The organism is Pseudomonas sp. S2_B10, from assembly GCF_054668425.1.
This window is the reverse complement of sequence record NZ_CP162768.1, coordinates 3,940,515-3,996,608: the sequence shown is the minus strand read 5'-3', so window position 1 is coordinate 3,996,608 and position 56,094 is coordinate 3,940,515. Positions and strand designations below refer to the sequence as shown.

Below are 56,094 nucleotides of genomic sequence, written 5' to 3'. Positions count from 1 at the left end.
CAAGCCGTCCAGGTAGCGCTCGGTGTCCAGTGCCGCCATGCAACCGGCGCCGGCCGAGGTGATGGCCTGACGGTAAACGTGGTCAGCCACGTCACCGGCAGCGAAGATGCCTTCGACGCTAGTGGCCGTCGCATTGCCTTCACGGCCGCCCTGCACAACCAGGTAACCGTCTTTCAGCGTCAACTGGCCTTCGAACAGCGAAGTGTTCGGAGTGTGGCCGATGGCGATGAACACGCCGTCGACTTTGATCTCGTCGAAGCTGCCATCGTTGTTGCGCAGGCGCGCACCGGTCACGCCCATGTTGTCGCCGAGGACTTCGTCCAGGTTGGCGTTCAACTTGAGAATGATCTTGCCTTCAGCCACACGAGCGTTGAGCTTGTCGATCAGGATCTTCTCGGCGCGGAAGGTTTCGCGACGGTGAATCAGAGTCACGGTGCTGGCGATGTTGGCCAGGTACAGCGCTTCTTCGACAGCGGTGTTGCCACCGCCAACCACGGCGACCGGCTTGTTGCGGTAGAAGAAACCGTCGCAGGTCGCGCAGGCCGACACGCCTTTGCCCATGAACGCTTCTTCCGACGGCAGGCCCAGGTAACGGGCGCTGGCACCCGTGGCGATGATCAGCGCATCGCAGGTATAGACGGCGCTGTCGCCGGTCAGGGTGTAAGGCTTGGCTGCGAAGTCCACTGCGTTGATGTGATCGAAAACGATCTCGGTCTCGAAACGCTCGGCGTGCTCGCGCATGCGCTCCATCAGCACCGGACCGGTCAGGCCGTGGACATCGCCCGGCCAATTGTCGACTTCAGTGGTGGTGGTCAGTTGACCGCCGGCCTGCATGCCGGTGATCAGCAGTGGCTTGAGGTTGGCGCGTGCCGCGTAGACCGCAGCGCTGTAACCGGCGGGGCCGGAACCGAGAATGATCACTCGCGAATGACGGACTTCAGACATGAATCTGCTCCTGTTGGCCGGCCATGAAAAATCTGGCGCGGACGCCGGACGGCCGGCGGAATAAAAAAGGACCGTGGATACCTTGGGGAAGGCTTGAACTCGACAGTCCTGTAAAAAGTTGGGTGCAGCGTATCGAGGGGGGCAAGATTAAGGAAATACGGTTTAACAATCCAGCTCATAGGTGGTCTCTATGCCGAGACGCTGACGAGATAGACCTCTTTGTTACAGTGAATGTCGATTGCTCTGCCGCGCTTTCGCCGCTGTGGCAAAGCCGGTAACGTCGGCGCGTTTTCCCTTGCTTCGGAGCACCTTATGCCCGCCCCTGTTCTGTCAGGCCCGCAATACCTGCGCGAAGGCCTCAAACTGGTCCTGAGCCCTGGCCTGCGCCTGTTCGTGTTGTTGCCGCTGGCTATCAACCTAGTGCTGTTCGTCGGATTGATCTATCTGGCCGGCCACCAGTTCAGCCTGTGGGTCGACACGCTGATGCCCTCGTTGCCTGAATGGCTGAGTTTCCTCAGCTATATCCTCTGGCCGCTGTTCGTGGTCCTCGTGGCCTTGATGGTGTTTTTCACCTTCACCATGCTCGCCAACATCATTGCCGCACCGTTCAACGGCTTCCTTGCGGAAAAAGTCGAAGTGGTGGTGCGCGGTACCGATGATTTCCCGGCGTTCAGTTGGGGCGAACTGATCGCGATGATCCCGCGCACCCTTTCCCGGGAAATGCGCAAGCTCGGCTACTTCCTGCCGCGTGCGATAGGTCTGTTTATTCTTTCGTTTATCCCGGTGGTAAATATCGTCGCCGCGCCGTTATGGCTGCTGTTCGGCGTGTGGATGATGGCCATCCAGTACATCGACTACCCGGCTGACAACCACAAACTGGGCTGGAACGAGATGCTCGCCTGGCTGCGGCAGAAGCGCTGGCAGAGCATGAGTTTTGGCGGGATCGTCTATCTGGTGTTGCTGATTCCGGTGGTCAACATCCTGATGATGCCGGCGGCGGTAGCCGGGGCGACATTGTTCTGGGTGCGTGAACGTGGTGCCGAAAATCTGGTGATACAGCACTGACCGCGTCACAAATCCATCATCCAAATGTCACAACGTCGACATGGCCTCAGCCGACACTGAGGTCATGACGACAGCTCTACATATCACCCTCATCAGCGAAACCTTCCCACCGGAAATCAACGGCGTGGCCAATACCCTTGGCCGCTTGTGCGAGGGTTTGCGCGCAAGAGGGCATCAGGTGGAGCTGGTGCGCCCGCGCCAGGCCGGTGATCCACAACGCAGCGAAGACGATGCACTGTTGCTGTGTCGCGGATGGCCGCTGCCGGGCTATCCGGGGCTGCAATGGGGCCAGTCGTCGATGCATAAACTGCTGCGGCGCTGGAAACGCCAGCGCCCCGATGTGCTGTACATCGCCACGGAAGGCCCGCTGGGATTGTCGGCACTGCGTGCCGCACGGCGCCTGGGGATTGCGGTGGTGAGCGGCTTTCACACCAACTTCCAGCAATACACCAGCCAGTACGGCCTCGATCTGCTGACGCGGATGCTTACCCACTACCTGCGCTGGTTTCACAATCGTTCGGCAATGACTTTGGTGCCGAGCGCCAGTCAGCGCCTGGAGTTGGAGCGGCGGCATTTCGAGCGGCTGGCGTTGTTGTCGCGGGGTGTGGACAGCCAGTTGTTTCATCCGAGCAAACGTCAGAGCGCGTTGCGTGAGCAATGGGGGCTCTCTGACACGGATATCGCGGTCATCCACGTAGGAAGGCTCGCCCCGGAGAAAAATCTGGGCCTGCTCAAACGCTGCTTTGAAACCCTGTGTGAGACTTATCCACAGCGCCATCTGAAGCTGATCGTGGTCGGTGACGGCCCGCAGCGTTCGGCGCTGGAAAAAGAATTGCCGGAAGCGATCTTCTGCGGCGCGCAGCGGGGTGAAGTACTGGCGGCGCACTATGCCTCAGGGGATCTGTTTGTATTTCCCAGCCTCACCGAAACTTTCGGCAATGTGGTGCTGGAAGCCCTGGCTTCGGGACTTGGCGTTATTGCTTATGACCAGGCAGCGGCGGCGCAGCATATTCGCCATGGCTACAACGGCGTTTCGGCAATGCCCGGCGATGAGCAGGCGTTTTGCGAAGCGGCGGCGTGGTTGCTGGAGGAAGATGAACGGTTGCGTTGTGTGCGGCTGAATGCGCGGCAGCATGGCAGTCGCCAGGGCTGGGCGGCGATTATCGAGCAATTCGAGGGGTATTTGCGGGGGGCTTGTGCGGGGGAGTTGGTGGTGCCTGGGGCGCAGACACAACCATAGATTTGCGTCGACATAGAAACAGCGTTCGCGAGCAGGCTCGCTCCCACATGGACACCGCATTCCGTCATATGAAATGCAGTAGAGGGTGGGAGCGAGCCTGCTCGCGAAAAGGTCGAACTGGCGCTGCTTAAACCAGGGTCATCAACGCCTCACGACTGAACGGCAGAATATCCTGCTCACGTCCTTCACGGACTTTCTGCGCCCAGTCCGGATCGACCAGCAGCGCGCGGCCCACTGCTACCAGGTCGAACTCTTCTTTGTTCAGACGCTCCAGCAGATTTTCCAGGCTGGCCGGTTGCGCGACCTTGTCGGTGTTGACCATGAACTGCAGGAACTCGCCGTCCAGGCCGACGCTGCCCACGGTGATGGTCGGTTTGCCGGTCAACTTGCGGGTCCAGCCAGCGAGGTTCAGATCCGAGCCGTCGAACTCCGGCTCCCAGAAGCGTCGGGTCGAGCAGTGGAAAATGTCCACGCCAGCGTCAGACAGCGGCTTGAGAAACTCGCTCAGCGCTTCGGGTGTTTGCACCAGACGCGCGGTGTAATCCTGCTGCTTCCACTGCGAGAAGCGGAAGATGATCGGGAAACCCTCACCGACAGCCGCGCGTACTGCTTGAATCAATTCGATGGCAAAACGCGAACGGTTGGCCAGGCTGCCACCGTATTCGTCGGTGCGATGATTGCTGCCTTCCCAGAAGAACTGGTCGATCAGATAACCGTGAGCGCCATGGATTTCCACACCGTCCATGCCGATGCTTTGCGCATCTTTGGCCGCCTGGGCAAACGCGGCGATCACGTCCTGGATGTCCTGTTTGGTCATGCCGTGAACCACGACCTGACCGTCCTTGAGTTTTTCCGACGGACCGTAGCCCGGCACGCTGGCGTCCGGCTCGGTGCCGAGGCGGCGTACGCTGCCGACATGCCACAGTTGCGGGACGATCTTGCCGCCCTCGGCGTGCACGGCGTCGACAACTTTTTCCAGCCGGCCAGCGGCGCTTCACCGAAAAACTGCGGCACGTTTGGATAGCCATTGGACGCGATGTGGCCGACCGTGGTGCCTTCGGTGATGATCAAGCCAACCCCAGCGGCCGCACGACGACGGTAGTACTCGATGACTTTGGAATTCGGCACGCCGCCCGGGGAGAACGAGCGGGTCATTGGCGCCATGACGACGCGGGTCGGCAGTTCGAGGGCACCGAGATGGAACGGTTTGAACAGGGCTTTAACGGGCATCGAGAGGCTCCACGAAAACATTGGCGACAGGCATGAATCGATATGACGCCGATAATATTGAGAGTCGAGAGCTCTGAACAGCATTATTGATTTTGGTGATTAAGGATCAAAAGATTGAAAAGCAAAAGATCGCAGCCTTCGGCAGCTCCTACACGAGATTGGTGTTCTCCCTGTAGGAGCTGCCGAAGGCTGCGATCTTTTGATGCTGCTTTTCAGCCCAGCGCTTTTTCAATCGCATGCACGATCGTCGGATCATCCGGCGCCGTGCGCGGCGAGAACCGCGCCAGCACCCGGCCGTCCTTGCCGAGCAGAAACTTCTCGAAATTCCAGGTGATGTCGCCGGGAAACTCGGCGCCCTCGCCCGCCAGCAGGCGATACAACTGATGCCGTTCGTGGCCGTTGACTTCGAGTTTGCTCGCCAACGGGAACGTCACGCCATAGTTGAGGCTGCAGAATTCCTGGATTTCCTTTTCCGAGCCTGGCTCCTGACCGGCAAACTGGTTGCACGGCAGGCCCAGCACAGTGAAGCCTTTGGCCTTGTATTGCTGGTAGAGGTTTTCCAGTGCCGCGTACTGGGGGGTCAAGCCGCATTTGGAGGCCACGTTGACCACCAGCACGACTTGGCCCTTGAACGGCGCCAGCGGTAGCTCCTGACCATCCAGGCCGGTCAACTTAAGGTCGTGAAAAGCACTCATGCCGAACTCCAGGATTCTCGTGTTCTACTCGAAACAGCCACTTGGCGAGGCCACCAAGGACAGCCGCGGACTAAAAAGGCGCCCACAGGCGCCTCTCCAGTACTCGAAGCTTAGCGCAGAAAATCAGTGGTGATGGCCACCTTCGCCATGGACGTGGCCATGAGCGATTTCTTCCTGGCTGGCGTCACGGATATCAACGATCTTAACCTTGAAGTTCAGGCGCTGACCGGCCAGAGGGTGGTTGCCATCAACGGTGACGTCGTCGCCGTCCAGGTCACGAATGGTGACGATCTGCATCTGGCCGTCCGGCGCCGAAGCATGGAACTGCATGCCGACTTCCAGCTCGTCAACGCCTTCGAACATGCTGCGGCTCAGGGTGCTGACCAGCTCGGCGGCGTATTCGCCGTAAGCATCTTCCGGCTCAACGGCCACTTCCAGCTCGTCGCCGACAGCTTTGCCTTCCAGGGCTTTTTCCAGGCCCGGGATGATGTTGCCTGCACCTTGCAGGTAAACCAGCGGAGCGCCGCCGGCGGAGCTGTCGATGACCTCACCAGCGTCGTTGGTCAGGGTATAGTCGATGGAGACAGCCTTATTGGCGGCGATCAGCATGGGGCGAGACCTTTTGCATAAGAATATAGAAAGGCCAAGTTTAGCGAAGCAATCGCGTGAAAGCGACCACAACCCGGACAAACGGGTTTCGACCATCACCGGCTTTCATCAGGACGAAGATGGCCATTGGGTGGTCGAGCTTTCCTGTGGCCACACCCAGCACCTGCGCCACCAGCCGCCGTGGCAAACCCGCGCCTGGGTCCTGGATCCGGCGCAACGTATTGAAAAAACAGGTCAACCCTTTGCCTGCGGTTGGTGTGCACAAGGCTCGGTTAGCGATAACCTTGGCGACTGAATTTCGGTAGTCGGCCAGACATAGGCTGACACCCTTGCATAGAGAATTCCCATGCAAACTTTTTTTATCGCCCCCACCGATTTTGGCGTGGGTCTGACCTCCATCAGCCTCGGGCTGGTGCGCACGCTTGAACGCGCCGGGCTGAAAGTCGGCTTCTTCAAACCGATCGCCCAGCCGCACCCCGGCGACACCGGCCCTGAGCGATCCACCGAACTGGTGGCGCGCACCCACGGTCTGAAACCGCCGCAGCCGTTAGGCCTGGCGCACGTTGAACGCATGCTCGGCGACGGTCAGCTCGACGAACTGCTCGAAGAAATCATCGCCCTGTATCAGCAAGCGGCGGTCGGCAAAGACGTGCTGGTGGTCGAAGGCATGGTGCCGACCCGCAGCGCCAGTTACGCCGCGCGGGTCAATCTGCACCTGGCCAAGAGTCTGGATGCCGAGGTGATTCTGGTCTCGGCGCCGGAAAACGAAGTGCTCGCCGAGCTTTCTGGCCGTGTCGAGCTTCAGGCTCAATTGTTCGGTGGCCCGAAAGATCCGAAAGTCCTCGGGGTGATCCTCAACAAGGTCAAGACCGACGAGAGCATGGACGCCTTCGCCACGCGTCTGAAGGAGCATTCGCCGTTGCTGCGCAGCGGTGATTTCCGCTTGCTTGGCTGCATCCCGTTTCAGCCGGAACTCAATGCGCCACGCACCCGCGACGTCGCCGACCTGATGGGCGCGCAAGTGCTCAACGCGGGCGACTACGAAACCCGGCGCATGAGCAAAATCATCATTTGCGCACGAACCATGCGCAACACCGTCGAGCTGCTCAAACCCGGCGTGCTGGTGGTGACGCCGGGCGATCGCGACGACATCATCCTCGCCGTCAGCCTCGCAGCGATCAACGGCGTGCCGCTGGCCGGCCTGCTGCTGACCAGCGACACCCTGCCCGACCCGCGCATCATGGACCTGTGCCGGGGCGCGTTGCAGGCCGGTCTGCCGGTGTTGTCGGTGAGCACCGGCTCGTACGACACCGCCAATCTGCTCAATGGCCTGAACAAGGAAATCCCGATCGATGACCGCGAGCGCGCGGAGATCATCACCGATTTCGTCGCCAGCCACCTCGACGCCAACTGGCTGCATCAGCGCTGCGGTACGCCTCGGGAGATGCGCCTGTCGCCGGCAGTGTTCCGCTATCAATTGATCCAGCGCGCGCAAGCGGCGAACAAGCGCATCGTCTTGCCCGAAGGCAGCGAGCCGTTCACCGTGCAAGCGGCGGCGATCTGTCAGGAACGCGGGATCGCCCGCTGCGTGCTGTTGGCCAAGCCCGAAGACGTCGAAGCGGTCGCCCGCGCGCAAGGTATCGTGCTGCCGCCGGGTCTGGAAATTCTCGATCCGGACCACATCCGCGAGCGTTACGTCGAGCCGATGGTCGCTCTGCGCAAAAGCAAAAGCCTCAACGCACCAATGGCCGAGCAGCAACTGGAAGACACCGTGGTGATCGGCACCATGATGCTTGCGCTGGATGAGGTCGACGGCCTGGTTTCGGGTGTGATCAACACCACCGCCAACACCATCCGCCCCGCCCTGCAATTGATCAAGACCGCACCGGGCTGCACGCTGGTGTCGTCGGTGTTCTTCATGCTTTTTCCGGAAGAAGTGCTGGTCTACGGCGACTGCGTGATGAATCCACACCCGAGCGCCGCGGAACTGGCCGAGATCGCCCTGCAAAGCGCCGACTCGGCAGCCGCATTCGGTATCACTCCACGGGTGGCGATGATCAGCTACTCCAGCGGCGAATCGGCTCGCGGTGAAGAAGTCGAGAAAGTCCGCGAGGCGACCCTGCTGGCTCATGAGCAACAAAACTCGCTGCTGATCGACGGCCCGTTGCAGTACGACGCCGCCGCCAACGCCGACGTCGCGCGGCAACTGGCGCCGAACAGTCAGGTCGCCGGGCGCGCCACGGTGTTCGTGTTCCCCGATCTGAACACCGGCAACACTACGCACAAAGCCGTGCAGCGCAGCGCCGATTGCGTCAGCCTCGGGCCGATGCTGCAAGGCCTGCGTAAACCGGTGAACGACCTGCCGCGCGGCGCGCAAGTCGATGACATCGTCTACACCATCGCGCTCACCGCGATTCAAGCCGCCAACCGACCTATGGATGTGTAAATGCTGGATTTTCTACCCGCCCCCGTGCGCGGCGTGATCGCCTCGCTGCTGTTGGCGCTCAACACGATTCTGCTGTGCTCGTTCCTGTTCTGTGTGGCGCTGGTCAAGGCCCTGCCGTTTGCCTTTACCCAGCGCATTGCCGGTTGGCTGATGAGCCACACTCACGAGGCGTGGATCAGCAATAACAAAGCCTGGATGAATCTGGTTCGGCGCACCCGCTGGCACGTCAGCGGCCTGCAAGGCCTCGACTATCAGCACTCGTACCTGATCACCAGCAACCACCAGAGCTGGGTGGATATTCTGGTGCTGCAATACGTGCTCAACCGCAAGATTCAACCGCTGAAGTTTTTCCTCAAGCAGGAGCTGATCTGGGTCCCGGTAATCGGGCTGGCCTGGTGGGCGCTGGGCTTTCCGTTCATGAAGCGCTACTCCAAGGCGTACCTGGAAAAACACCCGGAGAAGAAAGGCAAGGACCTGGAAACCACGCGCAAGACCTGCGCGAAATTCCGCCATAACCCGGTGGGGATTTTCAACTTCGTCGAAGGCACACGCTTCACCGAAGGCAAGCATGCGCAGCAGCAGTCACCGTTCAAGTACCTGCTCAAGCCCAAGGCCGGCGGGATCGCCTTTGTGCTGGATGCGATGGGCGAACAGCTGGAGTCGATCGTCAACGTGACGATTCATTATCCAGCGGGGCGTCCAGGGTTCTGGGATTTGCTCTGCGGCAATGTGCGCGATGTGGTGGTGCATTTTGAAGAAATCAAAATCCCGCCGGCCTTCATCGGCAAGAACTACGACCAGGACGGCGAGTATCGATTGCAGTTTCAGGGCTGGATCAATCAGCTGTGGCTGGACAAGGATGCGTTGCTGGAGCAGATGCACCGCGAATATCCAGGTCACCAATAAACCCCTGTGGGAGCGAGCCTGCTCGCGAAAGCGGTGGATCAGCATACAAAGATGTTGAATGAGATAAAGCATTCGCGAGCAGGCTCGCTCCCACAGTTGATCGTTCCCACGCTCCGCGTGGGAACGATCACCCGGCACAAAAAAGCCCGCCGATGATCACTCATCGACGGGCTTTTTCTTGCCGCTTGCAGCTAGAAGCTTGTAGCTGCTTCTGCCTTAGATCGCGCCACGCTGACGCAACAGCTCCAGCACTTGCTTGACGCTTTCTTCCAGACTCAGCGACTGCGTGTCGATCACCAGATCGGCATTGAGCGGCACGTCGTACGGGAAGGATTCGCCCGGGATATTGTCGCCGCCAGCAGCGTACAGCCCTTGCGGATCACGCTCGGCGCACACGGTCGGCGAGGCCTGCACGTAGACCGTCAGCAAGCGATCCTTGCCGATCAGTTCCTTGGCCTGCTCGCGACCTTCGGCACTTGGCGCGACGAACGCGGCCAGGGTCAGCAGCCCCGCTTCGTTGAACTGACGCGCCACGTGGGCGGCTCGACGCCAGTTCTCGGTACGCCCGGCGCGATCCTGTGGCAGACCTTTGTTCAAGTCATGACGCAGGTTCTGGCCATCGAGTACAAACACCGCGCGGCCCATGTCGAACAGCTTGCGCTCGACCGCATACGCCAGGGTGCTTTTACCCGCGCCGGACAGGCCGCTGAACAGCACGGTGGCCGGTTGCTGGCCGAAGCGCTGGGCGCGTTCTTCAGTCGCCACGTGGGCCAGTTTGCCGTGGTGGGTGGCAGTGCCATGCGCTACAGGCTGAGCGACGATCATGCCGGCGCCAACGGTGCCGTTGGTCAGGCGATCGATGACGATGAATGCGCCGGTGGTGCGGTTGCTCTCGTAACCGTCGAGGGCGATCGGCGCGTCGAGCGCGATCTTCACCTTACCGATTTCGTTGAGCTGCAACGCGCTCGCCGGGCCTTCTTCCAATGTGTTCACGTCGACCTTGTTGACGATGCTGGCGATGGAGCCCGGCACGTAACTGGTGGCGCGTTTGATGTCGTATTTCTTGCCCGGCAGCATCGGCTCTTCAGCCATCCACACCAGCATCGCTTCGAAGCTGTCGGTGACCGGCGGCACGTTGTCGGCATGCACCAACAGGTCGCCACGGGAGATATCGATTTCGTCTTCCATGGTCAGGGTTACCGCCTGACCTGGACCTGCGTGCTCCAGTTCACCTTCGAAGGTGACGATGGATTTCACGCGGCTGCTCTTGCCCGACGGCAGCACCACGACTTCGTCGCCCTTGTGCACAATGCCGCTGGCCAGGGTGCCGGCGAAACCACGGAAGTTCAGGTTCGGACGGTTGACGTACTGCACCGGGAAACGCAGATCGGTGAAGTTGCGATCGCCGGCGACTTCCACAGTCTCCAGAATCTCCATCAGCGACTGACCGGTGTACCACGGCGAGCGCTCGGACTTGTTCACCACGTTGTCGCCCTTGAGGGCAGACATCGGAACGAAGTGCATGCTGGTCGGCTTCATCTTCAAGCCTTCGGCGAACTTCAGGTAGTCGGCCTTGATCGACTCGAACACGCCTTCGTCGAAGTCCTTCAAGTCCATCTTGTTGATGGCGACGACGATGTGTTTGATGCCCAGCAACGAAGCAATGAAGCTGTGACGACGAGTCTGGGTCTGCACGCCGTAACGGGCGTCGACCAGAATGATCGCCAGGTCACAGGTGGACGCACCGGTGGCCATGTTGCGGGTGTACTGCTCATGGCCGGGGGTGTCGGCGATGATGAATTTGCGCTTGGCGGTGGAGAAATAGCGGTAAGCGACATCAATGGTGATGCCCTGCTCACGCTCGGCCTGCAGGCCGTCGACCAGCAACGCCAGGTCGATGTCGTCACCGGTGGTGCCGACTTTCTTCGAATCGCGGGTGATCGCTTCGAGGTGATCTTCGTAGATCATCTTCGAGTCGTGCAGCAGGCGCCCGATCAGGGTGCTCTTGCCGTCATCGACGTTACCGCAGGTCAAAAAGCGCAGCAGCTCTTTACGTTCGTGCTGGCCCAGGTAGGCGAGGATGTCCTCGCTGATCAAATCAGAAACATGCGACATGACAGCCCCTTAGAAATAGCCTTGACGTTTTTTGTCTTCCATTGAGCCTGCGCCATCGTGGTCGATGACCCGGCCCTGGCGCTCGGAAGTTCGCGTCAGGAGCATTTCCTGAATGATGTCCGTCAGGCTTTCGGCCTCGGACTCCACCGCGCCCGTCAACGGGTAGCAGCCAAGGGTGCGGAACCGCACTTTCTTTTTCACGATGCGCGCTTTGTCTTCTTCGGACAGGTGCTCGAGGATGCGCTCGTCGTCGATCATGATCAGCGTGCCGTTCTTCTCGATCACTTCGCGTTCGGCGGCGAAGTACAGGGGCACAATCGGAATGCCTTCGAGATAGATGTACTGCCAGATGTCCAGCTCGGTCCAGTTCGACAACGGGAACACACGAATGGATTCGCCCTTGTTGACCTTGCCGTTGTAGACGTTCCACAGCTCCGGACGCTGGTTTTTCGGGTCCCAGCGGTGCTTGCTGTCACGGAACGAGTACACGCGCTCTTTGGCGCGGGATTTCTCTTCATCGCGACGGGCGCCGCCGAACGCTGCGTCGAAACCATGCTTGTCGAGTGCCTGTTTCAGGCCTTCGGTTTTCATGATGTCGGTGTGCTTGGCGCTGCCGTGGGTGAACGGGTTGATGTTCTGCGCTACGCCATCGGGGTTGATGTGGGTAATCAGGTCCAGGCCCAAGTCTTCGACCATCTTGTCGCGGAACTTGTACATTTCCTGGAATTTCCAGCGGGTGTCGACGTGCATCACCGGAAACGGCAGTTTGCCCGGGAAGAACGCCTTGCGTGCCAGGTGCAGCATCACGGCGGAGTCTTTACCGATGGAGTACAGCATCACCGGGTTATCGAACTCGGCGGCCACCTCGCGGATGATGTGGATGCTTTCCGCCTCCAGCTGTTTCAGATGCGTCAGTTTGTCGACCATGGCTACTCACGAAAGCTTTCTTATGAACGGCCAGCGGGCCGTGTTCGAGCGAGGAATCCTAGCACAGCGACCTCTTCTAATCAGGACGCCAACTAGATCGAAAGGGTATATGAATATGCCCACCAGTTCGGCCGTCAGGGCCGAACGTGGGAGCGAGCCTGCTCGCGAAGGCGGAGTGTCAGGCACCTTTGTATTGAAGGTCTGACGCCTTCGCGAGCAGGCTCGCTCCCACAGGAGTTTGCGGTGAGCTCAGATCGGGTTCGGGATGTCGATGAAGATGTGCTCAAGGGCAAAGCGCTTCGCCAGATACTCGCCCAGCGCCTGCACGCCATAGCGTTCGGTGGCGTGATGGCCGGCGGCGATGAAGCTGATGTCGTTTTCCCGCGCACTGTGGAAAGTCTGCTCGGAGGCCTCGCCACTGATGAACAGATCGACCCCCGCCGCCACGCCCTGATCGATATAACCCTGGCCACCGCCGGTGCACCAACCGACGCGGCGGATCATGCCGCTGCCTTCTATCAGCAGCGGCTCGCGGCCCATGACTTCCTGAACCTTGCGCGCGAAATCCCGTGCGGTCATCGGCTCATTCAGCGAACCGACCAGCCCGACGACTTTCGGGTTGCTCGGGTCCAACGGCCCTTCAACAGTGATGTCGAGCTGACGCGCCAGTTGCACGTTGTTGCCAACGTCCGGGTGCAGATCCAGCGGCAGGTGATAAGCGAGCAGACTGATGTCGTGCTTGAGCAAGGTTTTCAAGCGGCGCTGTTTCATGCCGGTGACGCAGGGGTTTTCGCCTTTCCAGAAATACCCGTGATGGACCAGGATCAGGTCGGCCTCGGCCTCGACGGCGGCATCGAGTAACGCCTGGCTGGCGGTGACGCCACTGACGATGCGCATCACTTGCGGGCGGCCTTCGACCTGCAAACCGTTGGGGCAATAATCGGCAATTTTCGCACTGCCCAGGTAACGGTCGGCTTCTTCGACGAGGGTGCTGAGGGCAACGGCCATGAAAGACTCCTAAATATCCCGTTCAGAGGCGCGCGCGGCCTCGTATAATGCGCGACATTATGGGCGGTCTGACCTCGCCTGCAACCTTTCCAGGAACGTGCTTAATGCTCAAGGCGCTGCGTTTTTTTGGCTGGCCGCTGTTGGCCGGTGTGCTTATCGCTCTGTTGATTATTCAGCGTTACCCCGAGTGGGTCGGGCTGCCGAGCCTCGATGTCAATCTGCAACAGGCGCCACAGACCACGATCGTGCAACAGGGGCCGGTGTCCTATGCGGATGCGGTGGGCATCGCCGCGCCGTCGGTGGTCAACCTGTACACCACCAAGGTCATCAACAAACCGGCGCATCCCTTGTTCGAGGATCCGCAGTTCCGCCGTTTCTTCGGTGACAACTCGCCGAAACAGAAGCGCATGGAATCGAGCCTCGGTTCCGGGGTAATCATGAGCCCGGAAGGCTACATCCTCACCAACAACCACGTCACCAGCGGCGCCGACCAGATTGTCGTGGCATTGAAGGACGGTCGCGAAACACTCGCACGGGTGATTGGCAGCGATCCTGAGACTGACCTGGCTGTCCTGAAGATCGACCTGAAAAACCTCCCGGCAATCACCGTCGGCCGCTCCGACAGCATTCGCATCGGTGACGTCGCGCTCGCTATCGGCAACCCGTTCGGCGTCGGTCAGACCGTGACCATGGGCATCATCAGCGCCACCGGCCGCAATCAGTTGGGCCTGAACAACTACGAAGACTTCATCCAGACCGATGCGGCGATCAACCCGGGCAACTCCGGCGGTGCGCTGGTCGATGCCAACGGCAACCTCACCGGAATCAACACGGCGATCTTTTCCAAGTCCGGCGGCTCGCAAGGCATCGGATTTGCCATTCCGGTGAAACTGGCGATGGAAGTGATGAAGTCGATCATCGAGCACGGCCAGGTGATTCGTGGCTGGCTGGGCATCGAAGTGCAACCGCTGACTCAGGAACTGGCGGAGTCGTTTGGCTTGTCCGGGCGCCCTGGGATCGTCGTCGCCGGAATCTTCCGTGACGGCCCGGCGCAGAAAGCCGGCCTGCAACTGGGCGATGTGATTCTGAGCATCGATGGCGAGCCCGCCGGCGATGGTCGCCGCTCGATGAACCAGGTGGCGCGGATCAAACCGACCGACAAGGTGACAATTCAGGTCATGCGCAACGGCAAGGAGCTGAAGCTGACGGCTGAAATCGGCCTGCGTCCACCACCGGCACCGGTGAAAGAAAAAGAAGAGTAAAAATGTTTTCGCGCCAACGGCGCGAATAACAGACATTCTCAACGGGCATGTTATATTGTTTCAATTCTCGCAATTGGAACAACATAACATGTCGTCTCGCAAAAAGGCCTCACTGTTGGGCCTGACTCTGGGTTTGCTCTGCGATCCCGCCTTCGCCGATGAGCCGCAGCCCGTTGAGCTGGAAGCCATCAGCGTCACCTCCGACTACGAATCACCCACCGGCCCGGTCAGCGGTTATCGCGCGACCCGCTCGGCCAGTGCGACCAAAACCGACACGGCGATTCGCGATATCCCACAAGCCATCAGCGTGGTTCCGGCCAGTGTGCTCTCGGATCTGGGCAGCACCAGCGTTGAACGCGCACTGGATTTTGCCGGCGGCGTATCGAAGCAGAACAACTTCGGCGGCCTGACCCTGTACGAATACAGCGTGCGCGGCTTCACCACGTCCGAGTTCTACAAGGACGGTTTCAGCGCCAATCGCGGTTACCCGAGCACGCCGGATGCGGCCAATATCGAGCGCATCGAAGTGCTCAAAGGCCCGGCCGCCAGCCTTTACGGTCGGGGCGATCCTGGCGGCACGGTAAACATCGTCACCAAGAAACCGCAGCCAGAAGCGTTCACCACTGTGCAAACCAGCGCCGGCAGTTGGGACCGCTACCGCACCGCGCTGGACGTCAACACGCCCCTCGATGATCAGGGCGATGTGCTCTCGCGCATCAACCTCGCCGTAGAAGACAACAACAGCTTTCGCGACCACGTCGACAGCCAGCGGGTCTTCGTTGCGCCCTCGATCAGTTTGCAGTTGAGCCCGGACACCTCGCTGCTGGTGGAGAGCGAAATCGTCCGTCACAACTCGACGTTCGATCGTGGCGTTGTGGCGCCGAACAACAAATGGAGCGGCGTTTCGCGCTCGACGTTCTTGGGCGAGCCCAACGACGGCAACATCGACAACCACAACAACCTGCTCCAGGCCACTCTTGAACACCATCTGAACGACAGCTGGAAACTGCGTCTGGCCAGCCACTACAAGGAAGGCAAGCTCTGGGGCGACGCCTCGGAACAACGCGCGCTGAACGCCGACGGCCATACGGTCAACCGCCGCTTGCGCGAACGCGACACGAGTTGGCACGACAGCATCACCCAACTGGAACTGCGCGGTCTGTTCGACCTCGGGCCGTGGCAGCATGAATTGCTGATCGGCACCGAGTACGAGAATTACCGCAAGGACGAACGCGTCACCACCATTGCTGGCGGCCCCTACGCCATCGACATCTATAAGCCGGTCTACGGCCAGCCGAAACCCAACGGCGCACGCTCGGGCACCGACTTCTTCGAACACGTCGAAAGTCATGCGCTGAATCTGCAGGACCAGATCATCTTCACCGACAAGCTGCGCGGCATGCTCGGCGCGCGCTTCGAGCACTTCGATCAGCGCATCGACGATCACAGCCGCAACGCCAAAAGTCAGCAACGCCACGACGCGCTGACTCAACGCGCCGGCCTGCTCTATCAGCTCACGCCGAACACCGGCCTGTTCGCCAACGCCTCGACCTCGTTCAAACCGAACAACGGCCTGGATGCTTCCGGCAAATCCTTCGACCCGGAAGAAGGCGTCGGTTATGAAGTGGGAATCAAGAACGAGCTGTTCGATGAGCGGGTGAGCAGCACCCTCGCCTTCTTCCACATCGACAAGGAAAACGTTCTCGCCCTCGATCCGGGCACCGACACCAGCCGCGCCATGGGCAAGGCGCGCAGTCAGGGCTTCGATTGGCAAGTGAGCGGCCAGGTGACCGACGCGGTGCGGGTCATCGGCGCCTTCGCCTACATCGACGCCGAGGTGACCAAGGGCGACGCGACCATTGCCACAGGCAGCCGCATCCTCGGCGTGGCCAAACGCAGCGGCAGTCTGCTGGGTGTTTATGAATTTCAGGATGGCCGTCTGCGCGGTTCAGACGTCGGCGCAGCGTTCACCTACGTCGGCGATCGCTCGGGCGAATCCGGCAGCGACTTCGAATTGCCGGCCTACCAGACCGTCGACTTGCTCGCGCACTACAAGGCCAGCGACAACGTAACGGTCGGCCTCAACCTGAACAACGTCTTCGACGAGAAATATTACGAGCGCTCCTACAGCAACTACTGGGTCAACCCCGGCGAGCCACGCAATTTCACCGTCAGCCTGACACTCAACCTGTAAAAGGACGTCACCATGCACTACGGCAAATCCCTTCTGCTCATCGCTGCGCTCTTCACCGGGCAAGTGTCGGCCCACGGCCTGTGGACAGAGGAACTACGCGGCAACATCGAGGTGGTCTACGGTCACGGCGCCGAAGACAACGCCTTCAAGGCACAAAAAGTCAGCGGTGCCTGGGCTTATGACGCAAGCGGCAAAATGATCCCGGTCAGCGTCGAGCGCCTGGCCGATCATGCCCGTTTGAAACCATTGAAGCCGCCGGCGCTGATGGCCGTGGCGCTGAACAATGGCATGTGGTCGCAGACGGCGGACAAGAAGTGGATCAACGAAGGACGCAGCAAAGTGCCCGGCGCCACCGAGGCCACGCAGACCTTCAAGTACAGCCTGGCGATCTATCAGCCGGGGGCGAGGTTGCCGAAACTGGACCAGATCAAACTGCTGATCCTGCCGGAGGTCGATCCACTGACGGTCGGGCCGGGCAAATCGTTACCGGTGCGGGTGCTGCTCGATGGCAAACCGGCGGCAGGGGTGAAGTTGATTGGCGACTATCGCAGCGCGCCCAACACCCTGAGCACCGAGACCGACAAGGATGGGCGTGCGCAGGTGCTGGTGCGTAATGAAGGGTTGAATGTGATTGCGGCGCAGGTTGAAGTGCCGGTGAAGGACAGTGTGGATGTGGACAGTCGTGGGTTGTTCAGTTCGCTGACATTCGTTGGCGAGCCGCATCACGAATAAAAGCACACCCTCACCCCAGCCCTCTCCCGGCGGGAGAGGGGGCCGACCGAGTTGTCTTGCGGGATACATCGACCTGAAAGACCGAGTTGATTATGGATTCAATACAAATCGTTCAAGTCGGTGAACCTCTGCAATATTCCCCATTCAGTCCCCTCTCCCTCTGGGAGAGGGCTAGGGTGAGGGGCTTTTGCTTTTAGAGGTCGCCAAGGCCCTCGATCAACGCCTGATTCTGCTCCGGCGTACCCACCGATATCCGCAAGAACTGCGCAATCCGTTCCTGCTTGAAGTGCCGCACGATCACGCCCTGCTCGCGCAGCTTGGCCGCCAGGCCCGCCGCATCATGCTGCGGGTGGCGAGCGAAGATGAAGTTGGCCGCCGACGGCAGCACTTCAAAGCCTTTAGCCTGCAACTGCGCCACCACCCATTCGCGGCTCTCTATCACCTGACGACAGGTCTTGTCGAAATACTCGCGATCGGCAAACGCCGCCGCCGCGCCGACAATCGCCAGACGATCCAGTGGATAGGAGTTGAAGCTGTTCTTGATCCGCTCCAGCGCTTCGATCAGGTCCGGATGCCCTACCGCCAGACCGACACGCAGGCCGGCCAGCGAGCGTGACTTGGACAGCGTCTGCGTCACCAGCAGGTTCGGATAGCGGTCCACCAGACTGATCGCCGTCTCGCCGCCGAAGTCGATGTACGCCTCGTCGACGACCACGACCGAATCAGGACTGGCCTTGAGGATTTTCTCGACGGCGTCCAGCGCCAGCAGGCATCCGGTCGGGGCGTTCGGGTTGGGGAAAATGATCCCGCCATTCGGTTTGGCGTAGTCGGCCGGGTTGATCTGGAATTGCGCATCCAGCGGCACCGCATCGAATTCAATGCCGTACAGACCGCAGTAGACCGGATAGAAGCTGTAGCTGATGTCCGGGAACAGCAGCGGCTGATCGTGTTGCAGCAGACCGTGGAAGATGTGCGCGAGCACTTCGTCCGAACCGTTGCCAAGGAACACCTGACTGGTTTGCACGCCGTAATATTCGGCCACGGCGTTTTTCAGCAGATCACTGTTCGGGTCCGGGTACAGGCGCAAGTTGTCGTTGAGTTCGGCTTGCATCGCCGCCAGCGCTTTTGGCGACGGGCCATACGGATTTTCGTTGGTATTGAGCTTGACCAGTTTGGTCAGCTTCGGCTGTTCGCCCGGCACGTAGGGCACCAGATCCTTGACGAACGGGCTCCAGAATTTACTCATCGCTCAGTTCCCCTGCCCTTTCAGAAAGTCTTGGTCTTTGATGCGGTATTCGGCGCTGCGCGCGTGGGCGCTCAGCGATTCACCACGGGCGAGTACCGATGCAGTTTTGCCCAGCTCGGAAGCGCCGGCCTCGGAGCAGAAGATGATCGACGAGCGCTTCTGGAAGTCGTAGACACCCAGCGGCGAGGAGAACCGCGCGGTGCCGGAAGTCGGCAACACGTGGTTCGGACCGGCGCAGTAATCGCCCAACGCTTCGGAAGTGTGGCGGCCCATGAAGATCGCACCGGCGTGACGAATCTGCGGCAACCAGGCTTGTGGATCGGCGACCGACAACTCCAGGTGTTCCGGGGCGATACGATTGGCGACTTCGATGGCCTGGGCCATGTCACTGACCTGGATCAGCGCACCACGGCCATTGATCGAAGTTTCGATGATGGTCGCGCGGTCCATGGTCGGCAGCAGTTTGTCGATGCTTGCGGCTACCTTGTCGAGGAACTCGGCGTCCGGGCTGACCAGAATCGCTTGCGCGTCTTCGTCGTGCTCGGCCTGGGAGAACAGGTCCATGGCGATCCAGTCCGGATCGGTCTGGCCGTCGCAGACCACAAGAATTTCCGAAGGGCCGGCAATCATGTCGATGCCGACCTGGCCGAACACATGGCGCTTGGCGGTGGCGACATAGATATTGCCCGGGCCGACAACCTTGTCGACACGCGGCACGCTTTCGGTGCCGTACGCCAGTGCGGCAACCGCTTGCGCGCCGCCGATGGTGAACACGCGGTCGACACCGGCGATGCAGGCAGCGGCCAGCACCAGCTCGTTGATTTCACCGCGCGGGGTCGGCACGACCATGACCACTTCGGTCACGCCAGCGACCTTGGCCGGAATCGCGTTCATCAATACCGACGACGGATAAGAGGCCTTGCCACCAGGCACGTACAGGCCGGCACGATCCAGCGGCGTGACTTTCTGGCCGAGCACCGTGCCGTCAGCCTCGGTGTAGCTCCAGGAATCCTGCTTCTGTTTTTCGTGATAGCTGCGCACGCGGGCGGCGGCTTTTTCCAAGGCCTCGCGTTGCGGCACAGTGATGCGGGTCAGGGCCAGTTCGAGACGCTCGCGCGGCAGGATCAGGTCAGCCATCGAGGCGACTTCAAGACCGTCGAACTTCTGGGTGAACTCGACCAGCGCCGCGTCACCTCGCTCGCGCACAGCCTTGATGATGTCGAGCACGCGCTGATTGACCGAGTCGTCAGACACACTTTCCCAGCTCAGCAGATGATCCAGATGATGCGCGAAATCCAGGTCAGCAGCGTTGAGTCGGCGAATTGCAGTCGGTGCGGTCATAGCGAGAGCCTCATAGGAATTGGCAAAAAACTCAGGCGCCCGAAACTAGCATTCGATCCGCTTGGGCACCTGAGAATTCTGGCTATGAGGCGGATAGACGGCGCGGCCTCGGGCCGCGCTGGTAGATCAGCCGCGGTGTCGCGATTCCACTGCGTTGCGCAGGGTGTCGATCAACGCCTGGATTCGGGCGTGCTGCATTTTCATTGAAGCCTTGTTGACCACCAGACGCGAGCTGATCGTGGCGATCAGTTCCTGTGGCTCCAGGCCGTTGGCGCGCAGGGTGTTGCCGGTGTCGACCACGTCGATGATCTTGTCGGCCAGCCCGATCAGCGGCGCCAGTTCCATCGAGCCGTACAGCTTGATGATGTCGACCTGACGGCCCTGCTCGGCGTAATAACGCTTGGCAACGTTGACGAACTTGGTCGCCACGCGCAGACGGCCCTTGGGCTCGGCCGCGCCGATCTTGCCGGCGGTCATCAGCTTGCACTGGGCGATCTGCAGGTCCAGCGGCTCGTACAGGCCCTGGCCGCTGTATTCCATCAGCACGTCCTTACCGGCGACGCCGAGGTCGGCCGCGCCATGCTCGACATAGGTCGGCACGTCGGTGGCACGCACGATCAGCAGACGCACGTCGTCCTGGGTCGTGGGAATGATCAGCTTGCGGCTCTTGTCCGGATTCTCGGTCGGCACGATGCCCGCTTCAGCGAGAAGCGGCAGAGTGTCGTCAAGGATGCGGCCCTTGGACAGTGCGATGGTCAACATGGGAAACGTCAGTCCTTATCAAGGTACTCATGCCCGGTCGCAATCGGCGCCGGACACACATCGAGGGTGCGTACACCCTCGACTCGAAACGAATTCAGTGGACACGTCCCTGTGTCCCGATGCAGCGATCAGCCCGGAACGCGACGGATCTTGGCACCCAGCATTTGCAGTTTTTCTTCGATGCACTCGTAACCACGGTCTATGTGGTAGATGCGGTCGATCAGCGTGTCGCCTTCGGCAACCAGCGCCGAGATCACCAGACTGGCCGATGCGCGCAGGTCGGTGGCCATGACTGGCGCGCCCTTGAGCTTCTCGATACCGGTGACGATGGCAGTGTTGCCTTCAACCTGGATATGCGCGCCCATGCGGTGCAGCTCGTACACGTGCATGAAACGGTTTTCGAAGATTGTCTCGATCACCGCACCAGTACCTTCGGCAATGGCGTTGAGCGAGATGAACTGGGCCTGCATGTCGGTCGGGAACGCCGGGTACGGCGCGGTGCGCACGTTGACCGCCTTCGGGCGCTTGCCGTGCATGTTCAGCTCGATCCAGTCTTCACCGCAGGTGATTTCCGCACCGGCTTCACGCAGCTTTTCCAGTACCGCTTCGAGAATGGTCGGATCGGTGTCCTTGACCTTGACGCGGCCACCGGTCACGGCAGCAGCGACCAGATAGGTGCCGGTTTCGATCCGGTCAGGCATGACTTTGTAGAAAGCCGAACCCAGACGCTCGACGCCATCGATGGTGATGGTGTCTGTGCCGGCGCCGGAAACCTTGGCGCCCATGGCATTGAGGAAGTTCGCCAGGTCGACCACTTCAGGTTCGCGCGCGGCGTTCTGCAACACGCTGCGGCCTTTGGCCAGTGCAGCGGCCATCATGATGTTCTCGGTACCGGTCACGCTGACGGTGTCGAAGAAGAAGTGCGCGCCGCGCAAGCCACCTTGAGGTGCCTTGGCCTTGATGTAGCCGCCTTCGACGTCGATGACCGCGCCCATGGCTTCCAGACCGCGGATGTGCAGGTCGACCGGACGCGAACCGATGGCGCAACCGCCAGGCAGTGCGACTTCGGCTTCACCGAAACGCGCGACCATCGGGCCGAGCACAAGGATCGACGCACGCATGGTTTTCACCAGTTCGTACGGCGCGATCAGGGTCTTGATGGTGCGCGGGTCGATTTCGACGCTGAGCTTCTCGTCGATTACCGGCTCAATGCCCATGCGCCCGAACAGCTCGATCATGGTGGTGATGTCGTGCAGGTGCGGCAGGTTGCCAACGGTGACCGGGCCATCGCACAGCAAGGTCGCGGCCAGAATCGGCAGGGCGGAGTTCTTCGCGCCGGAAATGCGGATCTCGCCATCAAGACGAGCGCCACCGGTAATAATCAATTTATCCATTAGTATCTCGACGCCCTAGGGCTCAGGTGCGCTCGGCCCAGGCCGCGCGGCTGAAAAATTTCATAGTGACCGCATGGATGCTGCCATCGGTGATCCATGGGTTCAAATGGGCATAGACCTGCTGCTGACGCTTCACCGGGCTCAACGCCGCCAGTTCATCGCTAATCACGTTCAGCTGGAAGTTGCAGCCTTCGCCCTCAACTTCTACCAGCGTTCCTGGCAGCTTTCCTTCAAGGAAGCTCTTCACTTCTACGGCCTGCATGCTCAACCTCAATCGGCGCCCTGTGCGCACGGGTCGGACATCATACAAAAAAGCCCCGCGCCTGCGAACCCCGCAACGCAGGACTCTGACGGGGGGCTTCTTTATAGATGATGGTTCAGGGTTGCGCCAACAGCTCGGTCAGTTCACTGACCTGAGCGATTTCGCGCATGTCTTCAGGCATCGCACGGATGCTGACGGCCTTGCCGGCCGCCTGGGCATCGCGCGTGAAGCACAGCAGCAACGACAGGCCGACGCTGCTGGACTTCTGCACCGCCGAACAATCGATGACCAGCGCCGACGCCTTGCTCGACTTGATCAGCGCCTGCCCTTCCTTGCGCAGCTCAGGCCCGGTGCGGTAATCCAGCACGCCGCTGAGCACCAGCTCGTCGACATCACTCATGCGAACTGCCGCCTCACTCATTGCGCTGGCTTCGCGGCGGCTTTGTCGGTTTCCTGCTTGGCCTTGGCCACTTCACCGGCCCAGCCATCGATGGTCTTGTCCAGATCGTTGCCATTGCGTTGCATGGCGTCGGCGAACTGGTCACGGAACAGCTTGCCGATGTTGATGCCGTTGATGATCACGTTGCGCAGCTTCCACTCGCCGCTGATCTTCTCAAGCGTGTACTGCACCGGATAGATCGCGCCATTGCTGCCCTTGACGGTCATGTTGACGCTGGTGCGGTCGCCCGATTCGTCTTTGGCCGGATCAACCGTGATGCCCTGGTTGTTGTATTCCAGCAGAGCGTTGCCATAGAACTGGAACAGACCGCGCTTGAAGTTTTCCTGAAAGCGCTGCATCTGCTCAGGCGTGGCCTTGCGCGAATACTTCACGGTCATGATGCTTTTGGAGATGCCCTCGGCATCCACCACTGGCCCCACAATGTTGTTGAGCGCCGCATAGAAATCCTGCGGATCCTGCTTGTACTTCTCTTTGTTTGCCTGCAAGTCGGCAAGCATCCGGTTCGTGGTGTCCTGAATCAGGTCATGAGCCGATTGCCCCGGTGCAGCGTTAGCCATCAACGGCAGGGCCGCGAGCAACACCAACAGGCCACGTCGCAAGATAGAGATCATTCAAAAGCTCCTCATTTGGCGTCTTTGCTAACGGTATTGAGCAGGAATTTACCGATCAGGTCTTCCAGTACCAGTGACGACTGCGTGTCGTGGATGGTTCCACCGTCTTTCAACTGGGTGTCTTCACCGCCGACGCTGATACCGATGTATTTCTCGCCCAGCAGACCCGCGGTGAGGATAGATGCAGTCGAATCGACCGGCAGGTTGTCGACCTTTTTATCCACTTGCAGCGTGACCCGACCGGTGAAGCTGTCGCGATCCAGATCGATTGCGGTGACCTTGCCGATGGTCACCCCGGCCATGGTCACTTTGGCTCTGACCGTCAGACCGGCGATATTGTCGAAATACGCATACAACTTGTAAGTGTCGGTGGACGAAGTCGGAGACAGGCCGCTGACGCGCAAGGCGAGCAGCAGCAAAGCCAGGATCCCTGCCAGCAGGAACAGGCCGACACCGATTTCCAGGGTGCGGTTTTGCATCAGAAATCTCCAAACATCAAAGCGGTCAGAATAAAGTCCAGGCCGAGCACTGCCAGCGAGGCAAACACCACGGTCTTGGTGGTGGCACGACTGATTCCCTCGGAAGTGGGTTCACAGTCATAGCCTTGGAATACGGCGATCCAGGTCACGACAAAGGCGAAAACGACACTCTTGATCACGCCATTTAGCACATCACTGGTGAAGTTCACGCTGTTCTGCATGTTCGCCCAGTACGAGCCTTCGTAGACGCCCAGCCAGTCGACCGCCACCCACGAACCGCCCCAGATGCCGACGACGCTGAAAATCATCGCCAGCACCGGCAGGGAAATGAAGCCGGCCCACAGGCGCGGGGCAATGATGTACTTGAGCGGATCGACACCGATCATTTCCAGGCTGGACAGCTGCTCGGTGGATTTCATGTTGCCGATTTCGGCGGTCAACGCCGAACCGGCCCGCCCGGCAAACAGCAACGCCGTGACCACCGGCCCCAGTTCACGCAGCAGCGTCAGGGCGACCATCTGCCCTACAGCCTGCTCTGAACCATAGCTGGAAAGAATGCTGAAGCCCTGCAGCGCCAGGACCATGCCGATGAAAATGCCGGAGACCACGATGATCACCAGCGACATGACGCCGACCGAATGCAGCTGCTTGACCAACAGGCCAAAACCACCGCTGATACCGCCACGGCCCAGCAGGGCGTGAAACAGGAACAGGGTCGCCCGACCAAACACCGCGACCGCGTCGATCGCCGATTCGCCGAACCGACGCACGCGTTCCATCAATGAAATTCTGCGCATCAACGCTTCCCCAGAAGATCTGCGCGGTAATCCGTCGCTGGAAAGTGATACGGCACCGGGCCATCGGGATCACCGGTCATGAACTGGCGGATACGCGGGTCATCCGAATTCATCAGCTCATCCGGCGTGCCCTGCCCCAGCACCTGACCATCGCCCACGACATAGATGTAGTCGGCAATGCTCGCGGTTTCCGCCAGGTCGTGCGAGACCACGATGCTGGTGATTCCCAGTGCATCGTTGAGCAGGCGGATCAGGCGCACCAGCACGCCCATGGCGATCGGGTCCTGGCCCACGAAGGGCTCGTCGTACATGAGAATCTGCGGATCGAGGGCAATCGCCCGGGCCAGCGCCACGCGGCGCTTCATGCCGCCGGACAGTTCGTCCGGCATCAGGTCGATGGCGCCACGCAGCCCCACGGCCTGCAATTTCAGCAGGACGATGTCGCGAATCATGTCTTCCGGCAGTTGCGTGTGCACCCGCAGCGGAAAGGCCACGTTCTCGAACACATCGAGGTCGGTGAACAGCGCACCGCTCTGAAACAGCACGCCCATGTGCTTGCGCGCATCGAACAGATCACTGCGCGACAGCGTCGGCAGATTCTGCCCGTTGACCCAGACTTCGCCGCCGGACGGCCGCAACTGCGCGCCCATCAGGCGCAGCAGCGTGGTCTTGCCGCAGCCGGAAGGCCCCATGATGCCGGTGACCTTGCCGCGCGGGATGCGGATATCGACGTTATTGAAAATGCTCCGCGCACCGCGCTTGAAGGAGACTCCCTTCAGCTCGACCGCGTAGGCGTTATCGGCACTCATCTAAACTCCTTGCGATGCAGCCTCTCACTGGGATGCCAGACTTTCCTCGGAAACACCTGCATCCCGGGCAGGCCGAACTGGCGGCGAACTATATCACTGCAAAGGCTGAGCGCCCAAGCGAGAACCCGGCCAAGATCGCCGACTGAAGAGGGCCTGAGCGAGTTTCAGAGGGTTTTGGTAACCAGTAATGACAAAGCACGTCGAACTTGCGTGAGGCTTTGCCACATAACCGCTATAATCGCCGCCTTTTCATCGGCCCATACGATTCTGACATGAGCAAAACCCGCGACCTGATTCAATCGGCACAACGCACCATCCGCCTCGAAGTGGAAGCCGTCCAAGGCTTGATGGCCCATATCGACGCCGATTTCGTACGCGCTTGCGAGATGATTCTGGCCAGCAAGGGCCGTGTGGTCGTAGTCGGCATGGGCAAATCCGGGCACATCGGCAACAAGATCGCCGCCACCCTGGCCAGCACCGGCACTCCGGCGTTTTTTGTGCATCCGGCCGAAGCCAGCCACGGCGACATGGGCATGATCACCCGCGACGATGTGATTCTGGCCCTGTCGAACTCCGGCTCGACCAACGAAATCGTAACGCTGCTGCCATTGATCAAACGCCTGGGTATCCAGCTGATCAGCGTCACCGGCAATCCACAGTCGCCATTGGCGAAGGCTGCCGAGGTCAATCTCAATGTGCATGTCGAGCACGAAGCCTGCCCGCTGAATCTGGCACCGACCTCTTCGACCACGGCCGCACTGGTCATGGGCGATGCCCTGGCCGTGGCGCTGCTGGAAGCTCGTGGTTTCACCGCTGAAGATTTCGCGTTCTCGCATCCGGGCGGTGCCCTTGGCCGTCGCCTGCTGCTGAAAGTCGAAAACGTCATGCACGCCGGACAGGAGCTGCCGCAGGTACAACGCGGCACCCTGCTCAAGGACGCGCTGATGGAAATGACCCGCAAGGGTCTGGGCATGACCGCAATTATTGAGGCCGATGGCAAGCTCGCCGGGATCTTCACCGACGGTGATTTGCGCCGCACGCTGGATCGCGCCATCGACATCCGCAGCGCCACCATCGACCAGGTGATGACTGCACACGGCAAGACCGCCCGGCCCGACATGCTCGCCGCCGAAGCCCTGAAAATCATGGAAGACCATCGAATCAACGCCCTGGTAGTCGTCGACGAGGAGGATCGCCCGATCGGCGCCTTCAACCTCTCCGATCTGCTGCGCGCAGGAGTCATGTAATGAGCAACGATCTGCTGCAACGCGGCAAAGCGATCAAACTGGCAGTGTTCGACGTCGACGGTGTGCTCACCGACGGGCGCCTGTACTTCCTCGAAGACGGCAGCGAGTTCAAGACCTTCAACACCCTCGACGGCCAGGGCATCAAGATGCTGATGAATGCCGGCGTGCAGACGGCGATCATCAGTGGTCGCAAGACCCCGGTGGTCGAGCGCCGCGCGAAAAACCTCGGCATCCCGCATCTGTTTCAGGGGCGCGAGGACAAACTGGTGGTACTCGACGGTCTGCTCGCGCAACTGGGCCTAAGCTATGAAGAAGTCGCCTATCTCGGTGACGATCTGCCAGACTTGCCGGTGATCCGCCGTGTAGGGCTGGGCATGGCGGTGGCCAACGCTGCCGATTTCGTCCGCGAACACGCCCACGGCGTTACCCGCGCCCGTGGCGGCGAAGGTGCCGCCCGCGAATTCTGCGAATTGATCCTGCGCGCCCAGGGCCGCCTCGAAGCGGCCAACGCCGCGTACCTGTGAGCCTGACCATGTTTAGCAAAAAGTTTCGCAATTTCCTGCTGTTCGGCTGCATCGCGGCGATTTTCGCTGCGGTGGGCTACTGGAACATCAGCCCGGAGCGCTTCCTCGACAAGCCGCCAGTCTCGGCCGCCGAGAATCCGATCGACTGGTACGCGACCAACACGCATACCATTCAATACCTGCCCGACGGCAAGGTGCAGTATGAGATGACCTCCGACAAGGCCGAGCACGTCAAGGCCACTGATGTCACTCTGGTAACCAAGCCTGATTTGAACATGTACCGCGGCACCAACTTCCCGTGGCACGTGACCAGCGAGCGCGGCGAAGTGAATTCGGGCGGCACCGAAGTGGAATTGATCGATTCGGTCCGCGTACAGCGCACCGACGAGAAACAGCGCGGCACCCTGATCACCAGCACCCGCATGACCGTGTTCCCGCAGCAAGAATATGCGCAGACCGCGCAACCCGTTAGAATCGAGGGCGCTGGCGGCGTATCGACTGGCGTCGGAATGAAAGCGTACCTGAAGGACAGCAGGATACACCTGCAATCGAACGTAAGAGGACAGTATGAGGCTCGTTAAAACCCTCCCTATTTTGCTCAGTCTGGGCGCAGCACTGGGAAGCGCGAGCGCCTGGTCCCTGCCGAACGATCAGCAGCAGCCTATCCGCATTCAGGCCGACGACGCCCAACTGGACGACAAGAATGGCATCGCCACCTATAAAGGTGACGTGATCATTACCCAAGGCTCGATGATCGTTAAAGGCAACACCGTGACCATGACGCGCGCGCCCAATGGCGACATCGACGTGGTGACCTCGGTAGGCAACCTGGCTTACTTCGAGCAGTTGCAGACCCAGGGCGACGCCAACCCGGTCAAGGGCTACGGCGTGACGATTCAATACCACGCCCAGCAGAACCGGGTGGTGCTGATCGACAAGGCCAAGGTTATCGACAAGGATAACAACGTCACCCAGGGCGAAAAAATCGTCTACGACACCGTGAAGAAGCTGGCCAGCGCCGGTCGCGCCACGGGCAGCAAGGTCACCGAATCGCGTCCGCGCATCGACATGGTGATCCAGCCGAAGAAGAAAACCGAAGAGAAATCCCAGTAATGGCAACTCTGAAAGCTCAGCATCTGGCCAAGGCCTATAAAAGCCGCCAGGTCGTGCGTGACGTCAGCCTGTCGATCGACAGCGGGCAGATCGTCGGCTTGCTCGGTCCGAACGGCGCCGGCAAGACTACGTGCTTCTACATGATCGTTGGCCTGGTGCAGGCAGATCAGGGCCGTGTGCTGATCGATGATCTGGACGTCAGCCACCAGCCGATGCACGGCCGCGCCAAGGCCGGTATCGGCTATCTGCCGCAAGAAGCGTCGATCTTCCGTAAACTGTCGGTCGCCGACAACATCATGGCGATCCTCGAGACCCGCCCGGAGCTGGACAAGGCCGGTCGTCGCAAGGAGCTGGAAAGCCTGCTGCAGGAATTCCACATCAGCCACATCCGCGACAACCTCGGCATGAGCCTGTCCGGCGGTGAGCGTCGCCGGGTGGAAATCGCTCGCGCCCTGGCCACTGCACCCAAGTTCATCCTGCTCGACGAACCGTTCGCCGGTGTCGACCCGATCTCGGTCGGCGACATCAAGCAGATCATCCATCACCTCAAGGCCAAGGGCATCGGCGTGCTGATCACCGACCACAACGTGCGTGAGACGCTGGATATTTGCGAAACCGCTTACATCGTCAACGACGGTCAACTGATCGCTGAAGGCGATGCCGAGACCATCCTGGCCAACGATCTGGTCAAGGAAGTGTATCTGGGTCACGAGTTCCGCCTGTAAGCGCGACAGCGCTGTATCGATTCAAGGCGCATTTATCCGCTTTAATTGTTACAGCGCTCTAGGCAAACACTTCAGTTTCAGGCATATAATTTGCTTAAGTTTGGCGCTTCGGTGCCCTGTAGTGGATGGCGCAAAGCGCCGGCGAATAAGGTGTTAAGCCCCTGCCATGAAACCATCGCTAGTCTTGAGAATGGGCCAGCAGCTGACGATGACACCGCAGCTGCAACAGGCCATCCGCCTGCTCCAATTGTCGACCCTGGACCTGCAACAGGAGATCCAGGAGGCTCTGGAATCCAATCCGATGCTCGAGCGCCAGGAAGAAGGCGACGACTTCGACAATGCCGATCCGCTGGCCGACAACGCCGAACAGAAGCCCGCCGAAATCCAGGAACCCTCCTACCAGGAAACCGCCCCGACGGTGGATAACCTCGAGGATGGCGATTGGAACGAGCGCATCCCCAACGAACTGCCAGTGGATACTGCCTGGGAAGACGTTTACCAGACCAGCGCCAGCAGCCTGCCCAGCAGCGATGACGATGAGTGGGATTTCACCACCCGCACGTCCGCCGGCGAGAGCCTGCAAAGCCATCTGCTCTGGCAACTGAACCTGGCGCCGATGTCCGACACCGATCGCCTGATCGCTGTCACCCTGATCGACTGCATCAACAATCAGGGCTATCTGGACGAAACACTCGAAGAAATTCTTGAAGCGTTCGATCCGGAACTGGACATCGAGCTCGACGAAATCGAAGCCGTCCTGCATCGCATCCAGCAATTCGAGCCCGCTGGTATCGGCGCCCGCAACCTCAGCGAATGCCTGCTGCTGCAATTGCGCCAGCTGCCCGCGAAGACGCCGTGGCTGACCGAGGCCAAGCGGCTTGTCGCCGATTACATCGACCTGCTCGGCAGCCGCGATTACAGCCAGTTGATGCGGCGCATGAAGCTCAAGGAAGACGAGCTGCGCCAGGTCATCGAACTGGTGCAGAGCCTCAATCCGCGTCCCGGCTCACAGATCGAGTCGACCGAAGCCGAATACGTCATTCCCGACGTGATCGTGCGCAAGGACAACGAGCGCTGGCTGGTCGAGCTGAACCAGGAATCGGTGCCTCGCCTGCGCGTCAACGCCCAGTACGCCGGTTTCGTGAAGCGTGCCGACACCAGCGCCGACAACACTTTCATGCGCAACCAGTTGCAGGAGGCCCGCTGGTTCATCAAGAGCCTGCAGAGCCGCAACGAAACCCTGATGAAAGTGGCCACGCAGATCGTCGAACATCAGCGCGGCTTCCTCGAATACGGCGACGAAGCAATGAAGCCGTTGGTATTGCATGACATCGCCGAAGCGGTCGGCATGCACGAATCGACGATTTCCCGGGTGACCACACAAAAATTCATGCATACCCCGCGCGGTATTTATGAGCTGAAATACTTTTTCTCCAGCCACGTCAGCACCTCCGAAGGCGGCGAATGCTCGTCCACGGCGATCCGCGCGATCATCAAGAAACTGGTCGCTGCGGAAAATCAGAAAAAGCCGTTGAGTGACAGCAAGATCGCTGGTTTACTGGAGGCACAAGGCATTCAGGTGGCTCGCCGCACCGTCGCCAAGTACCGCGAATCCCTCGGAATCGCGCCTTCGAGCGAACGCAAGCGGTTGATGTAAGCCACGTTACAGCGTTCCAGTGGCAGGCTTTTCGGCCTGCCGCTTTATGCACTGGCAACGAAGGAGAAGCTGTATGCAAGTCAACATCAGTGGACACCAACTGGAAGTGACCCAACCTCTGCGTTCCTACATCGAGGAAAAACTCCAGCGACTGGAGCGACATTTCGACAAGATCACCAACGTGCAGGTCACGATGTGCGTCGAAAAGCTGAAACAGAAGATCGAAGCCACCTTGCATATTCCCGGCAGTGAAGTGGTCGCAAACGCAGAAGATACCGACATGTACGCTGCGATCGACTCACTTACCGACAAGCTGGATCGCCAACTCAAAAAGCATAAGGAAAAGACCCAGAGCCTCCTCCAGGGCGCGACCGGTCGTTAACACCCCTATCCATGATCCGACTTGAAACCATCCTGACCCCCGGCCGTTCCCAAGTGAACGCGCCGGGCGGCAGCAAGAAAAAAGCCCTCGAACAGATTGCCAACCTGATCCACCGCGAAGTGCCGGATCTGGCGATGCAGGATGTCTTCGAGGCGCTGATCGCCCGTGAAAAACTCGGCTCCACCGGTTTTGGCAACGGCATCGCCATTCCCCACTGCCGCCTCAAGGGCTGCGCGGGGCCAGTGAGCGCCCTGCTGCACCTCGAAGCCCCGATCGATTTCGACGCCATCGACGGCGCTCCGGTGGACCTGTTGTTCGTATTGCTGGTCCCGGAAGCCGCAACCGACGCGCATCTGGAGTTGTTGCGCCAGATCGCCAGCATGCTCGACCGCAAGGAAGTGCGCGACAAGCTACGCAGCGCTCCGAGCAATGAAGCCTTGTACCAGGTCGTACTGGACGAGCAGAACGGGCACTAATCATGCGTTTGATCATTGTCAGTGGCCGTTCGGGCTCGGGTAAAAGTACCGCCCTGAATGTCCTTGAGGACAACGGCTACTACTGCATCGACAATCTGCCGGCCGGTTTGCTGCCGGAACTGGCCGAGCGAGCGCTGATTCACACAGAACTGGCGCAGCCGCTGGTCGCCGTGTCGATCGATGCGCGCAACCTGCCCAGCCATCTGTCACGTTTCCCTGAGTTGCTCGAAGACGTGCGTGCCAAGCATATCAAGTGCGATGTGCTGTACCTGGACGCCGATGAAGAAACCCTGCTCAAGCGTTTTTCCGAGACCCGTCGTCGTCACCCCCTGAGCAACGCCAATCGCTCACTGGCCGAGGCGATTCACGACGAAACCGCCCTGCTTGGTCCGATCGCCGATCTGGCCGACCTGAAGATCAACACCACCAGTCTGAATCTGTATCAACTGCGCGACACCATCAAGTTGCGCCTGTTGAATCAACCGGAGCCCGGTACGGCGTTTCTGGTCGAGTCGTTCGGCTTCAAGCGCGGCATGCCGGTCGACGCCGACCTCGTGTTCGACGTGCGCTGCCTGCCCAATCCGTACTGGAAACCGGAGCTGCGCGCGCAATCCGGCCTCGATGCCCCTGTGGCCGAGTACCTGGCGCAGCAGCCGGATGTCGAAGAAATGTATCAGGACATCTACGCCTACCTGAACAAGTGGCTGCCACGCTTCGCCGCCAGCAACCGCGCCTACGTCACCATTGCCATTGGCTGCACCGGCGGGCATCACCGCTCCGTCTACCTGACCGAACGACTGGGTCAGGCCCTGCAGAAAACCCTGAAGAACGTCCAGGTTCGCCACCGCGACCTCACCTAAAGGATCCACACCGCGATGCCTGCTCGTGAAATCGAAATCATCAATAAGCTGGGCCTGCATGCCCGGGCATCGGCCAAATTTGTCGGCGTGGCGGGTCAGTATCCAGACTGCACGATCCGAGTGGGACGCATACCTGAAACGACTGTCGACGGCAAGAGCATCATGGCAATGATGATGCTCGCGGCGGGCAAAGGCACCAAGATCCATTTGAGCACCGAAGGCGAACAGGCTCAGGAAGCCATGGACGCATTGGTCGATCTGATCGAAAGGTATTTCGACGAAGGTGAATAATCCTCGAGGCGGGGACACTGTTCCTCGCCTCCATTCACCCCAACGCCGTATCCATCACCATCATCAGACAAAACCCGATCAGAAGGCCCAGACTCGCCAGCTTGTCATGCCCATGACGGCGCGATTCCGGGATCACTTCGTGGGTCACCACCAGCAACATCGCCCCCGCCGCCAGTGCCAGCCCCAACGGCAACAGCACCTGAGCCAGACTCACGAGCCACGCACACAGCAGCGCAAATATCGGTTCGACCAGCCCCGACGCCGCGCCGATCAGAAACGCCCTGACCCGCGACATTCCCGCCCCGGCCAGCACCAGAGCAATCACCAGTCCTTCCGGCACATCCTGCAACGCAATGCCCATCGCCAGACTGTCGGCGTCCGCCATCCCGCCTCCGGCAGATACGCCAACCGCCATGCCTTCCGGAATGTTGTGCGCGATGATGGCGAACACGAACAGCCAGATTCGCGGTGGAATTACCGGATGCTCCAGCGTGCCGACGAGCATTTCCGGCGAGGCACCGCAAATGCGCCGATCCACCAGATACAGACCGAACGCACCGAGCAGGATGCCGAAGCAGATCAGGCCACTGGCGGCCCACGGCGTCAGGCCAAGGCTCTCAGCTGCAGCTATGCCCGGCACGATCAACGAAAACGCCGTCGCCGCCAGCATCACCCCGGCACCAAATCCCAGCAAGGTGTCGCTGAGTGCCTGCGGCATGCGGCGGATCACCAGCACCGGCACCGCGCCAAGCGCCGTGCCCAAGGCGCAGATGGCACCGCCCTGCAAGGCACGTAACAGCCTCGGTTCCAGATTCAGCCATTGCAAAGCGTGGGCGACCAGTAAAGTCATACCCGCCAACAGCAAAAGCGAACCCACCGCGTAACGAAACATGCGCCCACTGCCAATCGCCAGTGTTTCCGTGCCCATAGTCAGCCCTGATTGTTTTTATTGAAGGCTTAAACCAGTGCGGCCTGATAGCGCGCAGCAACTTCCGGCCAGTTGATCACGTTGTAGAACGCGTTGATGTATTCCGGGCGACGGTTCTGGTAACGCAGGTAGTAAGCGTGCTCCCAGACATCGAGGCCAAGGATCGGGGTGTTGCCGTTCATCAACGGGCTGTCCTGGTTGCCGCTGCTTTCCACGACCAGTTTTTTCTCCGGTGTCACGCTCAGCCACGCCCAGCCGCTGCCAAAACGGGTCAGCGCGGCTTTGGTGAACGCTTCCCTGAAACTGTCGAGTCCGCCCAGTTGCTCGTCGATGGCCTTGGCCAGCGCGCCGCTGGGCTTGCCGCCACCGTTGGGCACCATCACTTCCCAGAACAGCGAATGGTTGGCGTGGCCGCCGCCCTGATTGATCACCGCCGCGCGAAGTTTTTCCGGCAGTTGCTGCACGCTGGCGACGAGTTTTTCCACCGGCCACTCGGCGAACTCGGTGCCTTCCACGGCGGCGTTGAGGTTGTTGATGTAGGTCTGGTGATGCTTGGTGTAATGGATTTCCATGGTCTGCGCATCGATGTGCGGCTCGAGGGCATCGTAGGCGTAAGGCAAGGCAGGCAAGGTAAAAGCCATTTCAATGGACTCCATACTGATGAGAAGTTGAGGCGCGGCGGGCATTGCCGGTGTCCGGATGCAGCAGGCGCTGGGTGCGTGGGTATTCGCCGTGCTCGCTGATGAAGTTCAACAGTTCGACATAGGTCTTGCTGCTCTGGCGCAGCGCCGCCTCACGCAGGGCCGGACGCAAGCGCTCGTCCTGCATGGTCTGCAACAAACGTTGATGGATGGCACAGAGATATTCGGCGCTCTCCTCCGGTTGGTTCAGGCGCAGATGCAGGTCAGCCAGGTTGTGATGTGAGACGACGCAGGCCGCCACCGCTTCGTCGGCATCCGCCCAGCGTTCGAACAACACTTGCGCCAGGGCCAGGGCTTGCAGGTAAGCCTCGCGGGCGTCGATCAGTTCGCCCAGCATGAAGCAGCGATTGGCCCGTTCGATCGTGCGTTTCCAGTGCTCCATGATGAGCCTCCAAAGCGGTTGCGGGGTTTACACGCCGCCGGCGGTGAGTTTCTCGGGGTTGAGCAACTCTTTCAGCTGGCTGCGCGACAGGCGGGTGTGTTCCAGGGCGACGTCGATCACCGCACAGCCTTCCTTGCAGGCGTTAGCGCGCAACGGATCTGGCGACTCATCCAGCGCCGGCTTTCGAGGTAGGGCTGCTCGTGCAAGGCGGAACTCATGATCCGTGACTCGTCCGGAAATGAGATTTATTATTAGATGATAATGAGAACCAAAACAAGCGTTCGAGTTTGCGCTGTTCATTTGTGGGAGCGAGCCTGCTCGCGAATGCGCCGTGTCAGCCAGCACATTTGCAACTGATCCACCGCTTTCGCGAGCAGGCTCGCTCCCACAGGGGATTTGTGCGAAGCGAATAAAAAAGGCGCGCCATCCACAACGGATGGCGCGCCTTTTTTTGTTGGCGGATTCGCGGCTTAGCTGCCGGCGACAGTCATCCGCTCGATCAACACAGACCCGGTGCGAATGTTGCTGCGCAGTTCCAGATCATTACCCACTGCGACAATCTGCTTGAACATGTCACGCATGTTGCCGGCGATGGTCACTTCCTGCACGGCGAACTGGATCTCGCCGTTTTCCACCCAGAAGCCCGCAGCGCCGCGCGAATAGTCACCGGTGACCATGTTCAGGCCATGGCCCATCAACTCGGTGACCAGCAATCCCCGGCCCATGCGCTTGAGCAGTGCTGCCTGATCCTCGTCGCCATGGGTGACGAACAGGTTGTGCACCCCGCCCGCGTTGGCGGTGCTCGGCATGCCCAGTTTCCGTCCGGAATAGGTGCCGAGGATGTAGGAGACCAACTCGCCCTTTTCGACGAACGGTTTCGCGTAAGTCGCCAGGCCATCACCGTCGTAGGAAGCACTGCCCATGGCACGCATCAGATGCGGACGCTCATCAATGGTCAGCCATTCCGGGAACAGCTTCTGCCCCAGTGTGCCTTCCAGAAACGACGATTTGCGATACAGGCTGCCGCCGGATACTGCCGAGAGGAAGCTGCCGAACAGACCGCCCGCCAGTTCGGCGGAAAACAGCACCGGCACTTCGCAGGTCGGCACCGGCCGCGCGCCCAGACGGCTCGCCGCCCGTTGCGCGGCACGCTGGCCGATGCTCACCGGATCGGCGAGCAGACTGCCCTGGCGATTGACGTCATACCAGTAATCGCGCTGCATCTGCCCGTCAGCTTCGGCGATCATCACGCAACTCAGGCTGTGCCGGGTCGACGCGTAACCGCCGATGAAACCGTGGCTGTTGCCATAAACCCGGCAGCCCTGATGGGTGCTGAGGGTGGTGCCGTCGGCGTTCTTGATCCGCGCATCGGCATCGAACGCCGCTGCCTCGCAGAGCAAAGCCTTCTCAATGGCCTGTTCCGGGGTGATGTCCCATTCGTGGAACAGGTCGAAATCCTGCACATCCCTGGCCATCAGTGCGGCGTCGGCCAGACCCGAGGCTTCGTCCTCGGAGGTGTGTTTGGCGATCGCGAGTGCTGCAGCGACGGTTTCACGAATCGCCTCCGGCCCGGTGGCCGAGGTGCTGGCCGAGCCTTTGCGCTGGCCGACGTACAGGGTGATGCCAAAACCCTGATCACGATTGAATTCAACGGTTTCGACCTCGCGCTGACGCACCGAGGTCGACAGCCCCTGCTCCAGCGACACCGCGACTTCACAGGCGCTGGCGCCCTGGCGCTTGGCTTCGGCGATGATCTGCTCGACCTGTTCTTGCAGTGCCGGCAATGCCTGCGGGCCGACGCTTTGAACTGCACTCATGCTCATCTCCACTCAAATTCTGCTTTCGGCTGGGGTCATCGAGCGACCGGGCCGGACAAGCGGCCCCCGACTGGTTATCATGGCGGCGTTTCTTTGCGGACTGCCACCATGGTTGATTCTTACGACGACTCCCTCGATACGGGAGAAAAAAGCAAATCTCAGGTCAAACGCGAGTTGCATGCGCTGGTTGACCTCGGCGAGCGCCTGACCACACTCAAGCCTGATCTGGTCGCCAAACTGCCGTTGACCGACGCTTTGCGCCGGGCATTGGCCGATGCGCCCAAGCACACCGCGAACATCGCGCGTAAACGGCATTTGCAGTTCATCGGCAAACTGATGCGCGACCAGGACACTGACGCGATTCTGACTCTGCTCGATCAACTCGATGCCTCCACTCGCCAGTACAACGAGCGTTTCCATAATCTGGAACGCTGGCGTGACCGCCTGATCGCGGGCGATGACGCCGTGCTGGAGAAATTCGTCATCGAGTACCCGGACGCCGATCGCCAGCAATTGCGTTCCCTGATCCGTCAGGCCCAGCATGAGGTTGCGCAAAACAAACCACCTGCTTCGAGCCGCAAGATCTTCAAATACATTCGGGAGCTGGACGAGACTCAACGCGGTCTGCGTTGATAATCGCCACCGGGTGGCCGTCCTGCGCGCCACCCGAAAGCCCCACCGTTCTTATGCGCCCGTGCCACCCACGGTGATCGCATCGATTTTCAGCGTTGGCTGGCCGACACCTACCGGCACCGACTGCCCATCCTTGCCGCATGTACCCACACCGCTGTCCAGCGCCAGATCGTTACCGACCATCGACACCCGGCTCATCGCCTCGGGACCGTTGCCGATCAATGTCGCGCCTTTGACCGGTGCGGTGATTTTGCCGTCCTCGATCAGATAAGCCTCGCTCGTCGAGAACACGAACTTGCCGCTGGTGATATCGACCTGACCGCCGCCGAGGTTGGCGCAGTAGATGCCCTTCTTCACCGAAGCGATGATTTCCGCCGGATCACTTTCGCCACCGAGCATGTAGGTGTTGGTCATGCGTGGCATCGGCAGATGCGCATAGGATTCGCGACGACCGTTACCGGTCCGCGCTACGCCCATCAGGCGCGCATTGAGCTTGTCTTGCATGTAGCCCTTGAGTACGCCGTTTTCGATCAGCGTGGTGCATTCGGTCGGCGTGCCTTCGTCATCGACGCTCAGCGAACCGCGACGGCCGCTCAAGGTGCCGTCATCGACGATGGTGCATAGCTTGGAGGCAACCATTTCACCCATGCGCCCGCTATAGGCCGAGCTGCCCTTGCGGTTGAAATCGCCTTCCAGACCGTGACCGACCGCTTCGTGCAGCAGCACCCCGGACCAGCCGGAACCCAGCACCACCGGCAAGGTACCGGCCGGCGCTGGAATTGCTTCAAGGTTGACCAGCGCCTGGCGCAGCGCTTCGCGGGCATAACCCATGGCGCGGTCTTCGGCGAGGAAGTAGCGGTAATCGGTACGCCCACCGCCGCCGTGCCCGCCGCGTTCGCGCCGGCCGTTCTGTTCAACGATGACGCTGACATTGAAGCGCACCAGCGGTCGCACGTCGGCGGCCAGGCCACCGTCGGTCGAGGCCACCAGAATTCGCTCCCAGACCCCGGCCATGCTCACGCTGACCTGCTGAATCCGTGGGTCGAGTGCGCGGGTGGCGACGTCGATGCGTTTGAGCAACTCGACTTTTTCCGCGCGGCTGAGCACTTCCAGCGGGTTATCCGGCGCGTACAGTTGCGCGACGTCCTGGCTGGTGAACGCCTGCACGGTGCCGTTCTGCCCGGCGCGGGAGATCGAACGCGCGGCGCGGGCCGCTGCGCCGAGGGCTTCGAGGGTGATCGCGTTGCTGTAGGCAAAACCGGTTTTCTCACCGGACTGTGCACGCACGCCGACACCCTGATCGAGGTTGAAGCTGCCTTCCTTGACGATGCCGTCTTCCAGCGCCCATGACTCGGAAATCTGGCCCTGGAAATACAGGTCGGCGGCATCGATGCCCGGCCCGGCCAGATCGCCGAGCACGCCTTGCAGGCTCTCGATCGTGACACCGCCGGGTGCCAACAGGTGATCACTGACTGAGGACAACAACTCGCTCATAGGTTTACGCCTTAAATTCGTGTTCTGAAGCAGGCCGCTGGGCGCCCTGCGAGAAAAACCGCCGATGACGCGTCACCGGCATGCGCGCCCGGATGGACGCTTGTTCATCGCTGTCGCGGGCGGCCAGCAACACCGCCTCGCCTTGATCCTGTTGGGCCAGTACGCGCCCCCACGGGTCGACAATCGCCGCATGCCCGAAGGTTTCACGCGGTCCAGGATGGCTGCCGCCCTGCGCGGCCGCGAGGATATAACACTGTGTTTCGATGGCCCGCGCGCGGATCAGTACATCCCAGTGCGCGGCGCCGGTTACGGCCGTAAACGCCGACGGTGCGGTAATCAACTCGGCACCGGCGGCGCGCAATTCACTGTACAGCTCCGGGAAGCGCAAGTCGTAACACACGCTCAGACCGACTCGCCCCACCGGCGTATCCGCCACCACAACATTACCGCCATAAGCATAGTCATCGGATTCACGGTATTGGCCGCGATTGTCGGCGACATCGACATCGAACAGATGCAGCTTGTCATAGCGCGCGACGATCTCACCGTTATCGTTGATCAGCAACGAGCAGGCATTGGCTTTGGCCGTGGGTTGACCCAACGGTGGCAACGGCAATGTACCGGCGACTATCCATAAGGTGAGGTCGCGGGCGGTCTGTTTCAACCAGGGCAGGATCGGCCCTTCGCCCAAGGCCTCGGCTCGGCCGATATCAGCGACGTCACGACGGCCCATGGCGGCGAAGTTCTCCGGCAGCACCGCGAGTTTCGCCCCGCCGGCGGCGGCCTGTTCAAGCAGGCGTCGGGCCTGGGCCAGATTGGCCGGCACGTCGCTCTGGCTGACCATTTGAATCACCGCTAAAGACATGGCCGCTCCTCGGGATTTGCATATGACTGTGTAGGAGCTGCCGAAGGCTGCGATCTGTTGATTTTTTTAAGAGCCAGATCAAAAGATCGCAGCCTTCGGCAGCTCCTACACGGGTAGTGTCTGCTAGTTAAAAAGGCTTGTCGAAGGTGATTTTCGGCTCTTTCCATGGGCCTTTGACGGTGTACTTGACGCTGGCGAAGCGCGCCACGCGGTCGCCGATCAGCTTGTCGATGAGGAACAGCGCGCCGCCGACCGCCGGTGCGCCGACGAGCAACGCGGCGATCGGCAGGTTGTTGGTCACCGGCAGTGTCACCAGCAATTTCGCATCGACCTTGTCACCGACCAGATCCAGCGTGCCGTCCAGCTCAAGGTTGCTCGAAGGCCCGGTCAGGCGAATCGGCTCACGTGTCACGTAGACACCATTGTTCGCCACCAGCAGACCTTTGACCCGGTCGTAGCTCAGGCCTTTGCCGAACAGGTCGGAGAAGTCCAGACGCAGGCGCCGGCCGATCGAGTTGAAGTTGAGCAGGCCGAACACCCGCAGCGCCTGAGCACCGCCTTCCACTTCAACGAACTGGCCTTTGTTCAGCGAGGCATCGAGGGTGCCGGAGAAGCGCTTGGTCGCCAGCCACGCCGGCGAGCCCGGCCAGCGGCCATCGACGTCCATGTGGAATTCTTCGCTGGTCACGCTCGGTGCGAAGCCCCAGCCTTTGAGCACGTCGGCCAGATTCTTGCCGCCAATGCGACCCTTGTACCAACTGCTGGTCGCCCCCGGCGCGCCTTCCCAGCCGCCGTTGCCTTGCAGCAGGATACCCTTGAGGCCCATGTCGAGGTTGTTCAGCGCGATGCCTTTGGCCGTCGGCCGCACTTTCAGCGACCAGCCACCGACCAGATCGGGACCGAGGAACAACTGATTGAGGGTGATATCCAGCGCCGGGATTTTCGTCGGGTCGACCGACGCCAATGGATCAGGCGCGTTCTCGTCAGCCTGCACCGCCGGGTCCGGCGCCGGCAGTTTCACGTATTGCAGATTCACCGCAATCGGTACGCCCTTGGCATCCGGCAGGCTGGCGCTGCCCTTGACCTGTTGGCTATCCAGCGCCAGGTTCCACGCGCCTGGCTTGCGATTGATCTGCACCGAAGCCTGATCCAGCGTGGTGCCGAACGCGGTCAATTTGCCGACCTTGATGTCAGCGCTGCTGAGCAGTTGCTTGGCGCTGCCGCCCGGATCCCCGCCAGCGTACTTGCTGGCCAGATCCTGCCACGGCGCGACGTCCAGTTCCGACAGCACCCCGCGAATGCGCAGGCCCTTGGCGCCCGGCAACACCGCTTCGCCAGCGCCGAGAAACAGTTCGCCACGGCCGTCGGCGAAATTGCTCGGCGGCGCAGCAAAAGTGAAATTGGCCAGTTGATCGTAATTGAACCAGTAACGCCGCTCCTGCCCTTGCAGGGTCATGCGAAACACTGTGTCGCGCCCGACATCGGCGGTCATGCCGAACGGCGCCGGCAGATCCACCGCCACGCCTTTGAGGCTGGAGCTGACCAGCAACTGGCTGTCGGCCCCGGAAAGATTCAGCTGCAACTGATAAGGAATCGTCCCGGACACCGGCAACGGCTGGGTCACGCCCAGCCAATCGGTGAGCTTTTTCACATCAACCTGCCCCGACGCCGCAACCCGGGTCTTGAACTGGTTGGGGCTGCCATCAGCGAAGATCTGCGCAGTGACCGGTTTGTCGAAGGCCCGTGCAGAGATGTTCTGGCCGCTGAGGCCTTTATTGCTGTCGAAGCGGAAATCGCCCTTGAGCTGGCTCAGTTCGAGCTTCGGTTCGGCCAGTTTCAGCCGCGCGTTGGCCGTTTTGAAATCGACGAGGATTTTCGGCTGTTCGCCCTTGGCCAGCGGAATGTCCAGTTTGAGCTTGCCATTCAGATCACCCGCGCCCTCCCAACCGGCAAAGGTCTCACCAGTGCCGATCGGCGCATCCTGAAGAATCTTCAAGCCGTCGCCGAGACCACCGGCAAATGCGCCATCAAGGAACAAATGCGAGTTCTGCCCGGCCGGTACATGAGGAATATTGACGAAGACATCGCTGACTTGGGTGTCGAGCAACTGGCCTTTGCTGGCCCAGATGCGCACGCCGCTGTCTTCGATGAACACATCGCCGCTGACTTTGCTCACATGCGGCCAGCCCGGCTGAAACGCCAGCTCGGCGTCGTGCACTTTGAAGAACAGGCTGATGCTGCGATCAGCCTCGCCAGCGTTCTTGCTCAGCGAGCCCTGATACTGGAAGAAGCCCTGGTCCACTGCGCCTTTGAGGATCGCTGTGCGCAGCCAATCATCAAGCGCCGGGCTCAACACCGCCGGCAGGTATTTCGCGGTGTAGCGACCGTCGCCATTAACCAGGCCGACGCGCAGGTCCATGTAGTCTTCCTGGCTATGGTCAAAGTGCAGGCGAATGAGGAAATCGCCGGCAATCTTGCCCTCCTCGCCCAATACCTTGAGGTATGGCGCAATCAGGGTGAAGCCATCCTTGTCGAGCTTCCAGGTCAGCCGCGCATTGGCCTGCAGGTATTGCCATGGCTTGGCGAAAATCGGATCGAGGTGCAGGACGAAATCCTTGCTGTCGAGGCGCAACTCGCCGCCGTCGAGGTTGCCACTCAGGCTGCCACTGACATTGCGCGCCGCCGGAGCGCCGTGGTAGGCATCGAAACCGACATTGTCGAGGTTGGCGGCAAAGCCGAATTTGCTGCCATCGGTGGCGGTCGGGCGGAAGTCCAGCAGCACATTACGCAGGCCGCCGGTTACCTTCAAACGCTCGACCACTGTGGCGAAGCTTTGTGGCAACGGCCCCAGCGCATTGAGCAGCGGCGTGATCGGGGTCAGATCGAGGCGATCGGCCTGCAGATGCCAGAGCTCTTCAGCCTTGGCGCTGGCGCGAGTCTGCTGCACCTGCACATGGGATTCCCAGCGGGTTTCGCCGAAGCTCATCGCCAGTGAATCGAGGGTGACTTTCACCCCTTCGGCTGTGTTGCGGTAATAGGCGTTGAGCGCCAGATTGTTGATCTGGATCGGCTTGCGCTCGGCGTAGGCACCGGTCACTTGCGGCGCATTCAGGCGCAACGCGGCGCTTTGCAAAGCGCCTTCGGACCAATCGACCCAGAGTTCGCCGCCGGCCTTGATCTCGGAAAAATTCCATTGCTGGGTCAGGCGCTCGGGAAGCCATTTCGACCAGTCGCTCTGCGGCAGGCTGGCATAACCCTCGATGGCGCTGTTCTGCCATTGATCGGGACGCAGCTGGCTGCGCAGGCTCAGCGCGACAGGCTGGCCATCGGGCAAGGTCAGACGCGCGTCGAGACGCTGGCGGCTGGCGCCGGTACGCAGATTGAGGCCGACATAGGTGAGCGTCATGGGCGGGTGATCGAGCGGTTGCAGGGTCACCTGGCTGTCGAGCACCGACAATTGCCTGATCATCTGCGAGCGCTGGAACAGTTGCGCCGCATCGAACGGCTGATCCTTCTGCACCGGCAGCCCTTCCAGCGCCCAGGTACCGTCTTCGGCTTCCTTGAGGCTGATCTTCAAACCGTTGAGTTCGATATGCGCGAGACGGACTTCGCGGGCGAGCAAGCTGCCCCACATATCCGGCACTACCCGTACGCGGTCGAGGCGCAGCGCGTTGGCGCCGTCGCCGACCATCACGTCATGGGCCAGCAGGATCGGCGCGAAACCGCTCCAGTTGCCTTCCAGCTCACCGATCTGCAAGGGCATGCCGAGGGCGGCGCTGGCCTTGTCTTCGATGTCGGCGCGGTATTCGGCCACCAGTGGCGTCAGCTCGCGGCCGAGGCTGACGTACAACGCCATCAACACCAGAACCAACGCGCACAGGCCCAGCCCCCAGCGGGTGAGTGCGGCCAGAATGCGTGTCAGACGCTCCATGTCAGTTGGCTCCCATGGCAAAAAAACTGCGAAAAGCTGAGGCCAGCCGCGTTGAATGAAGGGTGATGCAGGGTTTCAGAGCAGCACCACGTCATATTGTTCCTGGGAATACATGGTTTCCACCTGGAAGCGTATGGTGCGACCGATGAAGCCTTCAAGCTCGGCGACGTTACCGGACTCTTCATCGAGCAGACGATCGACCACCTTCTGGTTGGCCAGCACCCGGTAACCCTCGGCCTGGTAGGCCCGGGCCTCGCGCAGAATCTCGCGGAAGATCTCGTAACAGATGGTTTCGGCGGTCTTCAGCTTGCCGCGTCCCTGACAACTGCTGCACGGTTCGCACAGCACCTGCTCAAGGCTTTCGCGGGTGCGCTTGCGGGTCATCTGCACCAGGCCCAATTCGGTGATGCCGATGATGTTGGTCTTGGCGTGGTCGCGCTCCAGCTGTTTTTCCAGAGTGCGCAGAACCTGACGCTGGTGCTCTTCATCTTCCATGTCGATGAAGTCGATGATGATGATCCCGCCGAGGTTGCGCAGGCGCATCTGCCGGGCAATCGCCGTGGCCGCTTCGAGATTGGTCTTGAAAATGGTTTCTTCGAGGTTGCGATGACCGACGAACGCCCCGGTGTTGACGTCGATGGTGGTCATGGCTTCCGCCGGATCGATCACCAGATAGCCGCCTGACTTCAGCGGCACCTTGCGCTCCAGCGCGCGCTGGATTTCGTCTTCGACACCGTACAGATCGAAGATCGGTCGTTCACCCGGGTAGTGTTCCAGACGATCAGCGATTTCCGGCATCAGTTCGGCGACAAACTGCGTGGTTTTCTGGAAGGTTTCCCGGGAATCGATGCGGATCTTCTCGATCTTTGGATTGACCAGGTCACGCAGGGTGCGCAGGGCCAAACCGAGGTCTTCGTAGATCACGCTCGGCGCGGCGATGGTCTTGATCTGCTCGTTGATCTGGTCCCAGAGGCGCCGCAGGTAACGGATGTCCATGAGGATTTCATCAGCGCCCGCGCCTTCAGCGGCTGTGCGCAGAATGAAACCGCCGGCCTCCTTGATGCCTTCTTTGGCCACGCAATCACTGACCACCTGCTTGAGGCGCTCGCGCTCGGCTTCGTCTTCGATCTTCAGGGAAATGCCGACGTGGGCGGTGCGCGGCATGTACACCAGATAACGCGAAGGAATCGACAGTTGCGTGGTCAGGCGTGCGCCTTTAGAGCCGATCGGGTCTTTGGTGACTTGCACCACCAGGCTCTGACCTTCGTGCACCAGCGTACTGATGCTTTCCACCGCCGGGCCTTCACGCAGGGAGATTTCGGCGGCGTGAATGAAAGCCGCACGATCGAGGCCGATGTCAACAAATGCCGCCTGCATGCCCGGCAGGACGCGAACGATCTTGCCTTTATAGATGTTGCCGACGATCCCGCGTTTCTGCGTGCGCTCGACGTGGACTTCTTGCAGCACACCGTTTTCGACCACCGCCACGCGCGATTCCATCGGCGTGATGTTGATCAGAATCTCTTCACTCATGGCAGGATCTCGTTCAGGCATGTTCACGATAGTGGCCGCATCTGGATTCGTACGACGCTCAGGGCGTGTTCAGGTTTTGCCAACAGGGTATGCCGAAATGGCCCAACACCTCGCAGGTTTCGCACAACGGCAAGCCGACCACCGCCGAATAGCTGCCTTCGAGCCCGGCGACAAACACCGCACCCAAGCCCTGAATGCCATAGCCGCCGGCCTTGTCGCGCGGTTCGCCACTGGCCCAGTAGGCGCCGGCCTCATCGCGGCTGATGCTGCGGAAACGCACGCGACTGCGCACCACCCGCGACTCGCAGCGCTCGCCTTCAAGCACGGCGATGGCGGTCAGCACTTCGTGTTCGTTGCCGGACAACATCATCAGCATGGCGCATGCATCGGCTTCGTCCACCGGTTTGCCAAGAATTTTGCCGTCGAGCACCACAGCGGTGTCGGCGCCAAGCACGCAGAACGGCTGATCAGAGACGACCGAACGGCGACCGGCCTCAGCCTTGCCACGCGCAAGGCGTTCGACATAGGCCGAAGGGGATTCTTCAGGAAGCGGGGTTTCGTCGATGTCCGCGCTGATGGCGGAGAACTGCACGCCGATCTGCGTGAGCAATTCACGGCGACGCGGTGAGCCAGAGGCGAGGTAAAGCAGTTTCATCAAAACATCTCCCTGTTCAGTGCCCTGCTTCACCGGCTCAATAGATTCTGTAGCGTCGGCACATCCCGCGAAGGGCGAAGCTGACCCACGGCCAGAGCAAGGCACTGACCAGCGCCGGCAAGACCAGCGCCAGGGTTGGCTGACGGTTGCCGGTCAGAGCGCTCAGCCACAGTTGCGCCAACTGTGCGAGGCCGAAGATCACCAGGATCACCAGGCACTGCTGCCACATCGGGAACATGCGCAGACGCTGCTGCAACGACAACACGAGGAAAGTAATCAGGGTCAGGATCAGCGCGTTCTGCCCGAGCAGGTCGCCCTGCAGGACATCTTCGGCCAGTCCCAGACAGAAGGCGGTGACCATGCCGACCGTGTGCGGCATGTACAGCGCCCAGAAGGTCACGAGCAAGGCCAGCCACAGCGGGCGAAGGATTTCCATGAAGATCGGCAACGGTGAAACGCTGAGCAGGATGCCGACGAAGAACGTCAGCCAGATCATCCAGCCGTTTCCGGATTTTTTCGCGCCGACCATTATTCTCGTCCCCCGGTAGTCGCTGGCGGTTTCGCCGGTGGTTTGCTCGCGGCGGGCGGTTTGGCAGCGGCCGGAGCGGCAGCGGGCGGTTTGCTCGCGGCAGGCTTGGCAGGCGTGGTGGCAGGCGCCGCTGCTTCAGCGGCCGGCGCTGCGGTAGCGGTCGACGGCGTGGCAGGCATGATCAACGGTTTCGGCACGCTGGCCGGCAACATCGGGCCGCCTCCGTGGGCATCGAGCTGTTCCTGCGCCTGGGCCGCGTCATTGGCGCGTTCCTCGGCAGTGCGGCTGTCGCTGAACACCAGCAGCAGATAGCGGCTGCGGTTCAGGGCGGCAGTCGGCACGGCGCGGACAATGGCAAACGGTTGGCCGGAATCGTGGATGACTTCCTTGACCGTGGCCACCGGATAACCGGCCGGAAAACGCTGGCCAAGGCCGGAGCTGACCAGCAGATCGCCTTCCTTGATGTCCGCCGTGTCGGCGACATGACGCAATTCCAGGCGCTCAGGGTTGCCGGTGCCACTGGCAATCGCGCGCAGACCGTTACGATTCACCTGCACCGGAATGCTATGAGTGGTGTCGGTCAGCAGCAGGACCCGCGAGGTGTACGGCATCAACTCAACCACCTGGCCCATCAGCCCGCGTGCATCGAGCACCGGTTGGCCGAGCACGACGCCGTCGCGCTCACCTTTGTTGATGATGATGCGATGGGTGAAGGGGTTGGGGTCCATGCCGATCAGCTCGGCCACTTCGACCTTTTCATTGACCAGCGCGGAGGAGTTGAGCAACTCGCGCAGCCGAACGTTCTGCTCGGTCAGGGCCGCGAGCTTTTGCATGCGCCCCTGCAACAGCAGGTTTTCGGTCTTGAGTTTTTCGTTTTCGGCGACGAGCTCGGTGCGGCTGCCGAACTGACTGGCGACCCCTTCCCACAAGCGGCCGGGCAGGTCAGTGATCCAGTAGGCATCCATGAGCACCAGCGACGCTTGTTTGCGCGCGGGCTTGAGCAGGTCGAAACGTGCATCGACCACCATCAGCGCGACCGCGAGCACGGCCAGCACCAACAGGCGCACGCCCAACGAAGGGCCTTTGGTGAAAAGCGGTTTAATAAGCCGCTCCTCCCAGGCAAATGTTCTGTTTATTCATACGGCATCAAACCGGCCTGGATGAAGACTGACAGAAGATAAACGCCAACAGGCAGCACTGCAAAGTGCTGCCTGTGCGCTCACCCACGTATTGCATTCGAAGCTTATTCGCTCGAAAGCAGATCCATGGTGTGCTTATCCATCATTTCCAGCGCACGGCCACCGCCGCGAGCAACGCAAGTCAGCGGATCTTCGGCAACGATCACCGGCAGACCGGTTTCCTGGGCCAGCAACTTGTCGAGGTCACGCAGCAGCGCGCCACCACCGGTCAGCACCAGGCCACGCTCGGCGATGTCGGAAGCCAGTTCCGGCGGCGATTGCTCCAGCGCGCTTTTCACCGCCTGAACGATGGTGGCCAGCGACTCTTGCAGAGCCTCAAGCACTTCGTTGGAGTTCAGGGTGAATGCGCGTGGAACGCCTTCGGCCAGGTTGCGACCGCGAACATCGACTTCGCGTACTTCGCCGCCCGGGTAGGCCGTACCGATTTCCTGCTTGATGCGCTCGGCGGTGGATTCACCGATCAGGCTGCCGTAGTTACGGCGCACGTAGGTGATGATCGCTTCGTCGAAACGGTCGCCGCCGACACGTACGGATTCGGCGTAAACCACACCGTTAAGGGAGATCAGGGCGATTTCAGTGGTACCACCACCGATGTCCACGACCATCGAACCGCGTGCTTCTTCAACCGGCAGACCGGCACCGATCGCAGCAGCCATCGGCTCTTCGATCAGGAACACTTCACGGGCACCGGCGCCAAGGGCCGATTCACGGATGGCGCGACGCTCAACCTGGGTGGACTTGCATGGAACGCAGATCAGCACACGAGGGCTGGGCTGCAGGAAACTGTTTTCGTGAACCTTGTTGATAAAGTACTGCAGCATCTTTTCGCAGACGCTGAAGTCGGCGATCACGCCATCCTTCATCGGACGAATGGCAGCAATGTTGCCCGGCGTACGGCCGAGCATGCGCTTGGCCTCGGTGCCGACAGCAACGACACTTTTCTGGTTACCGTGTGTCCGAATGGCCACAACCGATGGCTCATTCAGGACGATACCGCGCTCGCGCACGTAAATAAGGGTGTTGGCAGTGCCCAGGTCAATGGAAAGATCGCTGGAAAACATGCCACGCAGTTTCTTGAACATGGGAAAGGGACCCTAGGCAACGCGTGGGTAAAAAAGTGCGGCAAACTCTAACAACGACAGGGATTTTGGGCAAGGCGCCAATATGTTAAATTGGCCGCTTTTCTGTGCACCAAGCCCCACAATCGCGGCCTTATGACCGTAGAAGTGCGGTAGTGTTCCGACAATCTAACACACGGACGCCGTCCGTTCTGTTTTCCACTGGAGAATCCCGATGGCGCTAGAACGCTCCGACGTGGAAAAAATCGCGCATCTGGCCTGCCTTGGCCTCAACGATGCCGATCTTCCGCACATTACTTCCGCCCTCAACAGCATTCTCGGGCTGGTCGACGAAATGCAGGCCGTTGATACCGACGGTATCGAGCCGCTGGCCCACCCCCTGGAAGCCAGTCAGCGCCTGCGCGCCGACGTGGTGACCGAGACGAATAATCGCGAGGCCTACCAGTCCATCGCACCAGCGGTCGAAAACGGCCTGTATCTGGTTCCGAAAGTCATCGACTAAAGGGAAAGAGCCTGCAATGCATCAAATGACTCTGGCCGAGATCGCCCGCGGTCTCGCCGATAAAAAGTTTTCCTCCGAAGAGCTGACCAAAGTCCTGCTGGCGCGTATTACCCAGCTCGATCCGCAGCTCAACAGTTTCATCAGCCTCACCGAGGATCTGGCCATCGAGCAGGCGAAAGCCGCCGATGCACGCCGGGCCAACGGTGAGAGCGGCGCCCTGCTCGGCGCGCCGATCGCCCACAAGGACCTGTTCTGCACCCTAGGCATCCGCACCAGCTGCGGCTCGAAGATGCTCGACAACTTCAAGGCTCCATACGACGCCACCGTAGTCGCGAAACTGGCAGCTGCCGGCGCCGTGACCCTGGGCAAGACCAACATGGACGAATTCGCCATGGGTTCGGCCAACGAGTCGAGCTGGTACGGCGCGGTGAAAAACCCGTGGAACCTGGAACACGTGCCGGGCGGTTCGTCCGGCGGTTCCGCCGCCGCCGTAGCCGCTCGCCTGCTGCCTGCCGCCACCGCAACCGACACCGGCGGTTCAATCCGCCAGCCGGCAGCATTCACCAACCTCACCGGTTTGAAGCCGACCTACGGTCGCGTTTCGCGCTGGGGCATGATTGCCTACGCGTCCAGCCTTGATCAGGGCGGCCCGTTGGCGCGCACGGCCGAAGACTGCGCGATCCTGCTGCAAGGCATGGCCGGCTTCGACCCGAACGACTCCACCAGCATCGATGAGCCGGTTCCGGATTACTCCGCCAGCCTGGGCGATTCGCTGCAAGGCCTGCGCATCGGCGTGCCGAAGGAATACTTCAGCGCCGGTCTCGACCCGCGCATCGCCGAGCTGATCCAGAACAGCATCCAGCAGTTGCAGAAGCTCGGTGCGGTGATCAAGGAAATCAGCCTGCCGAACATGCAGCACGCCATTCCTGCGTACTACGTGATCGCCCCGGCAGAAGCGTCTTCCAACCTGTCGCGTTTCGACGGCGTACGTTTCGGCCACCGCTGCGAAAACCCGGAAAACCTCATCGACCTGTACAAGCGCTCCCGTGGCGAAGGCTTCGGCGCGGAAGTACAGCGCCGGATCATGGTCGGTGCCTACGCGCTGTCCGCCGGTTACTACGATGCCTACTACCTGAAAGCGCAGAAGATTCGTCGTCTGGTGAAGAACGATTTCATGGCTGCCTTCAATGAAGTCGACATCATCCTCGGCCCGACCACGCCGAACCCGGCCTGGAAGCTTGGCGCCAAGAACAGCGACCCGGTCGCTGCCTATCTGGAAGACGTCTACACCATCACCGCCAACCTCGCCGGCCTGCCGGGCCTGTCGATGCCGGCCGGTTTTGTCGACGGTCTGCCGGTGGGCGTGCAGTTGCTCGCGCCGTACTTCCAGGAAGGCCGTTTGCTCAACGTTGCGCACCAGTATCAGTTGAACACTGACTGGCACACCCGCACCCCAACCGGCTTCTGAGGAGACACACATGCAATGGGAAGTCGTGATCGGGCTGGAGATTCACACTCAGCTCACCACCCGGTCGAAAATCTTTTCCGGTAGTTCCACCACCTTCGGTTCCGAGCCGAACACCCAGGCCAGCCTGATCGACCTGGGCATGCCCGGCGTGCTGCCGGTGCTCAACCAGGAAGCGGTGCGCATGGCGGTGATGTTCGGTCTGGCAATTGACGCCGAGATCGGCCAGCACAACGTGTTCGCCCGGAAAAACTATTTCTACCCGGATCTGCCCAAGGGCTATCAGATCAGCCAGATGGAATTGCCGATCGTTGGCAAAGGGCACCTGGACATCGCCCTGGAAGACGGCACGGTCAAACGCGTCGGCATCACCCGCGCGCACCTGGAAGAAGATGCCGGCAAGAGCCTGCACGAAGAATTCAACGGTGCCACCGGCATCGACCTGAACCGTGCCGGCACGCCGCTGCTGGAAATCGTTTCCGAGCCGGACATGCGCAGCGCCAAGGAAGCCGTGGCTTACGTCAAGGCGATCCACGCACTGGTGCGTTACCTGGGCATCTGCGACGGCAACATGGCCGAAGGCTCGCTGCGTTGCGACTGCAACGTCTCGGTACGCCCGAAAGGCCAGGTCGAGTTCGGCACTCGCTGCGAGATCAAGAACGTCAACTCGTTCCGCTTCATCGAGAAGGCAATCAACTCCGAGATCCAGCGTCAGATCGAGCTGATCGAAGACGGCGGCAAAGTGATCCAGCAGACCCGTCTGTACGATCCGAACAAGGACGAGACCCGTCCGATGCGTTCGAAAGAGGAAGCCAACGACTACCGTTACTTCCCCGATCCGGACCTGCTGCCGGTGGTCATCGAAGAGTCGTTCCTCGGTGAAGTGCGTGCCACCCTGCCGGAACTGCCACCGCAAAAGCGCGAGCGCTTCCAGAGCCAGTTCGGTCTGTCGGCTTACGACGCCAACGTGCTGGCCACCAGCCGTGAACAGGCGGATTACTTCGAGAAAGTCGCAGCCATCGGTGGCGACCCGAAACTGGCGGCGAACTGGGTGATGGTCGAGTTGGGCAGCCTGCTCAACAAGCAGGGCCTGGACATCGAGGATTCGCCAGTCTCCGCCGAGCAACTGGGCGGCATGCTGCAGCGCATCAAGGACAACACCATCTCCGGCAAGATCGCCAAGGTGGTGTTCGAAGCGATGGCCAATGGTGAAGGCAGTGCTGACGAGATCATCGAGAAGCGCGGCCTCAAGCAAGTCACCGACACCGGCGCGATCTCGGCCGTGCTCGACGAAATGCTCGCGGCCAACGCCGAACAGGTCGAACAGTACCGCGCGGCAGACGAAGCCAAACGCGGCAAGATGTTCGGCTTCTTCGTCGGCCAGGCCATGAAAGCCTCGAAAGGCAAGGCCAACCCGCAGCAGGTGAACGAACTGCTGAAAAGCAAGCTCGAAGGCTGACCACCAATGGAGCCAGATCCAAAGCCTGGCTCCATCCCCTGTGGAAGGGACCTGTGGCGAGGGGATTCGCCGCGAAGCGGCCCCAATTGCTGAGCTTGATTTGCACCAGATAAACCGAGTTCTCAGTTTTGGGACTGCTGCGCAGTCCAACGGGGATAAATCCCCTCGCCACAGGTCACTCCTACATTTGATCCGGGATACCTTTGAATGAAGCGTCTGTTGCTGAGCAGCGCCCTGCTCTCTCTGCTGGCCGGTTGCGCCAGTACCGACACCATCGACCCGCACGGTTATGACCAGACCGGCGTCGCCTCCTATTACGGAGCCAGGCATCACGGTAAACGCACCGCCAGCGGCGAAGCGTTCAACCAGCATTCCCTGACCGCCGCCCACCGCCAGTTGCCGTTCGGCACGCGGGTGAAGGTCACCAATCTGAAAAACGATGAATCAGTCGTGGTCCGCATCAATGACCGTGGCCCGCACACCCGTGGCCGACTGATCGATCTGTCACGCGAGGCCGCCGATGAAATCGGCATGCTGCGCAGTGGCACCGCACGGGTTCGCGTGCAGGCCCTGGACTGATGGAGCGCCGACCATTTTCGGACTAGCCGATCTGCCGCTGATCAACGTCATCGAACTGCTCAGCGGCCTGTGTCTTTTGCTCATCGGCGCCGAGCTGATGGTGCGCGCCGCCGTGCGTCTGGCCGAGCGCCTGCATGTGCGTCCGTTGATCATCGGCCTGACCATCGTCGCCCTCGGCAGCAGCGCGCCGCAGATGACCGTGAGCCTGCAAGCGGCGTTGACCGACAACCCGGACATCGCCGTCGGCAGCGTGGTCGGCAGCGGCATCTTCAATATCCTCGTAACCCTTGGCCTGTCGGCACTGATCATCCCGCTGCGCGTATCGCGGCAACTGGTGCGCCTGGATATCCCGTTGATGATCGGTGCCAGCCTGCTGGTATTCATCCTCGCCTGGAATAAAGACCTCGGGCGTTTCGACGGCGTCCTGCTGCTCGGGGCGTTGGCGCTGTACCTTGGCTTGTTGTTCCGCCAGTCGCGACACTCGACGCGACCTCATACAGTACGACCAACCGAGACGCAGCAATCCTGGCTGATCAGTGTGCTGATGATTCTCGCTGGCCTGGCCATGCTGGTGTTCGCCGGCCGTCTGCTGCTCGGCGCCGCCGTGGTCGTGGCCACCGACTTGGGCCTGTCCGAACGGGTCATCGGCCTGACCGTGGTCGCGGTCGGCACTTCGCTGCCGGAGCTGGCGACTTCGCTGATCGCTGCGTTGCGCGGGCAGCGCGACATAGCCGTGGGCAACGTGATCGGCGCCAATCTGTTCAACCTGCTCGGGGTACTCGGGCTGACCGCGCTGCTCGCACCGACGCCGCTTTCCGTCTCCCCCAACGCGCTGGATTTTGACTTGCCAGTGATGCTCGGCGTCGCTGCGCTGTGTCTGCCAGTGTTTTACTCGGGCTACCGCGTGACTCGAGCCGAAGGCTTGCTGCTGCTCGGTTTGTATCTGGTCTACGGGCTGCATGTGGTGTCGTTCACCACCGGCATGCCGCTGGCCGGCAAACTCGAGCGCTTGATGCTGTTTTATGTCCTGCCGGCGCTGCTGACGTTTCTGCTGTTCACGTCGATCCGCGCCTGGCGTCGCCAACACCACAAGAGAGATGTGCCATGAGCGAGTCGAAGCAGTCCGGGGTTGAAATCCGTCGTCAGGTCATGGGCGATGCGTTCGTTGATCGCGCCTTGGGCAACGCCACCGAGTTCACCCAGCCGTTGCAGGATTTCGTCAATGAACATGCGTGGGGCGGCGTGTGGAATCGTGAGGGGCTGCCGCTGAAAACCCGCAGCCTGATTACCCTCGCCGCGCTGACCGCGTTGAAGTGTCCGCAGGAGTTGAAGGGCCACGTGCGCGGTGCGCTGAACAACGGCTGCACGGTGGAAGAGATTCGCGAGGCGCTGCTGCATTGCGCGGTGTATGCCGGCGTACCGGCGGCGATCGATGCGTTTCGCGCGGCGCAGGAAGTGATTGATACCTACCAGAAACCTGAGTGATTCAGTGCTGCTGAAATAGCTTTCGCGAGCAGGCTCGCTCCCACACCTGGAATGCATTTCAAATGTGGGAGCGAGCCTGCTCGCGAAGAGGCCCTGACAGACACTGCAAATCCTTGGTCAGATCCACCCACCCCACTGCAACACAAAGATCCCGACATTGGTGGTAATCGCCGCCATCAACGTGGTCATCACGATGATCGCCGCTGCCAGCTCATGATTGCCCTGCGCCGCCCGGGCCATGACGAAACTCGCCGCCGCCGTCGGGCTGCCAAAGTAGAGAAACAGAATCCCCAATTCCGCCCCGCGAAAGCCCCACAGCCATGCCCCCAGTGTCGCCAGCACCGGCAGACCGATCATCTTCACCAGGCTGGAACTGAGCGCCATGTTGCCGCTCTTGCGCAGCGCCGCCAGTGACAGCGTGCCGCCGATACAGATCAGCGCCAGTGGCAAAGTGGTCTGCGCCAGATACTGGCCGGAGGTCTCCAGCCAGCCCGGCAGTCCGATCTTGAAATAGGCAAACGGCGCCGCCGAAATCACGCTGATGATCAGCGGGTTGCTGAACACGCTTTTGCAGATGCTCCAAGGATCGGACTTGATCACCGGGCTGTACACCGCCAGCACGATGGTCGACAGCGTGTTGTAGAACAGGATCACCAGCGCCGCGAGAATTGCCCCGAGGGAAATGCCGTAATCGCCGTACATGCTCGCGGCGAGCGCCAGGCCTATCACGCCGTTGTTGCCGCGAAACGCACCCTGGGTGTAGATGCCGCGATCTTCCCGCGGACACTTGAAAATCGCCCAGCCCCAGGCCACGGCGAAACTCACCAGGGTGGCGAGGGAAAAGTAGATGAGTAGCGAAGGTTGCAGTGCGGCGTGCAGGTCAGCGTGGAGAATGCCGAGAAACAGCAGCGCCGGCATGGTCACGTTGAACACCAGCGACGAGGCGGTGTGGATGAAGTTGTCGTTGATCCAGTCGATGCGCTTGAGCAGCACGCCGAGAAACAGCATGGCAAACACCGGCGCGGTGATGTTCAGGGTTTCAAGAAAGATTGCCAGCATGCCGGAGAGCCTTGGGTGAGCTTAGTCAGGGGGGCAATGATAAAGCAAAAGCCCCTCACCCTAGCCCTCTCCCAAAGGGAGAGGGAACCGATCGGGGGATATTTAAACAATCCACCGACCTGAAATGACATCGTCGAATCCATAATCGACCCGATTTGTCAGGTCGATGTATAGCGCCAAACAACTCGGTCGGCCCCCTCTCCCCTCCGGGAGAGGGCTGGGGTGAGGGGCTTTTGATCTTCCATGAAACGATCAGGTAATCGGCGCCGGGTTGAACAAGGTGATGTCGTTGTGCAGCTTGTGCTTCTCCGCCCAGGTCTGTTGCTTGCCACTGGCAACGTCCAGGTAATAGTGAAACAACTCCCAGCCCAGTTCTTCGATGGTCGCGCGCCCGGTGGCAATGCGTCCGGCATCAATGTCGATCAGGTCCGGCCAGCGCTGCGCCAGTTCAGTCCGCGTCGATACCTTGACCACCGGCGCCATGGCCAGCCCGTAAGGCGTGCCGCGACCGGTGGTGAACACGTGCAGGTTCATCCCTGCTGCCAGTTGCAACGTACCGCAGACAAAATCGCTGGCCGGCGTCGCGCAGAAAATCAGGCCCTTGTGCTTGAAACGCTCGCCCGGGCCGAGCACGCCATTGATCGCGCTGCTGCCGGACTTGACGATCGAGCCCAGCGACTTCTCGACAATGTTCGACAACCCGCCCTTCTTGTTGCCCGGCGTGGTGTTGGCGCTGCGATCGGCCTCGCCCTTGGCCAGGTAACGGTCGTACCAGTCCATCTCGCGCACCAGCTCTTCAGCGACGGTTTGCGTTTGCGCCCGTGAGGTCAGCAGGTAGATCGCATCGCGCACTTCGGTGACTTCGGAAAACATCACCGTCGCCCCCGCGCGCAACAGCAAGTCCGAGGCATAACCCAGCGCCGGGTTGGCGGTGATGCCGGAGAACGCGTCGCTGCCGCCGCACTGCATACCGAGAATCAGCTCGGAGG

At 60.7% G+C, this 56,094-nt stretch carries 55 protein-coding genes and 2 pseudogenes (2 of these 57 running past the window's edge); 25 read left to right on the top strand and 32 right to left on the bottom strand.

The annotated features are described in order from the left end of the window. Positions 1-945 carry the 5' portion of a thioredoxin-disulfide reductase gene (trxB, locus tag AB4O45_RS17780; protein WP_460160379.1) on the bottom strand. 18 nt of this gene lie to the left of the window's left edge, so 945 of the gene's 963 nt are visible here — the first part of the coding sequence; the start codon lies at positions 943-945; its stop codon lies beyond the left edge, outside the window. A gap of 312 nt (positions 946-1,257) precedes the next feature. Between trxB and cysZ the strand changes: the two genes are divergently transcribed. After that, a complete protein-coding gene (gene cysZ / locus AB4O45_RS17775; RefSeq protein ID WP_038861129.1) occupies positions 1,258-2,010 on the top strand; it encodes a sulfate transporter CysZ in 753 nt (250 codons plus the stop codon). A gap of 40 nt (positions 2,011-2,050) precedes the next feature. Beyond that, positions 2,051-3,250, top strand: coding sequence for a glycosyltransferase family 4 protein (locus AB4O45_RS17770; RefSeq protein ID WP_460160378.1), 1,200 nt, complete (start codon positions 2,051-2,053; stop codon positions 3,248-3,250). A gap of 127 nt (positions 3,251-3,377) precedes the next feature. On the opposite strand, the pseudogene AB4O45_RS17765 reads toward AB4O45_RS17770, so the two are convergent. The 3 genes and pseudogenes from AB4O45_RS17765 to AB4O45_RS17755 form a co-directional block, all read right to left on the bottom strand. After that, positions 3,378-4,480: pseudogene (locus AB4O45_RS17765) on the bottom strand (NADH:flavin oxidoreductase). A gap of 212 nt (positions 4,481-4,692) precedes the next feature. Next, entirely contained in the window at positions 4,693-5,175 is a 483-nt protein-coding gene (locus tag AB4O45_RS17760; RefSeq protein ID WP_150742794.1) for a glutathione peroxidase, read from the bottom strand. A 123-nt stretch (positions 5,176-5,298) separates the two neighbouring features. Continuing rightward, positions 5,299-5,784: an FKBP-type peptidyl-prolyl cis-trans isomerase gene (locus AB4O45_RS17755; RefSeq protein ID WP_056782966.1), complete on the bottom strand. Its 486-nt coding sequence runs from the start codon at positions 5,782-5,784 to the stop codon at positions 5,299-5,301. On the opposite strand from AB4O45_RS17755, the gene AB4O45_RS17750 reads away from it, so the two are divergent. The 3 genes from AB4O45_RS17750 to AB4O45_RS17740 are packed head-to-tail and all read left to right on the top strand — an operon-like array spanning position 5,753 to position 9,136. Beyond that, positions 5,753-6,079, top strand: a complete 327-nt coding sequence (locus tag AB4O45_RS17750; RefSeq protein WP_082530248.1) for a DUF3565 domain-containing protein — start codon at positions 5,753-5,755, stop codon at positions 6,077-6,079. The genes AB4O45_RS17755 and AB4O45_RS17750 overlap by 32 nt on opposite strands. A gap of 51 nt (positions 6,080-6,130) precedes the next feature. Next, positions 6,131-8,230 carry a phosphate acetyltransferase gene (gene pta, locus AB4O45_RS17745; RefSeq protein WP_024011632.1) on the top strand — a complete coding sequence of 700 codons (2,100 nt, stop codon included), beginning with the start codon at positions 6,131-6,133 and terminating at the stop codon, positions 8,228-8,230. Then, positions 8,231-9,136: an acyltransferase gene (locus AB4O45_RS17740; protein WP_460160377.1), complete on the top strand. Its 906-nt coding sequence runs from the start codon at positions 8,231-8,233 to the stop codon at positions 9,134-9,136. A 216-nt stretch (positions 9,137-9,352) separates the two neighbouring features. On the opposite strand, the gene cysN is transcribed toward AB4O45_RS17740, so the two are convergent. From cysN to AB4O45_RS17725, 3 genes are all read right to left on the bottom strand, one after another. Continuing rightward, positions 9,353-11,251 carry a sulfate adenylyltransferase subunit CysN gene (gene cysN, locus AB4O45_RS17735; protein ID WP_073473760.1) on the bottom strand — a complete coding sequence of 633 codons (1,899 nt, stop codon included), beginning with the start codon at positions 11,249-11,251 and terminating at the stop codon, positions 9,353-9,355. Between the two features lie 9 nt (positions 11,252-11,260). Next, entirely contained in the window at positions 11,261-12,178 is a 918-nt protein-coding gene (gene cysD, locus AB4O45_RS17730; protein ID WP_056782962.1) for a sulfate adenylyltransferase subunit CysD, read from the bottom strand. Between the two features lie 249 nt (positions 12,179-12,427). Next, entirely contained in the window at positions 12,428-13,186 is a 759-nt protein-coding gene (locus AB4O45_RS17725; protein ID WP_130901481.1) for a Nif3-like dinuclear metal center hexameric protein, read from the bottom strand. A 104-nt stretch (positions 13,187-13,290) separates the two neighbouring features. Here AB4O45_RS17725 and algW point away from each other — a divergent pair, with 104 nt between their 5' ends. The 3 genes from algW (at position 13,291) to AB4O45_RS17710 (ending at position 17,374) form a co-directional block, all read left to right on the top strand. Then, positions 13,291-14,448, top strand: coding sequence for a Do family serine endopeptidase AlgW (gene algW / locus AB4O45_RS17720; protein ID WP_016770590.1), 1,158 nt, complete (start codon positions 13,291-13,293; stop codon positions 14,446-14,448). 88 nt (positions 14,449-14,536) lie between these two features. After that, complete coding sequence (locus AB4O45_RS17715) at positions 14,537-16,642, top strand: TonB-dependent siderophore receptor (protein WP_460160376.1); 2,106 nt, start codon at positions 14,537-14,539, stop codon at positions 16,640-16,642. Positions 16,643-16,654: 12 nt separating this feature from the next. After that, positions 16,655-17,374, top strand: a complete 720-nt coding sequence (locus AB4O45_RS17710) for a DUF4198 domain-containing protein (protein ID WP_460160375.1) — start codon at positions 16,655-16,657, stop codon at positions 17,372-17,374. A 193-nt stretch (positions 17,375-17,567) separates the two neighbouring features. On the opposite strand, the gene hisC is transcribed toward AB4O45_RS17710, so the two are convergent. The 10 genes from hisC to AB4O45_RS17660 all read right to left on the bottom strand — a co-directional run bounded on the left by hisC (position 17,568) and on the right by AB4O45_RS17660 (position 25,535). After that, the gene (gene hisC, locus AB4O45_RS17705) at positions 17,568-18,620 is read right to left on the bottom strand and encodes a histidinol-phosphate transaminase (RefSeq protein ID WP_353188421.1); all 1,053 of its coding nucleotides are present in this window, start codon (positions 18,618-18,620) and stop codon (positions 17,568-17,570) included. A 3-nt stretch (positions 18,621-18,623) separates the two neighbouring features. Then, complete coding sequence (gene hisD, locus AB4O45_RS17700; protein WP_431078323.1) at positions 18,624-19,961, bottom strand: histidinol dehydrogenase; 1,338 nt, start codon at positions 19,959-19,961, stop codon at positions 18,624-18,626. Positions 19,962-20,087: 126 nt separating this feature from the next. After that, positions 20,088-20,723, bottom strand: a complete 636-nt coding sequence (gene hisG, locus AB4O45_RS17695) for an ATP phosphoribosyltransferase (RefSeq protein WP_016771668.1) — start codon at positions 20,721-20,723, stop codon at positions 20,088-20,090. Between the two features lie 128 nt (positions 20,724-20,851). Continuing rightward, positions 20,852-22,117, bottom strand: a complete 1,266-nt coding sequence (gene murA, locus AB4O45_RS17690; RefSeq protein WP_252887324.1) for a UDP-N-acetylglucosamine 1-carboxyvinyltransferase — start codon at positions 22,115-22,117, stop codon at positions 20,852-20,854. 22 nt (positions 22,118-22,139) lie between these two features. Then, positions 22,140-22,379 carry a BolA family protein gene (locus AB4O45_RS17685; protein WP_016771670.1) on the bottom strand — a complete coding sequence of 80 codons (240 nt, stop codon included), beginning with the start codon at positions 22,377-22,379 and terminating at the stop codon, positions 22,140-22,142. Between the two features lie 115 nt (positions 22,380-22,494). Further along, entirely contained in the window at positions 22,495-22,800 is a 306-nt protein-coding gene (locus AB4O45_RS17680) for an STAS domain-containing protein (protein ID WP_252868806.1), read from the bottom strand. Then, positions 22,797-23,450 carry an MlaC/ttg2D family ABC transporter substrate-binding protein gene (locus AB4O45_RS17675; RefSeq protein WP_056782946.1) on the bottom strand — a complete coding sequence of 218 codons (654 nt, stop codon included), beginning with the start codon at positions 23,448-23,450 and terminating at the stop codon, positions 22,797-22,799. The genes AB4O45_RS17680 and AB4O45_RS17675 overlap by 4 nt, the downstream gene beginning before the upstream one ends. Before the next feature lie 11 nt (positions 23,451-23,461). Next, on the bottom strand, positions 23,462-23,929 hold the full coding sequence (gene mlaD / locus AB4O45_RS17670; RefSeq protein WP_016771673.1) for an outer membrane lipid asymmetry maintenance protein MlaD: 468 nt from the start codon (positions 23,927-23,929) through the stop codon (positions 23,462-23,464). Then, positions 23,929-24,726, bottom strand: coding sequence for a lipid asymmetry maintenance ABC transporter permease subunit MlaE (gene mlaE, locus AB4O45_RS17665; RefSeq protein ID WP_016771674.1), 798 nt, complete (start codon positions 24,724-24,726; stop codon positions 23,929-23,931). Before mlaE ends, mlaD begins: the two co-directional genes overlap by 1 nt. Then, positions 24,726-25,535, bottom strand: coding sequence for an ATP-binding cassette domain-containing protein (locus tag AB4O45_RS17660; RefSeq protein WP_056782943.1), 810 nt, complete (start codon positions 25,533-25,535; stop codon positions 24,726-24,728). Before AB4O45_RS17660 ends, mlaE begins: the two co-directional genes overlap by 1 nt. Positions 25,536-25,807: 272 nt before the next feature. On the opposite strand from AB4O45_RS17660, the gene AB4O45_RS17655 reads away from it, so the two are divergent. From AB4O45_RS17655 to AB4O45_RS17610, 10 genes are all read left to right on the top strand, one after another. Further along, complete coding sequence (locus tag AB4O45_RS17655) at positions 25,808-26,782, top strand: KpsF/GutQ family sugar-phosphate isomerase (RefSeq protein WP_024011623.1); 975 nt, start codon at positions 25,808-25,810, stop codon at positions 26,780-26,782. Continuing rightward, a complete protein-coding gene (locus tag AB4O45_RS17650; protein WP_016771677.1) occupies positions 26,782-27,306 on the top strand; it encodes a KdsC family phosphatase in 525 nt (174 codons plus the stop codon). Before AB4O45_RS17655 ends, AB4O45_RS17650 begins: the two co-directional genes overlap by 1 nt. An 8-nt stretch (positions 27,307-27,314) precedes the next feature. Further along, positions 27,315-27,887: an LPS export ABC transporter periplasmic protein LptC gene (lptC, locus tag AB4O45_RS17645; RefSeq protein WP_460160374.1), complete on the top strand. Its 573-nt coding sequence runs from the start codon at positions 27,315-27,317 to the stop codon at positions 27,885-27,887. Continuing rightward, positions 27,874-28,419, top strand: a complete 546-nt coding sequence (gene lptA, locus AB4O45_RS17640) for a lipopolysaccharide transport periplasmic protein LptA (RefSeq protein ID WP_016771679.1) — start codon at positions 27,874-27,876, stop codon at positions 28,417-28,419. Before lptC ends, lptA begins: the two co-directional genes overlap by 14 nt. Then, the gene (lptB, locus tag AB4O45_RS17635) at positions 28,419-29,144 is read left to right on the top strand and encodes an LPS export ABC transporter ATP-binding protein (protein ID WP_024011621.1); all 726 of its coding nucleotides are present in this window, start codon (positions 28,419-28,421) and stop codon (positions 29,142-29,144) included. The genes lptA and lptB overlap by 1 nt, the downstream gene beginning before the upstream one ends. 166 nt (positions 29,145-29,310) lie before the next feature. Next, a complete protein-coding gene (locus tag AB4O45_RS17630) occupies positions 29,311-30,801 on the top strand; it encodes an RNA polymerase factor sigma-54 (protein WP_041477979.1) in 1,491 nt (496 codons plus the stop codon). Between the two features lie 73 nt (positions 30,802-30,874). Next, positions 30,875-31,183 (top strand): ribosome hibernation-promoting factor, HPF/YfiA family, encoded by a 309-nt coding sequence (gene hpf / locus AB4O45_RS17625; protein ID WP_007912419.1) that lies wholly within the window; start codon positions 30,875-30,877, stop codon positions 31,181-31,183. Between the two features lie 11 nt (positions 31,184-31,194). Continuing rightward, positions 31,195-31,659, top strand: coding sequence for a PTS IIA-like nitrogen regulatory protein PtsN (ptsN, locus tag AB4O45_RS17620; RefSeq protein WP_041477978.1), 465 nt, complete (start codon positions 31,195-31,197; stop codon positions 31,657-31,659). A 2-nt stretch (positions 31,660-31,661) separates the two neighbouring features. Then, a complete protein-coding gene (gene rapZ, locus AB4O45_RS17615) occupies positions 31,662-32,519 on the top strand; it encodes an RNase adapter RapZ (protein WP_041477977.1) in 858 nt (285 codons plus the stop codon). A gap of 15 nt (positions 32,520-32,534) precedes the next feature. Continuing rightward, a complete protein-coding gene (locus AB4O45_RS17610) occupies positions 32,535-32,810 on the top strand; it encodes an HPr family phosphocarrier protein (protein WP_460160373.1) in 276 nt (91 codons plus the stop codon). A gap of 34 nt (positions 32,811-32,844) precedes the next feature. Here the strand turns inward: AB4O45_RS17610 and AB4O45_RS17605 are convergent, their stop codons facing one another. From AB4O45_RS17605 to pmbA, 5 genes and pseudogenes are all read right to left on the bottom strand, one after another. Continuing rightward, on the bottom strand, positions 32,845-33,738 hold the full coding sequence (locus tag AB4O45_RS17605) for a ZIP family metal transporter (protein ID WP_041477976.1): 894 nt from the start codon (positions 33,736-33,738) through the stop codon (positions 32,845-32,847). A gap of 29 nt (positions 33,739-33,767) precedes the next feature. Then, complete coding sequence (locus tag AB4O45_RS17600; protein WP_236169662.1) at positions 33,768-34,379, bottom strand: superoxide dismutase; 612 nt, start codon at positions 34,377-34,379, stop codon at positions 33,768-33,770. Between the two features lies 1 nt (position 34,380). Then, complete coding sequence (locus tag AB4O45_RS17595; RefSeq protein ID WP_042608764.1) at positions 34,381-34,821, bottom strand: hypothetical protein; 441 nt, start codon at positions 34,819-34,821, stop codon at positions 34,381-34,383. A gap of 137 nt (positions 34,822-34,958) precedes the next feature. Next, a pseudogene (locus AB4O45_RS17590) lies at positions 34,959-35,039 on the bottom strand (FagA protein); the annotation flags it as partial. 252 nt (positions 35,040-35,291) lie between these two features. Then, on the bottom strand, positions 35,292-36,638 hold the full coding sequence (gene pmbA, locus AB4O45_RS17585) for a metalloprotease PmbA (protein ID WP_024011613.1): 1,347 nt from the start codon (positions 36,636-36,638) through the stop codon (positions 35,292-35,294). 108 nt (positions 36,639-36,746) lie between these two features. Between pmbA and yjgA the strand changes: the two genes are divergently transcribed. After that, complete coding sequence (gene yjgA / locus AB4O45_RS17580; protein WP_016771692.1) at positions 36,747-37,271, top strand: ribosome biogenesis factor YjgA; 525 nt, start codon at positions 36,747-36,749, stop codon at positions 37,269-37,271. 51 nt (positions 37,272-37,322) lie between these two features. Here the strand turns inward: yjgA and tldD are convergent, their stop codons facing one another. The 8 genes from tldD to mreB all read right to left on the bottom strand — a co-directional run bounded on the left by tldD (position 37,323) and on the right by mreB (position 48,559). Beyond that, positions 37,323-38,765 (bottom strand): metalloprotease TldD, encoded by a 1,443-nt coding sequence (gene tldD / locus AB4O45_RS17575; protein WP_016771693.1) that lies wholly within the window; start codon positions 38,763-38,765, stop codon positions 37,323-37,325. A gap of 4 nt (positions 38,766-38,769) precedes the next feature. After that, positions 38,770-39,630, bottom strand: coding sequence for a carbon-nitrogen hydrolase family protein (locus AB4O45_RS17570; protein WP_236169664.1), 861 nt, complete (start codon positions 39,628-39,630; stop codon positions 38,770-38,772). Between the two features lie 127 nt (positions 39,631-39,757). Next, the gene (locus AB4O45_RS17565) at positions 39,758-43,561 is read right to left on the bottom strand and encodes a YhdP family protein (RefSeq protein WP_460160372.1); all 3,804 of its coding nucleotides are present in this window, start codon (positions 43,559-43,561) and stop codon (positions 39,758-39,760) included. A 75-nt stretch (positions 43,562-43,636) separates the two neighbouring features. Beyond that, positions 43,637-45,094, bottom strand: a complete 1,458-nt coding sequence (rng, locus tag AB4O45_RS17560) for a ribonuclease G (RefSeq protein WP_460160371.1) — start codon at positions 45,092-45,094, stop codon at positions 43,637-43,639. 58 nt (positions 45,095-45,152) lie between these two features. Continuing rightward, on the bottom strand, positions 45,153-45,749 hold the full coding sequence (locus AB4O45_RS17555; RefSeq protein WP_073473801.1) for a Maf family protein: 597 nt from the start codon (positions 45,747-45,749) through the stop codon (positions 45,153-45,155). A 37-nt stretch (positions 45,750-45,786) separates the two neighbouring features. Beyond that, positions 45,787-46,278, bottom strand: coding sequence for a rod shape-determining protein MreD (mreD, locus tag AB4O45_RS17550; protein WP_024011608.1), 492 nt, complete (start codon positions 46,276-46,278; stop codon positions 45,787-45,789). Beyond that, complete coding sequence (gene mreC, locus AB4O45_RS17545) at positions 46,278-47,381, bottom strand: rod shape-determining protein MreC (protein ID WP_076565845.1); 1,104 nt, start codon at positions 47,379-47,381, stop codon at positions 46,278-46,280. Before mreC ends, mreD begins: the two co-directional genes overlap by 1 nt. A gap of 140 nt (positions 47,382-47,521) precedes the next feature. Continuing rightward, the gene (gene mreB / locus AB4O45_RS17540) at positions 47,522-48,559 is read right to left on the bottom strand and encodes a rod shape-determining protein MreB (RefSeq protein ID WP_002555108.1); all 1,038 of its coding nucleotides are present in this window, start codon (positions 48,557-48,559) and stop codon (positions 47,522-47,524) included. Positions 48,560-48,770: 211 nt separating this feature from the next. Here mreB and gatC point away from each other — a divergent pair, with 211 nt between their 5' ends. The 6 genes from gatC (at position 48,771) to AB4O45_RS17510 (ending at position 54,046) form a co-directional block, all read left to right on the top strand. Further along, positions 48,771-49,058 carry an Asp-tRNA(Asn)/Glu-tRNA(Gln) amidotransferase subunit GatC gene (gene gatC / locus AB4O45_RS17535; RefSeq protein ID WP_024011606.1) on the top strand — a complete coding sequence of 96 codons (288 nt, stop codon included), beginning with the start codon at positions 48,771-48,773 and terminating at the stop codon, positions 49,056-49,058. 16 nt (positions 49,059-49,074) lie between these two features. Continuing rightward, positions 49,075-50,526 carry an Asp-tRNA(Asn)/Glu-tRNA(Gln) amidotransferase subunit GatA gene (gene gatA, locus AB4O45_RS17530; protein WP_041477968.1) on the top strand — a complete coding sequence of 484 codons (1,452 nt, stop codon included), beginning with the start codon at positions 49,075-49,077 and terminating at the stop codon, positions 50,524-50,526. Between the two features lie 10 nt (positions 50,527-50,536). After that, entirely contained in the window at positions 50,537-51,982 is a 1,446-nt protein-coding gene (gene gatB, locus AB4O45_RS17525; RefSeq protein WP_460094222.1) for an Asp-tRNA(Asn)/Glu-tRNA(Gln) amidotransferase subunit GatB, read from the top strand. 207 nt (positions 51,983-52,189) lie between these two features. Next, positions 52,190-52,561 carry a septal ring lytic transglycosylase RlpA family protein gene (locus AB4O45_RS17520; RefSeq protein WP_056782925.1) on the top strand — a complete coding sequence of 124 codons (372 nt, stop codon included), beginning with the start codon at positions 52,190-52,192 and terminating at the stop codon, positions 52,559-52,561. Positions 52,562-52,658: 97 nt separating this feature from the next. Beyond that, positions 52,659-53,669 (top strand): calcium/sodium antiporter, encoded by a 1,011-nt coding sequence (locus AB4O45_RS17515; protein WP_460095572.1) that lies wholly within the window; start codon positions 52,659-52,661, stop codon positions 53,667-53,669. Continuing rightward, positions 53,666-54,046, top strand: a complete 381-nt coding sequence (locus AB4O45_RS17510) for a carboxymuconolactone decarboxylase family protein (RefSeq protein WP_071174380.1) — start codon at positions 53,666-53,668, stop codon at positions 54,044-54,046. The genes AB4O45_RS17515 and AB4O45_RS17510 overlap by 4 nt, the downstream gene beginning before the upstream one ends. A 117-nt stretch (positions 54,047-54,163) precedes the next feature. Here the strand turns inward: AB4O45_RS17510 and AB4O45_RS17505 are convergent, their stop codons facing one another. Both AB4O45_RS17505 and garD read right to left on the bottom strand, forming a co-directional pair. After that, the gene (locus tag AB4O45_RS17505; protein WP_041477966.1) at positions 54,164-55,105 is read right to left on the bottom strand and encodes an AEC family transporter; all 942 of its coding nucleotides are present in this window, start codon (positions 55,103-55,105) and stop codon (positions 54,164-54,166) included. 252 nt (positions 55,106-55,357) lie between these two features. Beyond that, positions 55,358-56,094 carry the 3' end of a galactarate dehydratase gene (gene garD, locus AB4O45_RS17500; RefSeq protein ID WP_016771706.1) on the bottom strand. It continues 817 nt past the right edge of the window, so the window shows 737 of its 1,554 coding nt (coding positions 818-1,554); its start codon lies off the right edge, out of view; its stop codon occupies positions 55,358-55,360.

Bases quoted from the DNA above. Each gene is read 5' to 3' on its own strand.
- cysZ (WP_038861129.1), top strand. From the start codon at position 1,258: ATGCCCGCCCCTGTTCTGTCAGGCCCGCAATACCTGCGCGAAGGCCTC.
- AB4O45_RS17770 (WP_460160378.1), top strand. From the start codon at position 2,051: ATGGCCTCAGCCGACACTGAGGTCATGACGACAGCTCTACATATCACC.
- AB4O45_RS17760 (WP_150742794.1), bottom strand. From the start codon at position 5,175: ATGAGTGCTTTTCACGACCTTAAGTTGACCGGCCTGGATGGTCAGGAG.
- AB4O45_RS17750 (WP_082530248.1), top strand. From the start codon at position 5,753: ATGGAGACAGCCTTATTGGCGGCGATCAGCATGGGGCGAGACCTTTTG.
- AB4O45_RS17755 (WP_056782966.1), bottom strand. From the start codon at position 5,784: ATGCTGATCGCCGCCAATAAGGCTGTCTCCATCGACTATACCCTGACC.
- pta (WP_024011632.1), top strand. From the start codon at position 6,131: ATGCAAACTTTTTTTATCGCCCCCACCGATTTTGGCGTGGGTCTGACC.
- AB4O45_RS17740 (WP_460160377.1), top strand. From the start codon at position 8,231: ATGCTGGATTTTCTACCCGCCCCCGTGCGCGGCGTGATCGCCTCGCTG.
- cysN (WP_073473760.1), bottom strand. From the start codon at position 11,251: ATGTCGCATGTTTCTGATTTGATCAGCGAGGACATCCTCGCCTACCTG.
- cysD (WP_056782962.1), bottom strand. From the start codon at position 12,178: ATGGTCGACAAACTGACGCATCTGAAACAGCTGGAGGCGGAAAGCATC.
- AB4O45_RS17725 (WP_130901481.1), bottom strand. From the start codon at position 13,186: ATGGCCGTTGCCCTCAGCACCCTCGTCGAAGAAGCCGACCGTTACCTG.
- algW (WP_016770590.1), top strand. From the start codon at position 13,291: ATGCTCAAGGCGCTGCGTTTTTTTGGCTGGCCGCTGTTGGCCGGTGTG.
- AB4O45_RS17715 (WP_460160376.1), top strand. From the start codon at position 14,537: ATGTCGTCTCGCAAAAAGGCCTCACTGTTGGGCCTGACTCTGGGTTTG.
- AB4O45_RS17710 (WP_460160375.1), top strand. From the start codon at position 16,655: ATGCACTACGGCAAATCCCTTCTGCTCATCGCTGCGCTCTTCACCGGG.
- hisC (WP_353188421.1), bottom strand. From the start codon at position 18,620: ATGAGTAAATTCTGGAGCCCGTTCGTCAAGGATCTGGTGCCCTACGTG.
- hisD (WP_431078323.1), bottom strand. From the start codon at position 19,961: ATGACCGCACCGACTGCAATTCGCCGACTCAACGCTGCTGACCTGGAT.
- hisG (WP_016771668.1), bottom strand. From the start codon at position 20,723: ATGTTGACCATCGCACTGTCCAAGGGCCGCATCCTTGACGACACTCTG.
- murA (WP_252887324.1), bottom strand. From the start codon at position 22,117: ATGGATAAATTGATTATTACCGGTGGCGCTCGTCTTGATGGCGAGATC.
- AB4O45_RS17685 (WP_016771670.1), bottom strand. From the start codon at position 22,379: ATGCAGGCCGTAGAAGTGAAGAGCTTCCTTGAAGGAAAGCTGCCAGGA.
- AB4O45_RS17680 (WP_252868806.1), bottom strand. From the start codon at position 22,800: ATGAGTGAGGCGGCAGTTCGCATGAGTGATGTCGACGAGCTGGTGCTC.
- AB4O45_RS17675 (WP_056782946.1), bottom strand. From the start codon at position 23,450: ATGATCTCTATCTTGCGACGTGGCCTGTTGGTGTTGCTCGCGGCCCTG.
- mlaD (WP_016771673.1), bottom strand. From the start codon at position 23,929: ATGCAAAACCGCACCCTGGAAATCGGTGTCGGCCTGTTCCTGCTGGCA.
- mlaE (WP_016771674.1), bottom strand. From the start codon at position 24,726: ATGCGCAGAATTTCATTGATGGAACGCGTGCGTCGGTTCGGCGAATCG.
- AB4O45_RS17660 (WP_056782943.1), bottom strand. From the start codon at position 25,535: ATGAGTGCCGATAACGCCTACGCGGTCGAGCTGAAGGGAGTCTCCTTC.
- AB4O45_RS17655 (WP_024011623.1), top strand. From the start codon at position 25,808: ATGAGCAAAACCCGCGACCTGATTCAATCGGCACAACGCACCATCCGC.
- AB4O45_RS17650 (WP_016771677.1), top strand. From the start codon at position 26,782: ATGAGCAACGATCTGCTGCAACGCGGCAAAGCGATCAAACTGGCAGTG.
- lptC (WP_460160374.1), top strand. From the start codon at position 27,315: ATGTTTAGCAAAAAGTTTCGCAATTTCCTGCTGTTCGGCTGCATCGCG.
- lptA (WP_016771679.1), top strand. From the start codon at position 27,874: ATGAGGCTCGTTAAAACCCTCCCTATTTTGCTCAGTCTGGGCGCAGCA.
- lptB (WP_024011621.1), top strand. From the start codon at position 28,419: ATGGCAACTCTGAAAGCTCAGCATCTGGCCAAGGCCTATAAAAGCCGC.
- AB4O45_RS17630 (WP_041477979.1), top strand. From the start codon at position 29,311: ATGAAACCATCGCTAGTCTTGAGAATGGGCCAGCAGCTGACGATGACA.
- hpf (WP_007912419.1), top strand. From the start codon at position 30,875: ATGCAAGTCAACATCAGTGGACACCAACTGGAAGTGACCCAACCTCTG.
- ptsN (WP_041477978.1), top strand. From the start codon at position 31,195: ATGATCCGACTTGAAACCATCCTGACCCCCGGCCGTTCCCAAGTGAAC.
- rapZ (WP_041477977.1), top strand. From the start codon at position 31,662: ATGCGTTTGATCATTGTCAGTGGCCGTTCGGGCTCGGGTAAAAGTACC.
- AB4O45_RS17610 (WP_460160373.1), top strand. From the start codon at position 32,535: ATGCCTGCTCGTGAAATCGAAATCATCAATAAGCTGGGCCTGCATGCC.
- AB4O45_RS17605 (WP_041477976.1), bottom strand. From the start codon at position 33,738: ATGGGCACGGAAACACTGGCGATTGGCAGTGGGCGCATGTTTCGTTAC.
- AB4O45_RS17600 (WP_236169662.1), bottom strand. From the start codon at position 34,379: ATGGCTTTTACCTTGCCTGCCTTGCCTTACGCCTACGATGCCCTCGAG.
- AB4O45_RS17595 (WP_042608764.1), bottom strand. From the start codon at position 34,821: ATGGAGCACTGGAAACGCACGATCGAACGGGCCAATCGCTGCTTCATG.
- pmbA (WP_024011613.1), bottom strand. From the start codon at position 36,638: ATGAGTGCAGTTCAAAGCGTCGGCCCGCAGGCATTGCCGGCACTGCAA.
- yjgA (WP_016771692.1), top strand. From the start codon at position 36,747: ATGGTTGATTCTTACGACGACTCCCTCGATACGGGAGAAAAAAGCAAA.
- tldD (WP_016771693.1), bottom strand. From the start codon at position 38,765: ATGAGCGAGTTGTTGTCCTCAGTCAGTGATCACCTGTTGGCACCCGGC.
- AB4O45_RS17570 (WP_236169664.1), bottom strand. From the start codon at position 39,630: ATGTCTTTAGCGGTGATTCAAATGGTCAGCCAGAGCGACGTGCCGGCC.
- AB4O45_RS17565 (WP_460160372.1), bottom strand. From the start codon at position 43,561: ATGGAGCGTCTGACACGCATTCTGGCCGCACTCACCCGCTGGGGGCTG.
- rng (WP_460160371.1), bottom strand. From the start codon at position 45,094: ATGAGTGAAGAGATTCTGATCAACATCACGCCGATGGAATCGCGCGTG.
- AB4O45_RS17555 (WP_073473801.1), bottom strand. From the start codon at position 45,749: ATGAAACTGCTTTACCTCGCCTCTGGCTCACCGCGTCGCCGTGAATTG.
- mreD (WP_024011608.1), bottom strand. From the start codon at position 46,278: ATGGTCGGCGCGAAAAAATCCGGAAACGGCTGGATGATCTGGCTGACG.
- mreB (WP_002555108.1), bottom strand. From the start codon at position 48,559: ATGTTCAAGAAACTGCGTGGCATGTTTTCCAGCGATCTTTCCATTGAC.
- gatC (WP_024011606.1), top strand. From the start codon at position 48,771: ATGGCGCTAGAACGCTCCGACGTGGAAAAAATCGCGCATCTGGCCTGC.
- gatA (WP_041477968.1), top strand. From the start codon at position 49,075: ATGCATCAAATGACTCTGGCCGAGATCGCCCGCGGTCTCGCCGATAAA.
- gatB (WP_460094222.1), top strand. From the start codon at position 50,537: ATGCAATGGGAAGTCGTGATCGGGCTGGAGATTCACACTCAGCTCACC.
- AB4O45_RS17520 (WP_056782925.1), top strand. From the start codon at position 52,190: ATGAAGCGTCTGTTGCTGAGCAGCGCCCTGCTCTCTCTGCTGGCCGGT.
- AB4O45_RS17515 (WP_460095572.1), top strand. From the start codon at position 52,659: ATGGTGCGCGCCGCCGTGCGTCTGGCCGAGCGCCTGCATGTGCGTCCG.
- AB4O45_RS17510 (WP_071174380.1), top strand. From the start codon at position 53,666: ATGAGCGAGTCGAAGCAGTCCGGGGTTGAAATCCGTCGTCAGGTCATG.
- AB4O45_RS17505 (WP_041477966.1), bottom strand. From the start codon at position 55,105: ATGCTGGCAATCTTTCTTGAAACCCTGAACATCACCGCGCCGGTGTTT.